Source organism: Chitinophagaceae bacterium (assembly GCA_007695095.1).
GTDB lineage: Bacteria > Bacteroidota > Bacteroidia > Chitinophagales > REEL01 > REEL01.
This window is the reverse complement of record REEL01000093.1, coordinates 1-57,671: the sequence shown is the minus strand read 5'-3', so window position 1 is coordinate 57,671 and position 57,671 is coordinate 1. Positions and strand designations below refer to the sequence as shown.

The window sequence follows — 57,671 nt, the reverse complement described above, 5'->3', positions numbered from 1 at the left end:
GCATGAGCAATTTTCCCTTTTCCGGCCTTGTATAATTCAATAATCAACTCCAGCGGTTCTGCGATGGTGAGCCCGGAAACTTCTTTTATCCAATCCTGAATACCGTACACTTCGGGTGACCAAACAGGTTTAGTAATGATTTCTGCCATCCCCTTCTTATAGAACAAACCGGCTCTTCTGTTCGGAAAAATCAACGTCAGGTTCTCAGTATCCTCACCAAAAGATTCCTTTATTTCGTTGTAAACACTTTTTAAAAAATAGTCGGATTGCATGCTTCTATAGTAGTTTTATAATATGCTTTCAATTCTGGCTTCATCAAAATACAGTATATGTGCTTCGACCTCTTTATAACCCATTTCTTCCAATGAATTTTTGTAATTTAGTAATTGTTTTTCATAAATTTTTCGGGCTTCTCCGCTTTTAAAATCAACGATTACCGCTTTCTCTCCTTCAATCATAACCCTATCAGGACGAAACATCTCCCCTCCCGGCATTAGTATTTCCTGCTCCCGAATTAATTTCCACCGTCCACTAAACCAATCCTGAACAGTTTTCAGTTGAAATAAATGTTCTAATTTTTTTCTGATTTCTGATTCTCCCAATTTTTTAACTGAATATTCCCTGCATTTTTTTTCTATCACTTCATTTATGTCCGAGGGAGTCAGGATTTCTTCTAAAATTTCATGTATCAGCTTTCCTCTTTCTAAAGCTGACAAATTTTCATCACTTTGCCGACCGGCATCTTTTTGCCAGCTTCTTTTCAGCTTAAGCGTTGGAACGGCCTGCCCTATGTGCCAGTTTTTAATGCTAATTCCTTTGGATTTAATGTATTTTTTTAATTCAAAGTCCAACTTTCCAAAACTGTAAACTGCATTATTCTCTTTTGTTGAAATATTCATTTTCTGTAGCTCCTTCCATTCCTTCTTTGCATCCTCTGAGGTAAAAACATCGGTTGTGGCCTCTGCGAAAATTACCTGACCTAATTCCTGAATTTTAGGACTTGAACGATTTTTTCGGGTACAATTGAATCGAATAAACATACATTTTTCGGCTCTTGTAGTTGCCACATAAAGCAGGTTCAAATTATCCAACATAAAGAGATTGCGCTCCAAAAGATACTCATTTGAAAGGGTGCTTTGCTCAAGTGCCGGAGAAGATTTTACAGGAACCTGCTTTTCAAACTGCATATTTTCTAATTGCGGCATGACCCATAAATAGGTTTCTCTGTGCGGATTTAAATCATAATCGATATCCGGTAAAATCACTACCGGAAACTGTAATCCTTTTGATTTGTGAATGGTCATTATAGTGATAGCATCTTCATCAGATGAAGTCACTACTGAAAGCCGTTCTTTTTTCTCTTCCCAGAATTCTAAAAAGCTAATTAAGTCCGGTCCGTACAAACGATTTGACTCCATCACAAAATCCGTCAAGCGCTGCATATACATATCCGGTTCCGGAACCAAATTGAAGGCGTAAATAATTTTCTCCGTTAGCTTCAGTAATGGAAAAGACAGTAACTCTTTTTTGCTGTGCCCTGTAGATTCAAAAAGTAAATCAATAGCTTCTGTTTTATTTTTAAGTAGTGAATGATAGGTTTTGTAATCTATGAAAAAATCATTTTCCAGTAAAAAGTTAAGCGTATATAATAAAGCTTCTTCATTTTTAGGCTCTGCCAACCATTTCATAAATGATATAAAACATTTCACCGCAGGAGAACTTGATAAAAGTAGAGACTCTTTTGAAACTACCGGAATATTGTTGAATTTCAACCACTCGGCTATTTCTTTGCCCTGACGATTATTGCGGATTAATATACAAATATCCCTGAAATGGAAACCATTATTAACTGCTTTTTCAATACAATCTGTTACATAAGCTTTATAAGCCCGGATAGTCTCAATATCATCCTCTTCATTTATATGATTTACTTCTTTTTCTTCGGATATTGTAAGTTCCACATATCCGCAATTCTCTAAACTTCCTCTACTGAACTTTTGTACAGCATCTGAATATGCTTTTAAAATAGTATCTCTGAATATCTCCCCTCCAAACACTCCGGCATCCACTCTTCCCGGTATAGAACTAAACAGAAAGTTATTAAAATGTACTATAGCCGGATAGCTTCTTCTGTTAACTTCCAGAGTCTCGGAATTAATTTCAAAAAAACCTAAGTCTTCCTCCGCTTTAGTTAGTAAAAGCTGCATATCTCCGCCCCTGAACCGGTAAATAGATTGCTTGACATCACCTACCAATAAGACTTTATTATTTTGGGATAAGCTATTGTTGATTAAAGGAAGAAAGTTTTGCCATTGCATAGCAGAGGTATCCTGAAATTCATCTATTAAAATGTGATTCAGATAAAGACCGGATTTCTCGTATATAAAAGGTACGTCTGAAGAAGCTACCAGTCTATTCAGTAATTCAGTATTATCAGAAATGAGTAAGGTGTCTTTTTCTTTTCTGTAGTTTCGGAGAAAATGATGAAAATAGGATACTATGCCCAGCGCATAAACGCTTTTTTTAATTTGCATGGCTGTAATAAACTCAGGGTAATGAGCCTCCTGAAATGAGATTATTTCACAAAGTAGAGAGTGGAGCCCGCTATTGGCGCAGTTCAGAATATCATCTATCCGTTGAGACTTTTTCCCATACCATGTATCCACATCATCCTGTGCTTTATAAACACGTAGCCCAATTTCATAGGTTTTGACTATTTGAGAAGTTGAGGCTATTTTTTTAAAATAATTGGCAAATCCACTTTTTCCGTAAGAAAAATCCTCTATTGTTAGTTGATAGTTTGTGATCATTTCCAAAGCTTGCTCACCGTAAGCTTTCATTTGATCGGTAAAAGTTGAAATGATTTTATCGGAAGTTTTTAGCAGATTTTCAGCGTCTTCATTTTCAGGCATATTAATTGCCTTTTCCTTAAGGCTTTCTGATGCCAGCGATGCTAAAGCATACTCTATGTTCCATGATTTTCCGCTATTAAGTTGTTCTGCAATAAATTGTCTAATCCATTTTTTTAAATTTTTAAAATCCTGTTTTCCATAGGATTCAAAAAGGTTAGCCGTAACTTCTTTAATCACTTTTTGCTGATCAATTTCAATAAGAGCGCCCATTGGAATGTTTAATTCTCTGGCAAAGGCCCGAATCAGTTTTTGAAAAAAGCTGTCGATAGTACTGATTTCAAACCAGCCGTAATGAAAAAGGATCTCTTTCAGCAAATTATTTGCCTTAGCTGAAATTACTTTGTCTGAATAACCTCCGGTAAGTTTCAAAATTTCTTTCATTGCAGAGTCCTCTTCACATGCAATGATGGTCAACTCTTCAATAATCCGCTCTTTCATTTCGCGGGTTGCTGCCCGCGTAAAAGTTACTGCAAGTATATTTCTAAAGGAATTATTATTTTGAAAAGCCAAAGCAATATACTCAAGCACAAGCCGAAAAGTTTTGCCACTTCCTGCTGATGCTTTTATAAATTGCGCCCCGGTACCTTTTAATTTTTCCATATTTTAATGGTAGTGGACTTTCTTTAAAATTCGATTATTATCGTTGATATTTAATTCCAAAATATAAATTCCGGGAAGATGAAAAGGAAGATTATTCAGTAATACTTTCTCTCCGGAAGAAATTCTTTGATATTCAAATAACTTTTGTCCGGAAACACTGTAAATGTTTACATTCCGGATAGGTTTGGAATAATTATTCTCAATTATTAAATATCCATTCCCTGAATAAACTAAAAGAAAGTCTTCAATGACATTTCTTTCCTGTACATCTGTAATAATCACCAATAGCTCATCTTCAGCCTCACAAGTATTTTCATCTTTATAAACTACTTTTAATTTTATAGAGTCCAGATCAGGTGTAATGTAGGGTTCAATATCAATTTCTGATGTCGGGTTTCCCATTGCCGGCGTTCCATTAATATACCAGTTTACATTTCCACTTTCTGCAACCGAAAATATATAGTTTCCGGAATCAATAATAGCAACTACCGGCTTTGCATTAATTTCTATATCGAGCTCATTAGAAAGTTCAGAATCACCGCAAATGTTCGTACTGTAGAGTGCTAAAGAGAAATTTCCGGTAAAAGCATCCGGAACCTCAACTGATATGGCATCATCCACTATATTCATATTTTGAACAGAATTAGCAGGATTAGTTATCCAGTTTAAGGCATAATCTTCATTATATACATTAAATAAAAATTCTCCAATTGAATCCCCTTCACAAAAAGCAGTATCGGCAGCTAACCATACGGGAGCCGGGGGAATATCTTTAATCAAAAAAACGGAGGTATCCGTAAATAACTGAGAGGGTGAAGAACTCTCAACCTGAACTGAATAAGCATCTCCTGCATTAAAATTAATTTCGTTAACAGGTACAGAAAAAGACCACAAACTGTCTTGGTTTGTAATAAGTGAAGGAACAGAAGTAGATTGACCGTCACTTTCACGTATAACATTCACACTAAAGCTATTTAAACTATCGAAATTTTCTGCTATGGCTTCAAATCCGATAGTGTCTCCCATACAATAGCTGTTCATCCCGAATTCTGAAAAGTTAAATTCCGGAGACGGAGTACCTCCAACTTCTGTAACTGTAAACTGAACAAGAATATCGCTGTCATTCCCACCTACCTGAAAAACTCTGTGATACAAAGTATAAGTTCCGGCCGGAAGATTTCCTAAATTATAGGTATCGGTTCTGTTACAAATCACCATTAACATACCCTGTTCATGTTGTACATTAAAGTTAAACTGATTGGCACTAAAAGAAGTATCAACCAATATTGGATTACAAGGTGAGGTGTTGGCTGTAATATCTACAGAAAAAGATATAAAATCATTGGTCGTTGGATTTTGAGGCCAAACAGTTAAATTATTTATTTGTATTGCCTGTGTGTATAAACTGCAAAATAAAAAGGGAAGCAATAAGATAAGTTTTAGCTTTTTCATTTTTTAATTCTTTTACTTTTTTAGATAAAAATTTTTTAAAATTAAGCCTTAACTAATATTAAAAATGCTGATTCAATCTATAAAATTACAATATTTCAGCGAATTTTTAAATCCAATCAACTCTTATGCAAACATATATTTTTTTAACTTACTTTACTGAATCCATGAGTATTAAAATATAATTTTTCCTGCCTTAAAAAAAAATTTTAAGGTTTGAAAGTCTGTATACCTAAAAGTAACAACTGCAAAAGTACAGAGGACTTTATGAATGCATAGTTTAAATAAAAAAAACTTCCTTTCACGTTAGTAAAAAACTTAAAGCAATTTCATTTTTAAGTTCAGATGCTTTTATTTTGAGAATAATTTTACCTTTACTTTTTTTAAAATAATACAATATAAATGCCTTTCTCACTAATTGTATTCTTAATTGCTGTTTATTTTCTGATATTAATTTTTATTTCCCGCCTAACATCTAAGAATGCCGGGAATGATGCTTTTTTTATAGCAAACCGAAAATCACCCTGGTTTGTAGTTGCCTTTGGTATGATTGGAGCCTCTCTTTCCGGAGTAACATTTATTTCAGTGCCGGGTTGGGTAGGCAGCAATCAGTTTGCTTATATGCAAATCATTTTCGGATATGTAATTGGGTACTTTATTATTGCCGGCGTGCTCTTACCTCTATACTATAAGCTCAATTTAATCACTATTTACTCATATCTCAAGAAATTCGGGTTTTACACATACAAAACCGGAGCATTCTTTTTTCTGCTTTCAAGAACTATAGGTACTGCTTTCAGGCTGTTTTTGATTGCTTTGGTTATGCAAATATTAATCTTTGATAATTTTAATATTCCTTTTTCTGTAACCGTGGGTTTTACAATATTGTTAATTTGGCTCTATACCCGAAAAGGAGGTATAAAAACAATTATATGGACGGATACGCTTCAGACTTTTTTTATGTTGGTGGCTGTAGTGGTATGTATTATTACAATTGCATCAGATTTAAACATAAGCCTGTTATCACTTCCTGCTGAAATAAAAAACTCGGGCTACAGTAAGATGTTCTTTTTCGATCCCGGATCCTCTAAGTTTTTCTGGAAAGAATTTACCAGCGGTATTTTCATTGCAATAGTTATGACCGGTTTAGATCAAGATATGATGCAGAAAAACCTGACTTGTAAAAACATAGGTGAAGCGCAAAAAAACATGATCACCTTCAGCATAGTTCAGGTATTTGTCAACTTCCTTTTTGTTGTTTTAGGCGCAATGCTTTTTATGCTGGCAACAGCCAAAAATCTTTCGGTACCTGAAATGACAGATTATTTTTTCCCTACGTTAGCCGTTGACGGACATTTACAGCTTATTGCCGGCATTTTCTTTGTGCTGGGTGTTATTGCAGCGGCATATTCCAGCGCTGATTCGGCACTGACTTCCTTAACTACTTCACTTTGTATTGATGTTTTAGATATTGATAAAAAAAGCAAGGAAGGGCAGGTCCGTCTTCGCAAACAAATGCACATAGTGGTGGCTGTTGCAGTTTTTGCCGTAATAATGATTTTTAAATCTATTAATAATGAAAATGTAATAACGGCTATATTCACAGCTGCCGGATATACCTACGGGCCACTGCTTGGATTATTTGCCTATGGACTTTTTGTAAACAAACCCATTTATGACCGATGGGTGCCATTTATTGCAATATCATCGCCTTTAATATGTTTTATACTTCAAAGGCATGCAGATACCTTACTTTGGGGCTATCAATTTGGATTTGAATTATTAATTTTAAACGGACTTTTAACCTTTACCGGGCTTTTATTTATTATGAAAAATAAATCAAAAATCAGTCAGGATATCATACCTTAATAACCTTAAAAATAAACAATTGTGAAAAATAGAAATAGAAGTAACTTCAAGCAGAAATCATGGTCAGAGATGAAGGCCGAATCTTCATGGCAAATTTTTAAAATCATGTCTGAGTTTGTAGAGGGCTTTGATAAACTAAATCGAATTGGTCCATGTATATCAATTTTTGGCTCTGCCAGAACCCCACAGGAGCATGAATATTACAAACAAGCTGTTAAGTCGGCCTCACTTTTAACTGAAATCGGCTTTGGGGTCATCACAGGTGGCGGACCCGGCATTATGGAAGCTTCTAATAAAGGGGCTTATGAAGCGGGTGGCCGTTCGGTTGGGTTAAACATCGATTTACCTATGGAACAATTTTCCAATGAATTTTTAGACCCTGACAGTATTGTAAACTTCAGATATTTTTTCATCAGAAAAGTTATGCTTGTAAAATATGCTCAGGGATTCATATTTTGTCCGGGTGGTTTTGGAACTTTAGATGAATTATTTGAAGTATTAACCTTAATACAAACACATAAAATCGAGAAAGTGCCCGTTGTATTGTTAGGGGAGTCATTTTGGCAACCTCTTTTAGACTGGATTAAAGATACTTTATTAAATAAAGAGCAAAATATCTCTCCTGAGGATATGGATTTATTTCAATTAACAGACAATCCTGAAGATGCTGTTCAGGTAATTAAAAAGTTTTATGAAGGAGACGAGTATCATACTATCAGACCGAATTTCTAAAAAAGCAGCTCTTAAACTGCTTTTTGTATTGATTTTATTTCTGTTACCCGGCTTATTAATTTCAGGAAATAATCATCCGGAAGATTATTTTATTTCACCCCTAAAAATTCCTTTAGAGGTTACAGGTACTTTTGCTGAATTGAGAAACAATCACTTTCATTCAGGCATCGATTTCAGAACTCAAAGGAGAGAAGATTTACCGGTATTAGCTGTAGCTGACGGGTACGTCTCCAGAGTTAATGTATCTCCTGTCGGTTTTGGAAAAGCCATTTACATTAGTCACCCTAACGGATATACGAGTGTTTATGCTCACATGAATGATTTTTTTCCGGAACTGTCTGCCTATGTCAAAAATGCACAATACGCTCAAAAAAGTTTTAATATAGAACTGTACCCCGACCGAAACCAGTTTAGAGTTAAGCAGGGCGATATCATTGGTCTTTCAGGAAATACCGGCAGTTCCATGGGCCCGCATTTGCATTTTGAAATACGTGAAACAGCTACTCAAATGCCTATTAACCCTCTATATTTTGGATTTGACGTTTCTGATACTGATTATCCGGTAATGGAATCCTTAGCAATTTACCCCTTGGGAATGAATCGTCATTTTTCAAGTCCGATGTATTTCCCGCTAAGAAGACAACAAAAAGGCGTTTACACACTTTCAAAAGATACTATTAAAGTCAATGTCACACAAATAGGTGCGGGCATTTCTGCTTATGATAATTTATCCGGTACTGTTAACAGAAACGGACCTTATGAGATAAAACTATTTCAGGAAAATCAGCTTTTATACCATTTTAAAGCCTCTACATTTGCTTTTTCCGAAACAAGGTATTTAAATGCGCATATTGACTATCATGCCCGAATTAAAAAAAATAAATGGTATAATAAGCTCTACTTGCAACCCAACAATCGTTTTTCAATGTATGAGCTTACAAGAAATGAGGGAGTTATTGATTTGAGTCAAGAAACTAAACAAAATATTTCAATTGAAGTAACCGATTTTAAAGGAAATGTAAGTAAAACATCCTTCGTACTGCAATATAGCGAACCTTCGGAAGCTGAGATATTCGAGCTGGGTGAAAATCTAACCTTATTTCCTCACAACAGGAGAAACACCTTTTCAGCAAATGAAATTAATTTGAAATTTCCGGCTTACTCTTTTTATGATACTGTTTATTTTCAATATGAATGGACGCCTCCTGTTAAAAAAGACATACATTCTGCCATACATCATGTTCATCGAAATGACATTCCTGTTCATAATTTTTATGATATAAAAATCAAACCTTATGATATACCTGCTCATTTAAGGTCTAAAAGTTTTATTTGCTATGAGAATTCCTCAGGAAACCCCCAGTACTTATCTTCCGACTGGGAAGGCGAATTTTTAAAAGCGAGGAGCCGTGATTTTGGAAAGTTTTATGTAAAAATAGATACTATTCCTCCTAGTATAAGGCCATTGAATATCAGAGAGGGGAAGAATATGACTACTTACGACAGAATGACCTTCACTATTGAAGATGATTTAAGTGGTATTAGTTCTTATACCGGTAAGTTAAACGGGAAATGGATTCTTATGGAGTATGACCCAAAAAACAAACTACTCTTTCATATTTTTGAAGAAGATTTATCAAGTGGTGAACATCAATTATTTTTAACTGTTGAAGATAATGTCAAAAATAAATTTCAATATATAATAAACTTTAAACGATAACCTATGACACATTTAAAAGAAAATGATAAGGCACCGGATTTTACAGCTAAAGACCAAAACGGTAATACGGTTAAACTGAGTGATTTTAAAGATAAGAAAGTAATTTTATACTTTTACCCTAAAGATAATACACCCGGCTGCACTAAAGAAGCTTGTGATTTCAGAGATAATTATGCATCACTCACTAAAAAAGGTTTTGAGGTAATTGGTGTGAGTGCCGATGATGAGGAATCTCATAAAAAGTTTATCAATAAATTTGATTTGCCATTTACTTTAATTGCAGATACTGACAAAAAATTATGCAACTCTTACGGAGTTTGGGGAGAAAAAAAGTTTATGGGAAAAGTCTACGATGGTATACATCGCATGACCTTTGTAATTGATGAAAAAGGCAAAATTGAAAAGATATTCAAGAAAGTAGATACAAAAGAGCCAACAAAGCAGGTGTTAAATGCATTTTAATTTTTGAAAAAATTTGAAATTCTAATGGAGATAGAATTCATTTTGATTATATTGCAGAAAAAAAACACTTATGAATACTAAAAAAACTCTGGCTTTCATATTAGCCGCAATGATTGTAATTGTTTGGTCAACTGCACAAACGAATATTTCACAACCTCCTCCGGGACATACCGGCGCTCCCGGTGAGTTAACATGTGCTACGGCAGGTTGCCATGGAGGATCGGCTACTTTTAACAACGCAATTGCTACTATAAATACAGCACCTCCCGGACTATTGAGTGGCGGTTATAATCCGGGACAGGAATATAATATCACAGTAACGAACAATGCTCCGAACAGGTCACTTTTCGGCTTTTCACTTGTAGCTATTGATGATAATGGAAATCAGGCAGGAAAAATTTCTCTTTCTAATCCTACAAAAACCAGTTTGGTTACCGTTGGCGGAAAAGAATACGTAGGACATCGGGATGCAATCGGTGATAATGCATGGGTTTTTAAATGGGAAGCTCCCGACAGTGATGTAGGAACTATAAGCTTTCATGTAGCCACTAACGCTTCAACAGGTGGAGGTGTAGCTGCCGGGAATATTTTCACAGGCGTTTTAAAAGTAACAACTGAAGGGATTTTAACTTCAGATAATTTGGTTGCAGCAGGTGCAAAAAATGTTCAGATTTATCCGAATCCTGCTTCAGAATTTATAAAGGTAAATTTGGAAAACAGTTTTGAAAATAATCCGGTATTTAACCTTTATAACACAAGCGGTAAACTGGTACAGCAATTCGAAAATCTGCCGGCCAACTATCAATTAGAGTATATTTTGAGTTTAAATAATAACCTGAATACAGGCTTATATTTTTTGGAAATAAAAGTTAATGAAAAGCAAGAATATTTTAAAGTTTTTATCAGATAGTATCAAACAGCTGAAATACAAATCCTGGATAATAACACTGTTGATTGCTGTTTGCATTTCAGTTTTTCATACTGCCTGTACAAAAGACAAGGCAGAGTCTCCATTTGATGTGGAGTTATGCATTGATAACTTTTATTCTTTTGTAATTGATGTACAACCCATCGTCAACAACAGTTGCGCGTATCCCGGCTGTCATGGGATGTTGTCTCCCTACGGAGATTTCACTACTTATGAAGGGATAAAAGAATCATTGGAAAATGGCAGTTTTCAACAAAGGGTCTTTGAAGTACAAAATATGCCTCCGGGCAATGTACCTGAATCCAGAAGGTTACAAACATTTGAGTTGGAAATTCTCAAGTGTTGGGTAAATGATGGTTATCCGCAAAATTAAGTTGGAATGTTATTTGCTCGATCTTTTTAGAATACTTAAAAATCTCAGGTAATTCACTAAAATGTGGATTACCCATTTTACTTAAATAGTTTGTTATGAAAAAATCATTTGTACTCCCGTTTGTTTTTACTGTGATTCTATTTATTATATTCCATTCGAATGCTCATACCCAAACCTGGACAACCCAGGAAGGGCAAATTACTTTTTTTTCTGAAGCACCCTTAGAAAATATTGACGCTACCTCTAAAAAACTTGTTTCAGTTTTAAATACCAGAAACAGACAAGTAGCAAGTCGAGTAGCTATAAATACTTTTCAGTTTAGAAATGGGCTGATGCAGGAACATTTCAATGACAACTATATGGAAAGTGATAAATATCCATTGGCTAACCTCAGAGCTCAGATTGTTGAAGATATAGACTTTACAAAAAACGGAAAACATAAAGTAACTTTAGAAGGAACCATGGAGATGCGGGATATTGAAAAAGAAATGACTATCCCGGGAACTATTGAAATCAAAGACGGGAAAATTTTAGCTACCAGTGAATTCATTGTCAAATTAGAAGATCACGACATAAAAGTACCAAGAATGCTTACAAGAAACATAGCGGAAGAAATACTCGTCACCGTAAAAATTGAGTACAAACCACATAATCAATGATAAAAAACAACATTATGGCCGGTAAATTAACAAGTATATTTTTTTTTCTCATTGTCTTTTCCTGTCTGTCAGCTGATGATGACCCTTTTGCCATACTGGATGAGATTGATGACACACCTACGTCTCAACCCATACAAGCTACTTTCAAAACGACCCGCTTAATTTTAGGCCATACAGTTGAAACTTTACCCAAACGCTCTCTTGACTTCAGGGTTGCTCACAGATTTGACGACATACTTGGTGATCAGGGAGGGCTTTCTAATTTTTATGGTTTCGATAGAGTTACGGATATACGTATAGGCTTTGAATACGGTATTACTGATAATTTAATGGTTGGCATCGGTAGAACTAAAGGATCAGCTCAAATTACTAAAAATTTTGAAGGTTTTGTGAAATACAGAATTCTTAAACAAATGAACGACAACTCCATGCCTTTTACGGTAACCGCTATGTTGAGCAGTTCAATATCTACCCGCGCACCTTCATTAGTAGAATATTCAGAAGCAGCTTTTCAAAAGTTTGCCCACAGACTTAGCTACACCAGTCAGCTAATTATTGGTAGAAAATTCGGAGATGTGATGTCATTACAACTTTTACCAACAGTTATCCACCGTAATTTCGTCAGATTTGAAGATGAAAATACACTTTTTGCGCTCGGTGCAGGTGCAAGAATTAATATAACCAGACGTACCGCTATAATTATTGACTACTTTTATCCGTTTTCAGAATACAGACGGGAAAATGAAGAGTTTAAAAATCCACTCGGTATTGGAATTGAGTTTGAAACCGGTGGCCATGTTTTTCATTTAAACTTCAGTAATTCAAAGGGTATTTTGGAAAGTGATTTTATCCCTTACACTACTTCCTCCTGGCTGGACGGAGAATTCAGATTAGGTTTTAATATATCCAGAGTCTTCGGTTTCGGATATTGATTTAACAAATGTTTCTTCTTTTTTTGACTAAAGAAAAACGCAAAACCTATATATTTGTCACCAAGCAAAAAAAAGCGTGTTTAAAGATAAGTTTTCCTTTTTATTTTTCATCTCTGTAATAGGAGGCCTTTTTATGTGGCTCTCATGGCCACCTATCGCTATATTCCCGTTGGCATGTGTTGCCTTTTCCGTAATTTTTATTTTGGAACATGTCATATCAAAAAGACAGAATAGTAATACTAATGCTGCCCTCTTTTTTTATGTTTATATCTTTTTTATAGCCTGGAACGCCCCTACAACCTGGTGGATTTATTATTCAACACTCCCCGGAGCAATTGCAGCGAATATGCTCAATGCCTTGTTAATGAGTATTCCGGTTTTACTTTTTCATGTTGTGAAAAAAAGAACCACAGAAGCTACCGGATACTTTAGTTTAATTGCATTTTGGCTTTCGTTTGAACACATTCATCATCAATGGGAATTTACCTGGCCATGGTTAAGTCTTGGGAATGTTTTTAGCTATTATCCAAGTCTCATTCAGTGGTATGAATATACTGGAATGTTTGGCGGTACGCTTTGGATTTTACTTTTAAACTTACTTTTCTTTCTCTGGATAAAACACACTTTTATTGAGAAATCATCTGAAACCAAAAAAAGCAGATATAAGCTTCCTCATCCTTTAATTTCCTATCTTTTAATCTTTGTGATACCAATTGGTATTTCATTTGCTATCTATTACAATTATGAAGAAAAAGGCTACCCTGTTGATATAGTAGTGGTTCAACCAAATGTTGATCCTTACGGAGAAAAATTTATTGAAGAAACTGTAGATGAGCAACTCGAAAGAATGCTTTCATTAGCCGACAGCCTTAGTGATGAAAATACAGATTATATCGTTTTCCCGGAAACAGCTTTACCAAGAGGTGTCTGGTTAGATCAAATTGAAAATGACAAACACGTTAACAGAATATACGATTTCCTCGAACAAAAATATCCGCATATTAGCCTGGTAACAGGTATTTCTGCGTACATAAGATACACAGATGTAACTGAGCCCCCGACTCCAACTGCCCGTCGCTATCGTTCCGGGGATTGTTGCTATGATGCTTTTAACTCGGCGGTTCAATTAGATACCAGTCGTGTACTTCAATTATATCATAAATCAAAACTCGTTCCCGGTGTTGAGCGAATGCCTTATCCGGGAATTTTCAAATTTTTGGCTCCCCTGACTATCGATTTGGGAGGAATATCCGGAAGTCTGGGAAGGCAGGATTACAGAGGTGTGTTTTTTACAGAAGATAATAAAGGAATAGCTCCTGTTATCTGCTATGAGTCTGTTTACGGAGAGCATGTAGCTGAGTATATTAACAATGGCGCAAATGCCATTTTTATTGTTACCAATGACGGTTGGTGGGATGATACTCCCGGCTATAAACAACACCTTTATTTTTCATCACTTCGAGCTATAGAAGGACGTAAAAGTATTGCACGTTCCGCAAATACCGGCATATCGGCTTTTATAAACCAAAGAGGCGACATATTACAACCAACAGAGTTTTGGGAGCCGGCAGTAATAAGAGGTGTTATCTATTTCAATGACTATAAAACCTTTTACATAAGGTATGGTGATTATATTAGCAGGCTTGCAATACTACTTTCTATTATGTCTTTGCTTTTTGCTTTTGTAAAGGGAAAAACAAAGAGATTTTGAAATTATTCGTAACTTAGATAGAAGAAAGACTTTTTTAACAATACACATTATGATTAAACATTTTTTAACCCTCGCTTTCATATTTATTTTTACTCTTCAATATGCATTTGGTAACGCTCAGGCTTCTGTTTGCACTAAATTTTATATGGAAGCTATTGCTCCCTATATTTCCGAAAATGGTGAAGTAGGTGATATTTCACCTGAAATAATTGAAGAGTACAATCTTTTTAGAAAAGATAATATTTATTTTGTCGGAGCCCTTGCATTGGTTAATGATGATTTTAAGCGCGCTGATTTGAGGCAATACAATGTGCATTTATCAGCAGATTTGGGACATATGATTTCTTTACGTATCCCTATTCAGCATCTAAAAAATGTGATGCAATTACCCGGTATGCGTTATATAGAAACCGGCGAAACGGTCTCTCCTGAGATGGAGTTTTCAATACCTGATACACGAACAGACAGTGTGCACGCCGGTTTAGGCGGCCTTGAAATGCCCTACAAAGGTGACGGTGTTATTGTAGTAATTATTGATTGGGGCTTTGACTATACACACCCTGTCTTTTATGATGAAAACATGGAGAATTTGAGATTGACCAGAGCTTGGGATCAAAATAAAATGAGTGGACCTCCACCTGACGGTTATAATTTCGGCACAGAATACGTTGGAATGGCTGAATTACTGGCAGCAGAACAAGACACTTTATATGTTTTTGGTCCGGGCTCTCACGGTACTCATGTTGGCGGAATTGCCGGTGGAAATGGTGCCGGCTCAGAACATGTTGGAACTGCACCTGAGGCAGAATTAATTTTTATTTCCCTCAGAAGAGATGCTCCTTCATTAGTAGATGCTTATAATTATGTCACTGATTATGCTGCTTCTGTTGGTAAACCTTATGTAGTTAATATGAGTTTTGGCAGTCACCTTGGCCCGCACGACGGAACTTCATTGAAAAATCAGGGAATTGATTATTATGCCGGAGCAGGGCAAGTATTCGTTGGCTCTGCCGGAAACAACGGAAATAATAATTTTCACCTGAAACACGATTTTACAGAAGATGGTGACACCTTAAAAACAGTGGTTACTTTTACACCTATAATGTCTGAAAGTTTCGGGCAAACCCTTTCTATGTGGGGTTCTGAATTTAGCTCATTTGCCGTAGCGCTTAAGCTGGTCGATAACAACAATATACCTGTTTATGAAACTGCTTTCTTTAATTCTGCTGATGAACCTGCACTCAATGATACTATTTTACTTCCGAATGCAGGCGATACATTAATTTTAAGAATGCAAAGTGTCAGCCAATCAGCACTCAATGACAAACCAAATATTCGGTTTGAAGTTAGAAATACATCAAATTTAAAGACCGTATTGTATATGGTTAGTGATGATGCTACTGTTCACATTTGGAATAATGTCCGTATGAATAACAGATACACAAATTGGGGCAGAACCCTTAGTTCAAATTATCCGGGTGCAGTACAAGGTAATCCTGATTACGGTTTAGGTGAACCTGCCGGAGTTGGAAAAAATGTCATTACAGTCGGATCATATAAAGCTGAAAGAATACTTCCAAACGGGAATCTGGGCTTTGGGAATATATCAAACTTTTCAAGTAAAGGCCCAACGGTCGATGGCCGCACAAAACCGGATATTACAGCTCCGGGGCAAGATGTAACCTCATCCGTAAACTCCTTTGATCCCAGTCCGGGTATTATTGATTTTACTGTTGAATTTGAAGGTAAAAACTTCCCGTTCTCAACTTATTCCGGGACTTCTATGTCGGGCCCGGCAGTTACCGGTATCGTTGCGCTTATGCTTCAGGCCAGTCCGCTGATTTCTGCCACAAGAGTTAAGGAAATTCTTAAAGAAACTGCCAGACTTGATAACAGAACCGGAGAAATAGGCCCTGAAGGGACTCTGAACTGGGGTTGGGGAAAAATTAATGCACTGGCAGCAGTTTTAGTTGCTGAAACCGTAGTTTCTATAAACGATTTTTCCATTGCTCCCGAGAGTACAAAAATTTATCCAAATCCGGCTTCACAAATACTTTTTGTAGAAACAACTATACCGGTAGAATCTTATAGGATTTTTGATTTAAACGGACGTTTAATTTTAGAAAAACATGCAGATTTTTCAATGCAAAACTCTTTGCAAATACCCATTGAACATTTGAAAAAAGGAAGTTATCTAATACAATTAAACAGCTCAGAAAAAACTATCATCGATCAGTTTATTGTAATGTAGTTTTTAAAAAATCCGAATCCCTACAAATAGTAGAGATAAACTAACAAGAATAAACAAGGAAACCATTGCAAAAATTCGGAATGCCTTGCCCGGTCTTGCAGATTCAGGCATACTTTTGTGAGTTACCAACTTGTAATTGTACCAACCTAAAACCGGTGAAAGTATAAAAGAAAGTGCCGTTGCAAAATCAATTAAAGTAGTGAAAGCTGCCGATAAAAAATACAATAACAAAACAGAAAACAGTGGGATTATAAACAAGAAAACAGCGTAAGTTCTATCAACTCCTTTAGTTTCGTTTCGAGTTTGGGTTTTTGTATTTTGAAAAAGAATTGTGAGTACTCTCGGATAAGCATCTGTCACGGCTAAAGTGGTACTAAACATTGTTATAAGAGCAGCAAAAGCAATAAGAGGAACAAAAGCACTACCTAACGTTTGCCCGTATAAATTCACTAACTGAGCAGCAAAATTCACACTATTATCAGCAAAAGTTTCTCCGGTACCAAACATAACAAGCGCTCCCAAAGTCAGGAATAAAAAACCGATTAATGCAGCAGACAGATAACCTAAATTAAAGTCTAAAAAAGCATTTTTAACACTTGGTTTATATCCACTTTCTTTCATTTTCTGAACCGACCATACTGAGTGCCAAACTGATGCATCTAATGGAATTGGCATCCAGCCCATAAATGCAACGATAAAAATTAAGCCTGCTACATTGAAATAGTTTGGTGCAGCTTGTGAAGTTGCAGCATCAAAGCTTCCCGAAAACAAGGCAGCTAAAACTGCTAAAAGTGTAGATATAGTTAAGAGGCTAATAATCACTTTCATTACCAAATCCAACCCTGAAAACCTGCCGATAATTAAAACAGAAATACACAAAAAAAGGATAATTGCTGACCAGAAAAAAGAAGAAAATCCAAACGAAAAGAAATTTTCAGCTAAGCCGGCAGTAACTATAGTAACTACAGCCTGAATAATGAACATTGTTCCAAGTGTCATCACTACATATATATAATAGGGTAATTTCCCAAGACTTTTGTAGCCCTCTATGAGGTGATTTCCTGTTGCTGCCGCATAACGAGGGCCAAACTCCATGAAAGGGTATTTCGAAACACAGGCTAAAACAAATACCCAAAGCAAAGCAAATCCATATTCAGCACCTGCTCTGGTTGCTTGCACAAGATGAGAAACACCTATTGCAGCACCGGCCATTAAAAAACCCGGACCAACATAAAGTAATAGTTTTTTCAAACCCGGTTTATTTTAGGTTCAAATTTAAACTCTTTCCGATTATTGACAGCGTTTTTTAAAATTAAAGACTTCTTTGAATAGCTTTTTTCATTGCCTCTGCTTTTAATAAACACTCTTCCCATTCATTTTCAGCAAGAGCATCCCATGTTATAGCACTCCCCGCCTGAAAAGACATTCTTTCTGATTGCGCATCATAAAGTATACTTCTGATTACTACGCTCAAATCAAAACTCCCATTAGGACTAATATATCCTAATGCACCGGAATACCACTTTCTGTCATTTTTCTCATACAATTCAATTCTCTCCATCGCTCTTAACTTTGGTGCACCGGTCATTGAACCCATTGGGAAACTAGCTTTTACGGCATCTGACCATTGAAATTTATTTTCATCTAATGTGGCTGTAATTGTAGAAATCATTTGATGTACATGCTTAAAACTGTAAATCTTAAAAAGCTCAGGCACTTCTATGCTTCCCGCTTGAGCAACTTTAGCCAGATCATTTCTCATTAAATCAACAATCATAACATTCTCAGCAATCTCTTTCTTATCCTCTCTCAGCTCGTCTTTTAGTCTTTCATCCGTATAAAAATCTGCTGAGCGTTGCCGGGTTCCCTTAATCGGCTGGGCTACTAGGTGTCCGTTTTTATTTTTTAAATACCGTTCGGGGCTGCTGCTTATCAATTTATAATCTCCAAATGAAAACAATGCTGAAAAGGGTGAAGGACTCATTTCATTTAAAGTAAGGAAGATTCTCCCGGAATTGAATCTTTTCATTTGCGAAGAAAATTCCAAACACAGATTTAATTCATAAATATCTCCTGACTCCAAGTCATTCTTAATACTATTTACGGTTGCAGTATATTCCTCTTTAGTAAAATTGCACTTGAAAGGAGCATCAATATTTGAAGTTTGCGGATTTGCATCAGCTTCACTCTGAATATCAGGAGTTTGTAATTTATTAATAAAGTAATCCTTTTTTTCAGAGCTGTAAGTTTGAATTGAAACAGTATTGCTGTTAACTTTTTTAGAAATTAAAGTAAGGGGTTCAAAAAATGCCAGATGGGGAAAAGTATTTTTTTGGGATGAAAAATATCCCGGATAAATCTCATTTTTCAGATCATAAGAAAGCACTCCAAAAACCTTTAGTTTAGCATTACTTACAAAATGATTTAACTTTTCAAAGCTATTTTCGCCGTTGAATAATTCAATTTTTTTCTGACACCCTACGGCTATCAGAAAATCATATTCCCGGTAAATGTCAGACTCAAGATCTGAAGATGAGAAAACACAAAAGTAGTTGTGCTTTTGAGATTCATTCAATACAAATTTCCTCAGGTTAAAATCTGTGGGTACTGTAAATGAAGCTTCCTGTATCAATAGACCAAATTTAGGAAAGAAAAAACTGAGAAAAAGAAAAAAACTTAGAGAACTGTTTCTGTTTTTGGTTTATGTATCAGTTCTTTTCTGTCCGGACCGTTAGATATCATAGTCACCGGGCAAGACAAGGTATTTTCTAAATATTCTACAAAAGTCAGCAATTCCTTTGGTAAGGCTGAAAAATCATCGCAGTTTTCAATTGATTGATTCCAGCCTTCAAATGATTTATAAACTGTTTTCAGATTTTCATCTTCCAGATTAAAAGGAAGCTCTTCAGTTAATTTTCCTCCAATATCATAGTGGGTACATGCTTTTAAGACTTTAAAAGTATTTAAAACATCTATTTTAGTAACAATTAACTGCGTTAAGCCATTTAGCATAACGGCATACTTCAAAGCAGGAATGTCAATCCATCCACATCTTCTTGACCTGCCTGTAGTAGAGCCAAATTCATTACCGGCTTTTCTCAGTGCATCCCCTTCTTCATTATCTAATTCTGTTGGGAATGGTCCGCTGCCTACTCTTGTACAATAGGCTTTTGTTATACCATAAACTTCTCTTATTTTATTTGGGGCAATGCCTAAACCAATACATGAAGAAGCACTCAATGTATGTGAAGAAGTTACGTAGGGATAAGTTCCGAATTGAACATCAAGCAAAGAGCCTTGCGCACCTTCAGCTAAAATGGTTTTATTTTCCTTCAGTAAATTATTACATAAATACTCTGCATTCCCGATTTTGATTTCTTTTCTGATGAAATCTACCGCATCCAGCCACTCCTTTTCTTCAAATTCATATTCAAAATCATAAAGTGTCAACAAATGAAAATGTTTTTGTTTGAGTTGATCGTAAACACTATCGAAATCAGAGTGAATCATATCACCTGTTCTTAATCCGTTTCTGCCGGTTCTGTCCATATATGCCGGTCCGATTCCCTTTAGAGTTGATCCAATTTTCAGGGAACCTTTTTTAAATTCAGAAGCAGCGTCCAAAATTTTATGAGAAGGCAATATCAGGTGTGCTTTATCAGAAATAAACAAATTCTTTCTGACATCGACACCTGCTTGCATAAGCATATCAATTTCTTTCTTCAAAACTATAGGGTCAATTACTACACCACTGCCAATTATATTAAGTGTTTTTTCCCTAAAAATACCCGAAGGTATGGTGTGCAGAATAAACTTTTTACCTTCTATAATGAGGGTGTGCCCGGCGTTTGGACCTCCCTGGAATCGGGCTACAGCATTATACTTTTCAGATAAAACATCAACGATTTTACCCTTCCCTTCGTCTCCCCACTGGAGTCCTAAAAGAACATCAACATGCATATTTTTTGTATTTTATTTTTCAAACTTTTTGAGAGCAGCAGGAATATTATCCGTATTGTAAAAAATATTATTCAGCTTTGTCATTACAAGGAGATTATTAACCTGCCCCGGAACATTCGCTAAAATGACCTCCCCTCCTGCCTTTCTTGACTTAGTAAGACAAGTAAGTAACAAGCCCAGGCCGGAAGAATTTATAAACTCCAACTCTCCTAAATCAAAAATAAAGTTAACTTCCCCTTCAGCTATCAAAGCCTGAAATTTCTCTAAAAGTTCTCTGCTTTGTACTTCTGCCAATAAGCTCCCTTTTAAAGTTATAACATTTACGTTTTCAGCTTTTTCAATTAATATTTCCATAATAATTTGTTTTAACTCATTGCTTTAAATTCACAATCAATTTTGGTACATTTTCCATATAAAGTTAAAGAATGGTGGTCAACTTCAAACTGCATGAGTTCTCCAACCATATTCTCTATCTGCTGTATTCTTGGGTCACAAAACTCTTTAACTACGCCGCAATCTAAACAAATTAAATGATCATGCTGCCTGTATCCGTATGATTTCTCGTACACAGACTGACTTTTCCCAAATTGATGCCTGACTACTAATTCACACTCAAGCAGTATGTCAAGTGTATTGTAAACAGTTGCCCGGCTAACATTAAACCCTTTGTTAATCATTGTCTTATAAAGAGTTTCTGCATCAAAATGGTCATTCCTGTTATAGATTTCATGAAGAATAGCAAATCGCTCAGGTGTTTTACGCAACTTATTTTTCTCTAAGTATTCCGATAAAATTTCCCGGGTGATTTCTATCTTCTCCTTTTTCTGATCTTCCATTTGAATGTAAAGTTAAGACAGATTCATGATTTTTTTTACTGTATGTAAACATTCAATTCAAAATACTTTATAAAAATGAGCAGGAACAAAGTATTTTGAAAGTCTTACCTTATTTTTAAATTTTCAATAATCGCGACGACTAACTGAAAGTACGCCTTCTAGTTCTCTCAATCGGATAATGAGTGCTTCTAATTGATCGGTATCATTCACAAAAACAGTAATCCTGCCTTCAAAAATACCGTCTTTGCTATCAACCGATATACTTCTCATATTTATTTTCAATTCACCGGAAATAATACTGGTCATTCTGTTCATAACACCCATATCATCTATACCACTTATTAAAAGCTCAGTAAGGAATGCAATTTCCTGTTGTTTGGTCCACTTTGTCTTTACAATACGGTGGCCATAGCTTGACATAAGCTTAATTGCATTCGGGCAATTTGTTTTGTGAATTTTTATGCCTTCATTAATTGTAATAAAGCCAAATACATCATCGCCGGGGATAGGCTTGCAGCAACTGGCAAATTTGTATTCTATTTTATCTGCTGATTCATCGAAAATCAACAATTCAGTATGCTTGTCAATTTTCGCTTTAGACACTTCTTTTGGAACTTCATCTATCTTTGCTTTTTCTTTTACCTCAGGATCTATCAGCTTATTTTTCTCGTATTTTAAACTTTCCAACTTGGCTTTAGATATTCTTCCTATAGCAATATTATAATAAAAATCCAGTGGACTTGTCATTTTGAAATAACTCATAAACTCCTGAATAACAGAAGAATTTTTTTTAACTTTTAACTGCTTAAGCCTCTTATTAAAATAATCCTCTCCGATTTTTGCCAATGTTCTTTTCTCTTCTTTTAATGAAGACTTTATTTTTGAGCGGGCTTTACCGGTAACCACAAAATTCAGCCAGTCTTCGTTGGGTTTTTGCTTTTTAGATGTAATGATTTCTACCTGATCCCCATTGCTTAATTCATAACTCAGTGGTACCAGTTTATGATTTACTTTAGCGCCTATACACTTAACCCCTAAATCTGTATGAATCTCAAAGGCAAAATCTAAAGCAGTAGCACTTTTCGGAAGCATTTTCAAATCTCCCTGAGGGGTAAATACATAAATTTCATCAGAATATAAATTTAACTTAAAATCATTAATAAAATCTAATGCGTTTGAATCCTGATTTTGTAAAATTTCCCGAATTCTCAACAACCAGTCATCTAATGAACTATCTCTGCTTTCCACAGCGCCTTCCTTATATTTCCAATGGGCAGCATAGCCTTTCTCCGCTATTTCATTCATGCGTTTTGTCCTGATTTGTACTTCAACCCAACGACCTTTAGGGCCCATAACTGTTGTATGTAAGGCTTCGTAACCATTTGCCTTAGGAGTCGAAATCCAATCCCTCAACCTATCCGGATTGGGTCTGTAAATATCTGTAACTTTAGAGTATACATTCCAGCAATCAGATTTCTCTCTTTCTGGTGGAGAATCTAAAATCACGCGTATGGCAAACAAATCATAGACCTCCTCAAAAGTCACTGATTTACTTTTCATTTTACTATAAATAGAATGTATAGATTTGGGACGACCGTATATTTCAAAATCCAGATTAGTGTTCTCTACCAATCCGTCTTTAAGCGGTTTTATAAACTCATTTATATATTTGGACCTTTCCCTTTTAGTCTGATTTAGTTTGGTTGCAATTTCGCGGTAAACTTCTCTTTCTGTAAATTTTAAAGATAAATCTTCTAACTCTGTTTTAATAGCATAAAGCCCTAATCTATGGGCCAGAGGAGCATATAAATAACTGGTTTCAGAAGCTATTTTTAACTGTTTGTGTCTGGGTACAGAATCCAGCGTTCTCATATTATGAAGTCTGTCGGCCATTTTAATTAATATAACCCGCACATCATCAGTTAATGTAAGCAACAGTTTTCGAAAATTTTCTGCCTGCAGGCTACTGGACAAATCCAGTACACCGGATATTTTTGTTAAACCATCAATTATCTTCGCAATTTTTTTTCCAAACTCTCTTTCAATATCCTCCAATGTTAACTCAGTATCTTCTACCACATCGTGAAGCAATGCGCAAATAACTGCCGTTGAACCCAAACCAATTTCCTTTGCTACTATTTGTGCTACTGCTAGAGGATGGAGTATATAAGGCTCTCCTGACTTTCTTCGCATATCTTTATGAGCATCAACAGCCATCTCAAAAGCCAGACGTATAAAGCGTCTGTCACTTTTTGTAAGCTTTTGCTGGATGCATCGCAACATCGACCGATACTCCTTTAAAATCAGCTTATTCTCTTGCTCGCTATCTATTATATGTGTTTTCAAAATCCTGTTTTATCAATTAATACACTAAACAAAGAAAAAGTAGTATAAATTCAAAGAAGTTATTTTGTTTTTATAGAAAAATTGTATCTTTGTGTCCTATTTCGCGGATGTGGCGTAATTGGTAGCCGCGCTAGACTTAGGATCTAGTGCCGTTAGGCGTGGGGGTTCGAGTCCCTCCATCCGCACACCCCAATTGAAAAAGCTTCCCATCAAAAGGGGAGCTTTTTTTGTTTATTTACTAATAAAAATTTTTAAAAACGTGAACATTTCATTTGAGCAGGGAGAAAAATTAGACGGGTATATACAGTTAGAACTACAACCCGATGACTATGTTAATGACTTTAAAAAAGAATTAAACAAATATTCTAAACAAGTCGATATTAAAGGGTTCAGAAAAGGGAAAGTGCCCTCCGGAGTAATCAAAAAGATGTATGGAAAACAAATCCTGAGTGAACAACTATTAAATTTAGCATCCGAGAAAGTAATGGATTACTCCAAAGAGCAAAACTGGAACATTATCGGAAAGCCTTTTTTAGAGGAACATAATCTCGAGAGCTTAGACCCAAACAATCTTCAAGGTCATAATTTTAAGTTTTATATCGGCTATTTCGAAGATTTTGAAGCTCCTCTGTTAAAAGATGATAAAAGTGTACCTCACTATAAGATTCAGGTTGACGACGAGATTCTGAATAAAGAAATTGAGCGTATCAGAAAACAAAATGGAGAAGCTAAAGAACTAAAAGAAGTGGATTCTTATCTAAGTGATGACATTTTAGATTTTGAAGCTGAGGAAGTTACTGAAAAAGAAGAAGCTGTTGAAGGTGGAATAAAAGAAAATGCAAGGCTTACTTACGACTTCTTTAAAGATGAAGAAAGTCTGAAAAAAATCAATAAGCTGAAAGCCGGAGAGTCCATCGTGATAGACTTTCCAAAAGCAATAGATAAGCCTAAGGAGGACATCGTAAAAAATCTTTTTCAAACTGAAAAACCGGCAGAGGAAGTCAGCCAATTCTTTAAAATTACCTTAAATAAAATTGAAAGAAAAGAAGCCGTTCCTTTAGATAAAACTCTATTTGATAAACTTTTTCCTGATAAAAACATTGAAACTGAAGAAGATTTCAGAAAACAGCTGACAGAAGACATTCAAAGAGTTTATGATAATGAAACGAAAAAATTCCGTTCGTTAAATCTGCAGTTGGAATTATTGAAAACTACTGATATTCCTTTACCTGAAAAATTCATTGAAAAGTATCTTCAACAGATGAATAAAGAAAATGAAGATGCACAGGAAACAGAAATAACTGAAGAACGTATTAAAAACGAATTATCCGGTATTAAGTGGGAGCTGATTAAAGGAAAGATTTTAAAAGAGAATGAGCTGAATGTTACGGAAGAAGATGTGAAATTTGCAGCTAAAAGCGGTTTATTGCAGTCAATGAATCTTCCTGAAAGCTACGCAGATGCACCATTTCTTGATGAATGGGTAGAAAAATCTTTAAAAGAAGAACAAAGTCGCAAAAAAGCTATAGAAGATGCCATGAATTTTAAAATAATGGATTTTCTGCAAAACAAGATTAAGGTAGAAGAAAAAGAAGTAACTTCGAAACAATTTGAAGAAATAAGTAAAAATTTAAACGATGAATTTCAAAGAGGATTTTAAAAAGTTTGCTGTTAAAGATCAGGGTATTAACAGCTTATATCTGGATGCGATGATAGAATCATCCATTACAAACTTCACCCCGGCAATTATTGAAGAACGTCCAATGAACGCAACTTCTATTGATGTTTTTTCAAGATTAATGATGGACAGAATCATATTTTTAGGCTTACCTATCAATGATTATGTAGCCAATGTGATTCAGGCTCAGCTGTTATATCTGGAGTCTACAGATCCCAAAAGAGATATACAGATTTATATCAACAGCCCGGGAGGTATGGTATATGCCGGTCTTGGAATTTATGACACTATGCAGTATATCAAACCGGATGTGGCAACAATTTGCACCGGGATAGCTGCTTCTATGGCTGCCGTTTTACTTTGTGCCGGTCATCCCGGAAAAAGAACAGCACTAACCCATAGCAGAGTTATGATTCACCAGCCAATGGGTGGAGCTCAGGGACAAGCAACAGATATTGAAATTACGCATAAGCAAATACAACTCCTGAAAAAAGAATTGTACGATATTATAAGTAAGCATAGTGGAAAAAGCTATGATAAAATTGAAAAAGATTCTGACAGAGATTACTGGATGGTAGCCAAAGAGGCGAAAGAATACGGTATGATTGATGAAGTTCTTGTAAGAAACGAAAGAAAATCAGATTAATCAATCTGCGTAATTTGTTTGCAGGTTAGCTTTTTTAATGTTATATTACATTTTGTTATGTAATAATTCTCAACATAGAGAGTTTCTTAAATTGACGTGAACTTTAAAAAGTGTCTTTCAGTTGTCTTTTTTTATAAAAAGTTTTGTCTGATGCTTTTGCTTTAAAAATTGAAATATGAAAAACGATAAAGGGAACAAATGTTCTTTTTGCGGAAGAAAAAGAGAAGAAGTTGCCATTTTAATTGCCGGCATCGACGGATTTATTTGTGAAAACTGTGTTGTTCAGGCTCAGCAAATCATAGATGAAGAATTAAGTCCTCATGGAAAAGCATATTCTTTCAGTATGGGTAAAACCCTAAAACCTTTCGGAATTGTTGATTTTCTGAAGAAATATGTGATTGGGCAGGAAGAGGCTAAAAAAGTATTAGCAGTCTCTGTTTATAACCACTACAAAAGATTAAGCCAACAGGTAACTGATGATGTGGAAATTGAAAAATCTAACATTTTAATGGTAGGTGAAACCGGAACCGGGAAAACACTTTTAGCAAAAACTATCGCCCGCTTCCTGAATGTTCCTTTTACCATTGTGGATGCAACTGTATTTACAGAGGCCGGATATGTGGGTGAAGACGTTGAAAGTATTTTAACCCGCCTGTTACAGGTATGTAATTATGATGTTAAAGCTGCAGAAAAAGGTATCGTTTACATAGATGAAATAGATAAAATTGCCAGAAAAGGCGATAATCCTTCCATAACCAGAGATGTGAGTGGAGAAGGAGTTCAACAATCTATATTAAAGTTGCTGGAAGGAACAGAAGTCTTTGTGCCGCCTCAGGGAGGACGTAAGCATCCTGACCAGAAAATGATAAAAATAAATACCCAAAATATCTTATTCATTTGTGGCGGAGCCTTCGATGGTATTCAAAAGCATATAGCTAAAAGAATGCAGGCTCAGGTCATTGGCTTCAGTAAAGCCGATAATGACAAAATAGAAGTAGATAAGGAAAATCTTTTACAGTATATAGGACCACAGGATTTAAAGGCTTTTGGCTTAATCCCTGAGTTAATCGGTCGTTTGCCGGTTCTGACATATTTAGAGCCACTGAATGCAAAAACACTCAAACAAATTCTAATTGAACCTAAAAATGCTCTGGTAAAACAATATCAGAAACTATTTGAAATTGAAAATATCAAGCTTGAATTTGAAGATGAAGCGCTGGACTTTATCGTTGAAAAAGCTGTGGAGTACAAATTAGGTGCCCGCGGACTCCGATCTATTTGCGAAGCAATTATACTGGATGCAATGTTTGAATTACCCTCTTCTGAAGGTGTAACCGAACTAAAGGTTTCGGTTGATTATGCAAAAGAAAAATTTAACAAGTCTAATATTAAGAAGCTAAAAGCTGCTTAAAAACTGAAGTATTAATTTTCGAGAGGAACGAACTGAATTCGGGTAAAATAATCCGGTTTTACTTCTTCTATCCAAAATTCTGTCCTTGCTAACCTCATAATTTCCCAGTATTTAGTCTGGTTAATCAAATTGTCCGTTTTAAAAACTAATATCAGGCCATTGTTCTGATCAAAAGCCCACATTCCGGGCATATAAATACCGGATTCTGTCCATAAAAACTCACCTTCTCTTTCAATATCTAAAGTAAAGCTATCCTTTAATTCAGGTCGGTAAATTTCATTTATAAATAAAGAATCTATTTGCCATGTGTTTGTAATCCTGTTTTTCTTTGTTCTCAAACTCAATGCAGGCCCTTCTTCATATGGAGAACATGAAGGCAGAATTAACATAAATCCTATTATCCCTAAAAAAATTATTTTTAAATGATTCACTGATTTGATATTCATGATTTTGACAAAATAATAACCTACTTTATTAAATTCATAAGCCGGCTTTAACAACTATTAAGAACTTAATATTCTATAAGTAAAATATAAAAATACGATTTTCAATTTGAAAAAATTCTCTTTTTTGTAAAACTAAATATTTTTAAAAAATTAAGTGTGGTCTAAGTCTATCTAATTAATCTTTTCTTTCTTTTTAAAAAATAGATTTTATATTTATACAACAACCCCGAAATTAAATTTTTAATATTCAGCTATTTATAAAATTTATTTTTAACTATAAAAAATTTTTCAAAATTTCACTTAACTAATACAACTACTATAAAACAAGTTGATATCTAAACTTTAGAATCACGATTAGTGAAATTTTTCTATGATTTTATCCGTTTTTTTTTTAAATTTATGGTTAAAATTATTCTAAATGAAAAAAATCTTTGGCAACATTTTTATTGTTTTTTTATCTCTTTTATCTATACATACCTTTGGTGCAGATAATTATTTTTTCGGACAAGAAGTTTCTCAAGTACAGATTACAGATGTCCTTACAGAAGAAAATGAATTGAATAAATCAATCGAAAAATTCAGCATTTATGAACTAAATACTTCTGAAATTTATAATTACAGCAATAGTTTTCAAGCTAATATAATTGAATTTAATCTTGAGTTAGAAAATTCTTTCAGCTGGAATTTAGCGATTGAGCTTAATGATTTAAGGGCAAAAAAAACTTTCAAAACACGTGTAAAAACAGACGAAGGAATTATTACGCTTCCACCAAGTCCGGCTTCTACCTACATTGGAAATCTTACAAACTACAAAAATAGCAGAGTCAGGTTATCTATACGTAAAGATGTTTTCCTGGGAATGATAGCTAAAGAAGGCAATGAATTTTTTATAGAGCCTGTCAGCAGATATGTTGAAAATGCGCCGGCAGATTGGTTTGTAGTTTACAATGTCAAAAATGTAATAGATGATGGCAAAGCCATTTGCGGAGCGCATGATTTAGTTGAAAACATGATATTACCGGAGGATTTTGAGAGTGTTGAACAAGAAAATATGAGAGGCAGCAGAGGTGAATGTTTGCTGGCCAGTATTGCAATAGCTGCAGATGGTTCAATGGTGAGCAAACTCGGAAATGTGCAGAATGTTGAAAATGAAATACTGGATATATTTAATATTGTTGAGGACCGGTATTTAGATCCGGATATTAACATTGGTTATGAAATAGCTACCATTTTCATTTCAAGCAATGTCAATCTTGACCCCTGGGCTTTTAATGGTGATTTTGGAGATTATTTAGGTGAATTTACTTCATGGGGAAATAATGGCGGATTTGGGACATCTTTTGCCTTAGCATCTATCTGGACGAATAAAAACTTTGCCGGTGGTGCTGTGGGACTGGCCTGGGTAGGTTCAGTATGTACTAATACAAGATATAACGCCAATCAGCATTTCACACCGAATATGCTGCGTCTCATACAGGTTCAGGCTCATGAAATGGGTCATAACTGGGGTGCCGGACATGCACCGGATAACAACTCTCCAAATAATGTTTATGTTATGTCTCCATCCGTTGGTTCACTTAATGATCAGTGGCATCCGCAAACAATTACTTCAATTACGAATCATAAAAACTCGAGAACTTGCTTGAGTTCAGGTTGCTTAATAGCTCCTGTATCTAATTTTTTAACTGATGTAATAGTTTCCTGTGACGGAACTGTTAATTTTACAGATAATTCCTTTAACTCACCTACCAGTTGGGAATGGGATTTTGGTGATGGGACGACTTCAACCCAACAAAACCCAAGTCATACTTACCAAAACAGCGGACTATATACCATAACCCTTACCACATCCAATGATTTTGGAGAAAATGAACTTTTACAGGAAAACTTTATCGTTGTTGATATCATAGAGAAACCGCAAACTACAGATGCTGAAAGTTGTGAGCCCGGAGAAGTTACGCTGACTGCAAGTGGCACAGAAGAATTAATATGGTATGATGCACCGACTGGTGGAAATATCGTCAATACAGGAAATACCTTTACAACCAACCTATCGGAAACAACTACTTTTTATGTAGAATCTTCAAATATACCCGACCCTCAATTTTTTAGTGAAACGATTAATACATTTGCAAGCGGTGCTTACTTTACAGCCAATGATTCATGGGGTTTATTTTTTGATATTCATAGTCCTTTAACTTTAAAATCTGTTAAAGTTTTTTCAGACTTATCAGCAAATCGTACTATACAGATACTATCCGGTTCATCAGTTATTTACTCAGAACAAAAATTCATTCCCGCCGGAGAGAGCAGAGTAGATATTGACGCAAGTTTACAAGCAGGAGAAGATTACCTCATTAAAGTAACCGGAAATACTGTAAGTTTATATCGAAATGATGCCGGAGCAGTATACCCTTATGAAATAAACGGATTAATCAGCATAACCGGAAATAATACGAATACAGGCACAGCCGATGATTATTATTACTATTTCTACGATTGGGAAGTGCAGGAGCCGGGCTGCGCAACTGAACGTTCTGAAGTTACCGCTTTTATAGATGAGTGTTCTAATATAGAGAATTTTCAAAATGCTGATTTTATAAGTGTTTATCCAAACCCTGCTAATGGTATTTATAATGCCACTATCAGTTTAAATCTAAAAAGTAATGTCCAATTAGAAGTCCTTAACACAATGGGACAGCGTATTTATCATCAGCAAACAGAGGCTGTTGGAGATTACACCCACAGCATTGATATTACCAATCATGCCGGCGGAATTTATATCCTACGAATCTTAGTAGACGATATGATTTTTTACAGAAAGCTGATTAAGGAATAAAGAAGCTGAAGTTTAATTGCAAAATTATCTCATTGAAGCTAAAACCTCTATAAGGTAAGGAGATTACTTCATTGCTTAACCGTCTCTTTGCATTAGCTATATTAAATATTTTATATTTTGCTATTATTTTGCATTCATATATAAAAAATATACTTAAATTAGTTGCCGGATATGATAATAAAATATTATGCGGCATTTAATCAACTTGTTTTTCGCTATTACATTGGCATTTTTTCTGCCACAAAAGTCGCTATTTGCAACTGACAGACAAGAGAATGATCAAGACTTTAAAAATGCTGTTTTCATAAAAATACCGACTGTTTCATACTTTGCATTTACTTATGAAAGATCTCTGTTAAGCAAAAATATTTTCAATTTAAATGTTGAAACCGGTTTAGGAGGTACATTTTTCAGAGGAGTAGGACCTGAAAACATCAATATCCCGGTCAATTTTAATACACTGATAGGTTCAACACATTTTTTTGAATTGGGCATTTCTTTCCGGCCGAAGTATGTTTTTTTAGAGCGTTTTGTAGAGCACTATAAAACTATACATTTGCCTTACAACTATTTTAGCTTATATGATATTGGAAAAACCTATGTTAAGAATCAATTTGCAATACCGGTATTTTTAGAAGCCGGTTATCGTTATCAAAGCGATAATGGTTTTGTACTGAGAGTCTATTTATCTCCACCGATATTTGAAATCATGAATAACTATCCTGAAGCCGCTACTTATGGGAATTATCGTTATCAAATAGACCTAAAAACAGAAAAAGGTCCACACCGGGTTTTATATTACACATTACCGGGCATAGCTGTAGGAAAACGGTTTTAGGGTTGTTTGTAAGATAAAGTTGTCATAATCCTTTGCAAAGCCATATTCCGGTTTTATTCTTCTTCTCTTTTATGCTAATTGCGGGAATTTCAAACTTAACAAGAAGCATCTCCGGCTTGATTAGTTTTTGATTTTTTGTATTTTTAAGCATTCAATAAGCTATATTAAAAAAGACGCTAAAGTCGCAAGTTTTTCAATTTTTAAAAACAGGATTTCACGAACGTTCCTTATGAAAAATAAAACTGAGCAGGATGAACGCCTGTATCTTAAAAAAATCATCCAAAGCCTGAAGGATGCTCTAACTGCTATTAATGAAGATGTCCAAACCCGAGCCAAAGAGTTACAAAAACAAAAGGAGTTCCTCTACGAAAACAAAGCCGGTATGGATCATGTCGAAAAGGTTTCTGTCAGACAATCCATAAACTTATCAGCTATGGTTGGGGATACTGTAGTAGCTAAAAAGTCCCGAATAATGAAATTGGTCAGTTCTCCATATTTTGGCAGAGTAGATTTTAAAAGGAAAAATCAAGCAGATAGCAACTCAATCTACATTGGACTCCATTCTTATTTTGATGAAAAAAAGAATAAAAACCTTATTCATGACTGGCGGGCTCCGGTTTCCGGTTTGTTTTATGATTATGAGCCGGGTGAAGCTGAATATCTTTCTCCGGAAGGTATTGTTAGAGGTGAAATTTTACTCAAAAGACAATACCGCATCCGCAACGAAAAGATGGAGTTTATGCTGGAAACTTCTTTTAATATACATGATGATATATTGCAGGAAGAACTCAGTAAGGCTTCTGATGAAAAAATGAAAAACATTGTGGCTACTATTCAGCGTGATCAAAATAGGATTATTCGCGATGAAGTTTCCAGAGTACTAATTATACAAGGGGTAGCCGGTTCAGGAAAAACTTCAATTGCTCTTCACAGAGTGGCTTTCCTGCTTTACAGATTTAAAGAAAGTCTTGAATCAAAAGACCTTTTAATTTTATCCCCAAACAAAGTTTTTGCAGATTATATTTCAAATGTTTTGCCGGAACTTGGTGAAGAAAGCCTTCCTGAAAAAAGCATAGAGGAACTGGCAAATGAACTATTGAAAAATAAATATAAATTTGAGACTTTTTTTGAACAGGTAAATCAGCTATTAGATAAAAATGATGACTCTTTTGCGGAAAGAATACGCTTTAAAGCTTCATTTGAATTTCTTAATAAACTCAATCAGTTTCTCGTACACATTGAAAACAACTATCTCACACCGACAGACATCCTGATTAGAAGAAATTATGTTGTTCCCGCATGGTTTATTGAAGAACGATTTAAAGCCCGTCATCGAATCCCTATTCTTAAACGCTTTGATGCAATAGTGACGGATATAGAAGAAAATGTAAAAGTCTTTTATAAATATGAAGTCACTACAGAAGAAAGAAACGAGCTCCGAAAAGAAGTTTCTGCAATGTTTAAAATCACTAATCTGCGGAAAATTTATAAGGATTTTTACGACTGGATGGAGAAACCGGATATGTTTAAACTTGCCAAACACTCGAGGCTTGAATATGCCGATGTTTTTCCATTGATTTTTATGAAAATATATCTCGAAGGCAGTAAAACATATAGTCAGGTAAAACATCTTTTGATAGATGAAATGCAAGACTATACTCCCGTACAGTATGCTTTGATAGCAAAATTGTTTAATTGCAAAATGACCATTCTTGGCGATGCTAATCAGTCAGTCAATCCTTATAGCTCCACAAACTCGGAAGATATAAGTAAAGTTTTTTCCGGTAGTAAAAGTGTGATGCTCAATAAAAGTTACCGCTCAAGCTTTGAAATTTCTCAATTTGCACAGAAGATTTCACCCAATTCAAATCTGGAAGCTATAGAAAGGCATGGAGAAAAACCTCAGGTTCTGAAATTTGCTACTAAAGAAGCGGAATTAGAAAAAATTCTATCATTGATAAAAGAGTTTCAAAAATCTGAACACCGCTCTATGGGTATCATCTGTAAAACAAACAAAAAAGCGGAAAGCCTATTTAAAAAATTGGAAAAATTTGAGGATAACCTTCATTTAATCACAGAAAAAAGCAGTACATTTTATTTCGGGATAACTATAAGTAGCGCTCATTTATCTAAAGGACTTGAGTTTGACAGAGTTTTGGTTCCAAGTGTAACAGCTAAAAACTACAATTCAGTAGTAGACAAAAGTATGCTTTATATAGCTTGTACAAGAGCGATGCACAGCCTTGTTTTAACTTACGTAAAAGAAAAATCTGTTTTTTTGTAATTCTCCTCCTCCACCTTTTTTATTTTATTTATACATTATAATTGTAACAAGAATTTTTAAAAACCACTTATGGATTTTCTGTTTCAGCATCATTTTCTTAAAAAATTACTTTTATTGACTGTTTTAACAATGGTTTGCGGCACAATTTCTGCGCAATCTTATCAGCCGGGAGAGGTCTATTTTTCCGATCATGATTATATTGAGTACAGAGCAGGAAATATGCCTTTAATAATAGCTGTGCCGCATGGCGGTTATGAAAATCCTGAGTCGATACCTGATAGAACCTGTAATAGCCCGGTGTATGTAAGAGATGCTTATACACTTGAACTCGGTCAGTTAATTGATAGTGTTTTTGAAATACAATACGGTTGCCGACCGCATATGATAATAAATCATTTGGACAGAAGAAAATTAGATGCAAACCGAAATTTTGAAGATGCTGCCTGTGGAAATACGGAAGCTGAGCATGCCTGGCAAGCTTTTCATTATTTTATAGATGAAGCAAAATCGATTGTTGAACAAGATTTTGACAGGGGTCTTTTTATAGATTTGCATGGACACGGGCACTGGAATCAACGACTTGAATTAGGCTATATGCTGCTCGGTACAACCCTGGCTTTCTCTGACAATCAACTAAATCAACCGGCAATAGTCAATTACAGCAGTATTAAAAAACTGGTCGGAGATAATCTGAATAGTTACACTCATAGCGAATTGTTAAGAGGTGATTTTTCTTTTGGAGCAATGATGAAAAACCGTCAGTATGCATCTGTCCCAAGTCCACAGGATCCTCATCCTTCTTTTGGGGAGCTGTATTTCAGTGGAGGATATAATACTAAGATACATGGGTCTTCAGATGGAGGAAAAATTGACGGCATTCAGCTTGAGTGCAATATGACCGGTGTAAGAGATTCTCATGAAAATCGACAGGCATTTGCAGGGGCTTTAACGGAAGGTCTTGTTCAATACCTGGAAGTCCATTATTTTGGGAATGATAATTTTATACAATGTGCTACATCTACTACCGAAATATCCAAACCGGAATTAAGTAATATCCTGACTTACCCAAACCCTTCGGCCGGATTTGTCAATATTCAACTTGACGAACAATTAGACCTGAACAATACAAATCTTGTTATTTATGACTTAAAAGCTGCTGTTATTTATCAAAGACCCTTGGAAGATCACCGGTTTATGCTTAATCTACATGGCAAAATATCTCCCGGTAAATATTTATTAGTCATCGAGCATCCCCAAAAAACTTTTCGTCAACCAATAATAGTTTTAGATTAAAATTCAGCACTATTTACAAAAGCAAAAAACTGAAAACAATCTAATTAAATAGACTAATTAATTGTTCTAATCGGTCTGACTCTTACATTTGAAGCCGTGACTTTATTGCGACCTTCAGCCGGCATACCGATACCAAAGTGCCTTGCCCAAGCAGATGTAGGAGACGTTTGACTGGAACTCCAATACCAGGATGGGCTTAAATCGACTACTAATTCACTATTTTGATACAATAGCATTAATTCTTCTATAGATGGTAAATACCAATCATCAAATCCATTATGCACCAGATTATTTGCAATTTTTGCAGCGATATTTTCTGTATTACATGCATTAACAATCAACTGAGTATTGGCCATTCCACTTCCTATTTCTTCACTCGTACCTTCCACATCTAAATCTACACATCCCCAACTTGCTGAAGGATCATTACCTGTAACAGTCCAACCTGCAGGTGCTGCTTCCAAACCTCCTCCGGCAGGGTTTACATAAAATACAATTCCTCCTGCAGGTCCGGTTTCACCTAAGGTGTATACTTTCCCCCCATTTTTATCATCATCATCCTTGCTGCATCCTACATTTAATAAAATAGGAATAGATAGCAGCAAAACACAAATCCCTTTTATGCATAATTTATTCATTTTCAATTAATTTAAAATCTTTTAAAAATTTTTAACCGTGACGAACTTACGAAAAATAATATATTTTTAACTATTTATTATAGCTTTAATTTTAGTTAAATACAATTTACTTATATTTAATAATAATTGTAAGAGCTTTTATAGCTGTGTTTTACGATAAGCACAAAGTATTGCAAAAGTGTATAGATAAAGCTAACTTGAAGATTTTAGCACAATAATAAAGGGGAAAACAATGAGCATTTGCTTGAGAAGAGGATTTTAAGCAAATTTTTCTGAAAATTGATTAGCTCTTATTGGAGCATTTCATGCAGTAGGGGCTTTCAGGAAATCCAAAGAGCCTTTTAAATTCAATTTCACTGCCGCATTTTAAACACAATCCCAACTTATCGCTGTCTTTAAGTTCAATTAATTTCTCAAGGTTGGAAAGGTTTGCTTCCAGATTTCTAATGGAAACTTCTGTAATTTCCTTATTTTGAATGGCATCCATTCTACTTACTCTACCTATTGCATTTTCCGGTGAGATAGGCTTAGATGCCTTTTTTAGCATTATTAAATCATCTTTAATAAACAGGATTTTTTTTTCAACTCTTTCAATTAACTTCTCTCTTTGTTCTTGATTCAAGAGATTATAGTTTAGCCGTTAAAGCTTCCTGCTGATCCGGAAACTCAGTTTTATCGAGTATTTTCCTTCTCTTTTCCATAATCTCAAAATAAACTGATTTATATTCATCCATGATAGGTTCTGCCGGTGGCACTTCTACAGTAAGTGGATTTACTTGTACTCCATTTTTCCAAAAGCGAAAACAAAGGTGAGGCCCGGTAGCTAAGCCAGTTTGACCAACATAACCAATTAAGTCACCTTGTTTAACGACCGTTCCGGCTCTTATTCCGGAGGCAAAGCGACTCATGTGTAAATACTGAGTGCTGTAAACACTATTGTGTCGAATTTTTACATAATTTCCGTTTCCGCTGGTATAAGAAGCTCTTTCCACGACTCCATCCCCTACGCTTTTTATAGGTGTTCCTTCCGGAGCTGCATAATCTACTCCCAGGTGAGGTCTGTATACTCTGTGTACCGGATGAAATCTACGTTGTGAATAGCCGGAGCTGATTCTGGAATATTGTAAAGGAGCTTTTAAAAAAGCTTTACGTAAGCTGTTACCATTTTCATCAAAATAATCTCCCAAGCCTTCCTGTTCAAAATAAAAAGCATAAAAAGGGGTATTCCCCCGATAAAAAACAGCAAATTCAATTCTTTCTATTCCAATAATTTTTCCATCGATTTGCTCTTCAATAAAGGCCAATTTAAAGCGGTCACCTCTTTGCAAACGATGAAAATCAATTGCCCATGCATAAACAGAAGAAAGCTCATGGGCTAATATTGTTGGAAGATTGTTTCGGGATAATGTCAGATAAAGTGAAGACTCTATGATACCTGTAGCTAAACGTTTAATCGTTTCAATTTCTTTTTGGTCTCTGTAAACAGCTATTTCGTCATCCAAAGTAAACACTACATAATCTGTGTTATTTACCTCATAGATAAAATGCTGCACCTTCTCATCTTCTTTCGACTTAAGCAATACATAAGGTTGCCCGGCTCGTATCCTCCTGACATTGAAGATAGTATCGGAAGCTTCGGCAATATGGGCAATGGTTGTATGAGATACCCCTTTCCGATTTAAAATAACGCCCAGACTTTCATTTCTTCTTACAACATCCCGCTCAACTAACATTTCAGCAGTGTCAAAACCAAAATATAAATGTATTTCCGGCTCCTCCACAGCAGCTAACTCATCTTCTGAAACAGCATCCTCTGCATTATCTTCTTTAACAAAACTATCCGCTAAGAATATTATTAGAATAACACTTACCGGGATAGACAGTAATAGGATTTTAAAATAAGTAAAAAGCTTTCCTTCAGACATTCTTAAAAATTTAACACTCTACAGTATTTTAAATGATTTCAACTCTGTATCAATACATTTTAGTATACGCATGTAAAGTTACAGATGTTTAACTTTATGATTTGCGCTTATGAAATTAGTCAATAAATAGCTTTCACGGAAAAAAAGCAGGGAAATTTGATGTTTTCTTTCTAACAATTGCTATTAAGTTGTAGTTGATATTGGACATACAAAGCGTGATTTTTAGTGATAAACTAATGTTTGCATGGTTTAGAAAAAGTAGCGAGTGGGGGAGTTGAACCCCCGACCTCAGGGTTATGAATCCTGCGCTCTAACCGCCTGAGCTAACTCGCCATTTTGGAAGTGCAAAGATATAATTTTTTATTGTTTTGAAAGTACAATATCGAAATTTATAAAATTTCTTTCAATTCAAATGTTCTATTAACACGATAGCCTTTCTCTGTTTCTTTAAGGTCGCAACATTCAATATCTTTATCGTGCTCAAAAAACAGTATGTAGTTCTTTTCAAAGGCATTTTTTAAAAAGGCTGCTTTCTCCTTCATAGTTTCCAATGGACGTACATCATAGCCCATCACATAAGGCAACGGAACGTGCACCGGAGAAGGTATCAAATCTGCCATATAGGCTATTGTTTTATTTTTATAACTTATAATTGGAATAATCATAGATTCTGTGTGACCATGTGCCAGTTCATAAGTTAATCCGGGCAAAAATGTAGTTTCTTTATCTACGAATTTTAACATTCCGGCATCCTGTAAAGGCTGAAAATTTTCTTTCAGAAACGAAGCTTTTTCCCGGTCGTTTGGATTTGAAGCCCATTCCCAATGAGCTGAATGTGACCAGTAAGTCGCATTTTTAAAAGCTGCCTTAAGCTCTCCGTCTTCATTTTTAATCACTGCACCACCGACGTGGTCAAAGTGTAAGTGCGTTAAGATTACGTCTGTTATATCGTCCGGATGAAAGCCTTTTTCCTGAAGTGATTGCTCCAAACGCGGTCCATGAGGATGATAATGACCAAAAAACTTTTCAGACTGCTTATCTCCGAGTCCAGTATCTATAAGTATTACCCTATCATCAGATTTGATTAGCAGGGAGCGCATTGCCCACGTACAAAGATTTTTTTCATCAGCTTCATAAAAACGAGACCATAAAGATTTAGGGACAACCCCAAACATGGCACCACCATCAAGCTTAAAAAAACCTGCTGATATTACATGTAGCTCCATAATATTTTAATTTTTTCTGCTTAGAAAATCCCCTTTCAGGTGAACCATCTTAATGGCAGTTAAGGCAGATTCAATCCCTTTATGCCCGGATTTTCCTCCTGAACGGTCAAAGGCCTGTTGCTCATTTTGAGTAGTAACAAGACCAAAAATAAAAGGTATTTTATACTTAATAGACAACTGTGTCAATCCATTTGCCACTGCATTATTTATGTAGTCATCATGCTTGGTTTCACCTTTAACCACACAACCCAGACATATTATAGCATCTGTAGATTTTAACTCGGCTAACATCTGTGCTCCGGGCACAAGTTCAAAACTTCCGGGTACAAGTATTTCAAGGATTGCATCATCTTTAGCACCAAATTTTTTCAGTGTTTCTATACAACCGTCTCTTAAAGTGTCCGTAATTACCTGATTCCATTCTGAGACCACTACACCAAAGCGCATATTCTGTGCTGATGGAATTTTTGACTCATCAAAAAGAGAAGGGCTGTTCAGAGAACTTGACATAATTTTAGGCTGTTATTTTAAATATCCGGTGACTTATTTTCGTGCTTCAACTCTGGCCAAATGCTTTTCTATATTTCTGGCTTCATCAGATAAAGGGTAATCCTCTTTAATTTTTTTGTATTTCTTATGAGCATCGGCATAATTTCCGGTAGTTTCCAGTGCCATACCACTTTTCAAGAGAAACAAAGGAGTAGTGAATGGGTTCGGATTATTTCCGGCAGCTCTTTTATAATATCTGATTCCCCTGTCTGTATTGCCGAGTTCCATATATGCATCCCCTATAGCCCCCAAAGCCATGGTAGAAATCACCTTATCATTAGAACTAAAATTATCAAGCATTACTATTGCCTCTTCATAGTAACCTAAATGTAAATAAGCGATACCACTGTAATATTTAGCCAGGTTAGCTGTTTTTGTAGGTCCGTAAGCTTCAATAATATCTAAAGAGCCTAAATTATTTCCATCTCCATTTAAGACTAACTCCCAATTTTCCTGATCAAAATATCTCTGTACTCCAATTATTTGTGATTGGGCCTCCCTTTCCATAGGGTTTACATAAAAATTCTTATAGCCCACTAAACCACCAATAGCTAATAGAATGATTACAGCAATTGCGGTTAACACTTTACTGTTATTGTTTACAAATTCTTCTAAACGTTGGTAATTATCCTTTCTTACTACCTCTTCCTGATTATTTCTTTCCATTGGTGAAATTTAATGTGTCTTTGATTTTTTAAAATAATAATTTGCTCTTAATCAATGCTGCGAATATACTTATATTTCTTTTTAATGTTTAATATACGGATAATCTTCTTGAGTATATACATCAGTGTATAAGGTTTCCTCGCCCGGAAATTCAGACTCTTCCGCAAATTTAACAGATTCATCAACAATTTCTTTTACTTTATCATGTATACTGTCAATTTTCTTTTGAGTTGCATATTTTTTATCTAAAAGTAATTTTTTCAACACTTCTATAGGGTCTTTACTTTTATATTCTTCCACTTCATCTTTTGTTCGGTATTTTGCCGGATCAGACATGGAGTGACCTTTGTATCTATACGTTCTGATTTCAAGGAAAGTAGGGCCTCCGTCTTTTTTTCTGCCTCTTGCTACTGCTTTGCTCATGGCTTCATGAACTGCAACCGGGTCCATTCCGTCAACAACTTCCGTAGGCATATCGTATGCAAGACCCAACTTAGAAATATCATCAACATTGCTGCTTCTTTTCACAGACGTACCCATTGCATAGCCATTATTTTCACAAACAAAAACAACCGGCAGCTTCCACATCATCGCTAAATTAAATGATTCATGAAGACTCCCCTGTCTGGCAGCTCCGTCTCCAAAAAAGCAGACACAAACATTATCTGTTCCTTTATATTTTTCAGCAAAGCCAATACCTGCACCTAAAGGAATTTGAGCTCCAACTATACCATGTCCTCCAAAAAAGTAATGTTCTTTGGAGAAAAAGTGCATACTCCCACCTTTTCCTTTGGTACAACCGGTCTCCTTACCATATAATTCGGCCATTGCAGCCTTAGGTTCAATTCCTTTTGCAATAGCTAATCCATGGTCTCTGTAAGCTGTAATTATAGGATCTTCTTTACGGGTTGCTGATATTGTTCCGGCAGCTACTGCTTCCTGCCCAATATACAAATGACAAAAACCTCTTATTTTTTGCTGTCCGTATAGCATTCCGGCTCTCTCTTCAAACTTTCTAAGCAGATACATCATTTCGTACCATTCCAAGTAGGTTTCTTTTGTTATTTTTGCTTTTGCTGACATGTATTCAAATTTTGGACAAAAATATAAAAATTAAAGTATTTGGTGGCTACTATGTTCATACGATTTCTCCACCTTACTGAATTTAAAAATCATTCTCAATTAAAATTTGAGTTTACACCCTCTATAAATTGCTTTACCGGTCCGAATGGAATTGGAAAAACAAATCTCTTAGACAGCATATACTTACTATGTCTGACAAAGAGTTTCCTTGCCTCTTCCGAATCTCAAAACATTCCGCATGAAGGTACATTTTACAGTGTTAAAGGTGATTTTTTACTTCAAAAAAAAGAACGCTCTATAAGCTGTAAATATCAAAGCGGTAAGAAAAAATTATTTGAAGAAGATGGGATAGCTTACACCAAATTAGCGGAGCATATAGGTAAAATTCCGGTAGTAATTGTTTCTCCGGGTGATCAGGAACTTATCCTCGGCGGAAGCGAAGATCGAAGAAAATTCATAGATGTAACTCTTTCCCAGATTGATAAAAACTATTTAAAAGCCCTTTCAGCATATACCAAAACGCTTTTTCAACGCAATGCCAGCCTGAAAAAGTTTAATGAAAAAAAATATTTTGACAGAGACTTGATTGCTTTCTATGACCAGGAATTGATAAAAACCGGTAATTTTATTTTTGAAGAAAGAAAAAAATGGATTCCGGAACTGAAAAAAAATCTGACCCGCTTTTACAAGCAGATTTCAAACGGAAAAGAAATTGCAGAAATTGAATACAATTCCGATTTACAAAATGACAGCTTTAAAAATCTGCTGAAGGAAAGTTTGCAACAGGACAGAATTTTGCAAAGAACATCAAAGGGTATTCATAAGGATGACCTCATTTTTACATTAGATGGTTTACCGGCAAAAAGATACGGGTCGCAAGGACAGCAAAAATCTTACTTGCTTTCTATTAAGTTAGCTCAATATTTTTTCCTGAAAGAACAAAAAAAATGTTCTCCGATTCTTTTATTAGATGATTTATTTGATAAATTAGATGAACATAGAAGTATGTTCTTTTTACATACACTTGCAGAAAATAAAATTGGACAAGTTTTTATTACAGATACCAATGAAGACCGAATAATCAATAACTTTGCAAAGATTGATACTGAAGTGAAAATTTTTAATCTTGAAAAAATAAAAAATGAGTGAAGGCAACCAATACCAACTGAAAGATACATTAAAAATGCTTATGAATTCTTACTCGAAAAACCCGCATTCTGCTCAGGCAAGAATTGCACACGCCTATGAAAAGGTTGTCGGGAAAACAGTAGCAAAATATACCGGAAAAGTTTATTTGAAAGACAGAGAGCTTTTTCTTTATATTGAGACTTCACCTCTAAAAAACGAATTAGAATACAGCAAGAAAAAGATTGTTGAAAATCTTAATAAGGAATTGGGTGAAGATATCATTGATACCCTTACTATTAAAAAATTTTAATCAATAATTCTCAGTTAGTTAAACTTAACCTAATCTATATTTAACCTAAAAGCTGCTTCTTTAAGCAGAAATCTACATTATTTTGTAGAAAATTTACCTGCTGATGAAAATTACATTATCTCTGCTATTTATAATACTAATAAAATCAAGTCTTTTAAGTGCACAAACACCAACTTCTTGCTTTGTAATTGAAGATATACTTGTTGATGCCTGCCTTACTCCATCAAATGAGGGTGAAAATGAAATGCTCCGATTGCGAATCGGTCCTAACGATTTAAATACGGCTGATTTAACAGCTAGCTGGCCGAATAATTCTTATAACGGTATTTGCCAGGATGCTCAAACAGCTTCAGTTGTCAATCAAATTAACAATACAATTACAGGCTGTGGTTTTCTAAAAGAACCGGTTAATGGTGTGCTGCCTGCAGGTTCTCAGGTACTTTTTTTTACCAGTACTGAACCGGAAATCAGTTACCATGATTACAGCGCTTTGAACGATACTATGATTGTTATTTTTCAATGTGGCGGAAATCTGGCCGGACACTTCGCTAACTGGGGTACCGGATTGCGAACGACTACTATCACTTTTTCAGGGCCAAACGGTTGCACAGATGTTAAAACTTACGACAGAGCCCTTTTAACTAATCAAAATGGTGGTATTGGTGGCACAGCAGCCTTAAGAGATGGCGCAGGTGTGAGATATAACTTCATTACAGGTGATGTTATCTATTATAACGAAGGTTGTGTTGTACCTGTAACACCGGTAGAAGTAGAAATTTTATCGAATGATACTACTATTTGTCCGGGTGAAAATATTTTTTTGGAAGGCTACAGCTTTAATGCAACCGAAGTTCTTTGGTATGGAGGTGATGGAACATTCACAGATTCCGGTGATTACACAACCACTTACATCTCATCAGCAAATGACAATAGTCCGTTTTATATTTATTTCCAAGCGGTAAATGCTTGCCAAATCTTAACAGACTCCATATTGATAACCCCAACTTCCGGCCCTCCCCTTTCATTAAATATAAACCCGGGAAATACTGTCTGCATAGGTGACACTATTCAATTATCAACAAATTCAAACGAACCACATCAATGGTTTAAAGATGGCACTTTGATTAGCGGTGAAACTTCAAATACAATTTCATTAACCGAAGAAGGCAGTTTTTTCGCTCAGATTGATAATGCAGGATGTATACAAACTACTGATACTGTAGTGTTAAATTTTGAAAATCTACTTTCTGCTGAAATAAACAACACCAGCCCGGGAATGATTTGCTTAGGTGATAGCCTTACTTTAAATACCGATGCAGGTTTTTCTGAGTACCGGTGGTTTTTTAACGATAATCTGATAACTACCACAACTGATAATTTTATCAATATTTCTGAAGAAGGCTCTTATTCTGTTTTAATTAATCCAAGCTCATCTTGTACCGATACGTCAGCTTTATTTAATGTAGTCGTAAACTCTCCAATGGAACTTGCTATTTTAAGTAGCGATAGCTTTAATATTTGTCAAAATGAATCAGCAACTATTATCGCAGATCCCGGATTTAGTAATTACCAATGGTTTATAAATGGTGCCCCAATTTCTGTTAATAACAATGAAGTAAGCGTTAACCAAGCCGGAAATTATTATACAGAAGCTATCGATGCTAATGGCTGCCAATCCACATCTACAAGTGTAAATGTTCAAGTTTCTGACACTACAGAAATTATTCTTACTGTATTACAAGGGAACCCGGATTTTTCATTTTGTCCGGAAGATAGTTTAATCGTTTTGCTGCAAGGTGTCTGGCAGAATCAAGAATGGACTAATCAGAATAATCAGGTAGTTAGCTTAACAGATAGTTTAGTCGTTAACCAGTCTGATGTTGGAGAATATACAATCACCGCAGTTAACAATTCCGGTTGCCCCAGTACATTTAATTTAGAAGTGGATGTACTGCCTACAACAGACATTGACATTTTATCTGAAAATGGAAACATGCTTTGTAGCGGAGAAACCACCGTACTTTCTATTGGCAGCAATTATCAGGAAATAATATGGAATAATGAAATAACTGCTGAAACTATCGAAGTGGATACTTACGGTACTTATGAAGTTTCTGCTTTAGACGAAAACACTTGTATGGTTTCCGGAAGTACTTTTATTGATTTTGCTGCAGAAATATGGTATAATTTAGAAGACACCTTAACAGTTTACTGCAAAGAAACCTATACAATCGAGAGCTTCTCTTCTGATGCAGTGAGTTTTAGCTGGTCTCCCTCAGAAATTTTCACTGACAACAATTTAGAAAATCCGGAGATAAATGAAGTTTATAGCGGGCAAATTAGTGTTACTATGGAAGATCAAAACAATTGTACTAAAGTTGCTGAATCTCATGTAAAATGGACCCCTTGCGGAGATTTATTTTTACCTAATGCATTTGCTCCCGACGGATTGAATAACACCTTTAGTGTACTTGGCAAAATCGAATCAATCCGAATTTTTAACTTAAAGATATTCAATCGATGGGGTGAGTTGGTTTTTGAAACTTCAGAGCCAAATGTCGGATGGGATGGAATGTATAAGGGACAAAAAGCCCCTATTGGTTCTTATGTATGGTTTATAGACGGAAGGTTTGAAGACGGCAGGATATTAAAAATTAATGAAACTGTAAGCGGTAATGTCCTTTTAATCCGCTAAAGGCATTTATCCGTGGAATTCTCCTTTTAAATTTTGATAAAGTAGTTCTATTCTGCCGGTCCTTTTTATTTTTGCAATGAACTGCATATTCCAATTTACGATTTATTAGATTTTGAATGCTTACGAATCTTTTCATTATCATTTTCATGGCATCAGCATTGCTCTATTGTTTGTATATCTACAGATATCAGATATTTTGGAAAAAAGGATTGCTCACTTTTTTTGATCAGCAGGAATCAGCACCTGAGATTTTTTTTTCAATCATAGTACCGGCAAGAAATGAAGATAAGAGAATTTCGGAATGTTTGAAATCAATTTTAAATCAAAACTATGCTGCCGGCCAATTTGAAATTCTTGTAATAGACGACAACTCTACTGATAACACTGTTAAATTAGCCTCTTTATTTGACAAAGTAAAAGTAATTTCACTTACAGAAAATGAACAGGGGAAAAAAACAGCTATTGAAAAAGGAGTTCAGGCCGCAAAAGGAGAACATATTGTTATCACAGATGCAGACACAATAAGAGGAGAATACTGGCTAAAAGGTCTTTCAAAAAAAAATCAACAATCTGAAACTACACTTTTGACAGGGCCGGTACTTTATAAAATTGAGAAAAATAATTTTTTTGAGCACTTTCAATACTTCGATCAGATAGCCATGACAGGTATTGCAGCATCTTCTCTCGGTTCCGGAAAGTCAGAAATGGCAAATGGAGCCAATATGGTATTTAAAAAATCCTTTTTTGAAAAAGCAAAGCCCTTTGAAAGCAATAAAGATTTTCCCGGGGGCGATGATATTTTTTTATTATTAAAGGCTTTGGAAAAAGATGAAAAAGTAGCGTATTCATTTGATTACAAAACTATTGTTTTCACTTTTTGTGCAGAAAATTTTAAAAGCTTTTTTAACCAAAGAAAAAGATGGATTGCGAAATCAAAACTTTTGGGTGAAAAACGAATTTTCATTACCTTAACTTTAGTCTATTTTTTTCATCTGATGATTTTGGCAAGTCTCGTTTTTTCAATTTTCAATCCCATCTTTTTGCAGGTGTTTTTAGTCATGTTTTTACTAAAAAGCATAGCCGACTATTTATTTATTTCTGCTGTTGCAAAACATTTTAAAGAAAATTTAAATATACTTTTATATCCTTTTATTCAGATATTACACATAGTCTATGTATTGATTGCAGGTGTTTTTAGCATATCCGGTAACTTTGAATGGAAAGAAAGGAAGTATGATTTTTAACCATTATAGTAGTATTGTTTTTAGAACTTTCGTATTTTTCGGCCTAATTTCAACTTAATTCAGGAATGAGTCAGCAGGTGGAAAAAAATAATAAAAATAAATACAGAAGCCCTTCCCAACGAGCTTGGAAAAGGTTTAAAAAAAACACGGCTGCTGTAATTGGCTTAGCTGTAATTATTATTGCCGTTTTGATTGCTATTTTGGGCTATTTAATCACACCTGACTCTACCAGAAATGCCAATGATCAGATTCTTCAGATAACAAATAAAGAACCCGGTTTCTCCATACAGTTGCTTCACCGAAGAAAAAACCGGGAAGTAGTAAAAAGAAACTTTATCGGTAAAATGATAAGCGGTCAGGAAAACCCTTATGAACTGATTCCTATAATAGATTTCACTTTAGAAGATGGTGTTATTAAATATAATGAATTTCGGGGAAAAGAACTCCCGGGCTTAGCCGGAGAGATAAATTTGGCAGATGCTCACTTTGCTCTTTCTACAGAAAATCCGGATGTTAGAATTGATGGGAATACTATTTTTTTCAATGATTATGATGGAGTTGCCAGAGAAGAAAGCATCACTGATTTAAGCCAAATTACCGAACGGAAACTTATTAAAACGACCACTTTTATTTTGGGCACGGATCGTTTTGGCAGGGATAATTTAAGTCGCTTGATTATAGGGGTTCGAATATCCCTTTCTGTAGGACTGGTGGCTGTTTTAATTTCTTTGATAATTGGTATTGTTTTAGGGGCTTCTGCCGGCTATTTCAGAGGTCGTTTCGATGATTTTGTAATCTGGTTTATAAATGTTGTTTGGTCTATCCCAACCATTTTATTGGTAATAGCAATTACGCTGGCTCTGGGCAGAGGTTTCTGGCAGATATTTGTAGCTGTTGGTCTGACAATGTGGGTTGAGGTTGCCAGAATTATTAGAGGACAAATCCTAAGCCTTAGGGAAATGCAATTTATTGAAGCTGCAAAAGGGTTAGGATTTTCACATGCACGAATTATATTCATTCACTTACTGCCAAATGTTGTAGGGCCTATAATAGTAATTTCCGCTGCAAATTTTGCTTCTGCAATTATTATAGAAGCAGGCTTAAGCTTTCTGGGGATTGGGGTTCAGCCTCCAATGCCTTCCTGGGGCAGTATGTTGAATGAAAACTATGGATATATTTTAAGTACAAATCCGTTTTTAGCAATTATACCGGGAATAGCAATTATGTTATTGGTTTTATCTTTTAACTTGATAGGAAATGGTTTTAGAGATGCAATGGATGTGAAAACAAATATGTAACTTAGTTCAGATTTTAATTTAAAAATGTTAGCACAATCGCCTAAATCAAACGATAAACTTTCAGAGCTGGAACGTCTGCTTACTATTAAACAGATGCAGATAAACTCGTTGCTGGAAGTTTCTCAGGCTATCAACAATAACTTTTCCACCAAAGCCATATTCCGAATTTATGAGTTTATACTGAAGGCACAGATTGGCGTTAACAAAATGGCTGTTTTTATTAAAGATGATGAATGGGAAATAGGAGCAGAATCCGGTGTTAATAAAAAAGAAACGCTCCAATCAATTAATGCCAACCACTATTTTAAAGACATAAAATCAGTCTCTAAATTAAAAAAAGATACTTATCCTGAGCTGGAAGAATTTGAGTTTGTTATTCCTACTTATCATAAAGATGAACCATTGTCATACTTGCTGATTGGCGAACTTAAAACTGATAACTACGATACCATAGAAGAGAAGTTGAAGTTCATTATGACCATTACCAATATCATAGTGGTTGCCATTGAAAACAAAAAGCTGTTTAAAAATCAAATTGACAGAGAGCTAATTAAGCGTGAACTGGAAATTGCTGCAAAAATGCAATCAATGCTTATTCCGGATAGTCTGCCTAAAAATGAATTTATTGAAATGGCAGCTATTTATATTCCTAACCAGGATATAGGCGGTGACATTTATGACTATGTAAAGCTTTCAGATGAAGAGTTTGCCTTTTGTATAGGTGATGTTTCAGGCAAAGGAGTAGCTGCAGCTCTTTTAATGTCAAATTTTCAGGCAAACTTTCAAATTATTATAAACGAAAAGGGTTCTTTAGAATCTTATATTAAAAATCTAAATAGACGCCTTCTCTCCATCACTAAAGGAGAAAAGTTCATTACTTTATTTCTGGGTATTTATAATACAAAAACTAAAAAGCTTAAGTATGTGAATGCAGGACACAATCCACCTATACTTGTAAATAAAGGAAAACTTATTGAATTAGATAAAGGCACGACAATTTTAGGAATGTTTGAAGAACTTCCATTTGTAAATGAAGGTGAAGTGTCATTAGAAAAGAACTCTTTACTTTTAACTTATACCGACGGTCTCGTTGATATAGAAAATGAAGAGAATGAAATGTTTGATATTGAAAGAGTAAAAGATTTCTTAAAAGAATATCAACACTTAACAGTCCATGAGTTTAATTCAAATCTGTTCAAATACATAGAAAGTTTTAAAGGGACTCAGCTTTTTCTGGATGATATCACTATTCTAAGCTGTAGATTCTTTTAGCTTTTTCTCATTTTCAGATTTAACACTCAAGTCTAAGCGTACCATTAGTGCAAGTGACATAAAGTATAAACTCCCCAGTTTATCTGTTTCTACCAAATCGCTTAACTGAAGACTAACATACATCATTAGTATGGAAAGTGTTAATGCAATGGCCATGTTTTTATGTCTGTCGCTTTGAGCCTTTGAATATATTCGCTGTCCCAGATATAAAGAATACAAGGTAATTATTAAAAAAAGAAAAAAGCCGACTAAGCCTTGCTCAACAAGCATTAATAGATAATAATTGTGTATAGTAGATCGCTCTTCATTGTCGCTAATATAAGTTTCAAAAGCTGAAACTGTATGTCTTTTGTAAGTGGGGTAAAAGTTATTTGGTCCATAACCCATTAAAGGCTTTTCCTGAAACATATTTATACCTGCAATCCATCGGTAAATCCTCTCCATACTGGATGCATCCTGAAACTGATATGTCGCAGAAATATGCTCCTCCCAATTGCCATGATAAACTGTTTGTTCAAAATCAGGAGAAAATAACATGAACCTATTGTCATTTGCAAAATGATAGACTATCCCACCAACAATAAGCAAGCCGGCAATTAAGGCCGGGACAGTTGCTTTTAGTTTTATGATAAAATAATATATGGCTGCCAAAAGAAGTGCTAATAAACAAGCACGTGTATAAGAAAAGTAAATGCCGATAAAGAAAATGAGGATTGAAGCGTTGAGTAAAATCCTCAAAAAAGAGCCTTTATTATACCAACTTCGGGCATAAAAAATAAAAGGAATGAATAAAGTAAGCATTGTTCCATAGCTCACATGGTTTCTAAAAAAAGGAACAACCGGAGTATTAATTTCGCTAAAAGCAAAGTCTAACTGATAATGTCTAAATAAAGTCTGAACAGCTGTAAACAATAGTGGGATAAAAATAAACCAAAATGCTTTTCTTGCCGTAGATTCATTTTTTATAATCAATGCAGTAAGAAAGATAAAGACTATATAATACCAGCTTTTGGCCAATAAAAACTTGAAAGCAACAAAGCTGTCATCAGCAAAAATCGCTGTTATAAACATCCAAACCCAGTGAATTAAAAGTAAGACTATTAGTGGGTGGGAGATAAACTTTTTTTCCACAACATAAGGCTTGCTCAAAACATACATTAAGTAAACAAGCATTAAACCTATAATCAGTGGTTCAGTAGGTAAATCTGTTGCTAATGATTTTGAAAAAAAAAATTCCGTTGATAAGGGTAGAAAAAACAACATCATGAAATATGTTGCTTTAAAATTATATACTGAAAGCGCTACTAAAATTACGGCAACCGGTAGCAAATAAAAAACAACTATACCTGTTACCTGAACTGCAAAAAATGCCAGCAGGGTGAAAGCAAGCATCGCCCAGGATAATAAACTATAATCAAATGTTTTTAAAAAGTTATTCATCATCTTTTAAGGCTGCCTGAATATAATAGAATCTGTCAATCAACAGTAGACTAAATATCATAAAGAGAACACCTCCTATTGTAAATCCTACAACAATCAACCACCGGATAGGCTTTGCTTTCTTTTCTGCCGGATAGGCTTCTTCTATTATAAAAATGGAAGGAATATCTTCTCTTGCTGAAAGCTCATACTGACCGGATAAAGTATATAGTTTATTAAGCTCTTCAATTGAACTGGTTTGTCTTTTACTAAGAACTCTGTACCTTTCCACAGCTCTTAAGTCCTGACCGGTATAAACGGCATCCTGATTACTGCCTCCTGTAGTAACTCGGCGTATATTATATTTTTCAGCTAAAAACGAAAGGCTGTCCGTTAAAAATTCAACTTCATTTTCCAAATTTACAATCTGATCGGTAAAGAGATGAGCTATAGCTTCTTTATTACTTCCTACCAGACCTTTATTAATCTGATCAACTCTTCCAACTGCTGCATTAACAATTTTAGCCGCTAAATCCTTGTCTGTATCTAAAAAGCTGATTCTAATTGCATTTAGCTCTGTTTTAATAACCGAATACTGCTTTTCAAATTTCTCCATTATTTGAGTCTGAGGAAACCTAGAGTTTGGGTTAATCTCGTAGTGCTCAAATAAATTAAATCGGTCTATCAGATAATTAGATACCTGAGGTGAATTAGCAATAGAAATTAATCTGTTTACATCATTTTTAGTACCAAAGTAATCAATAAATCCATCCGAGCGCTCAACACTAAAAAGAGTCTGGCGATCTGTTAAAGAAGGGTTTGCCGGATAAAATGTTGAATAAGATAAAAACCTTTCAGGAATTACAAAGGAAACAATAATACCAACAACTGCTGATAAGATAAATGCTATAAGCAACCATAATTTTCTTTTCCAAAAAATTTTTATAGCGTGAAGTAAATTAAATTCGTTTTGCATTTGGATTTAAATATGTTTAAAAAAAAGAGAGAGATTTTTGCAAAGGTAACAAAGACTCATAAATAATTTAAATAAATATCCGGGTGGGATTTTTAGTTTGTAATCATAATCTATCTGCGTCTAAAGTGTTTAAATCAAGGAGCTTTAATTAATTTTTCCTGTAAGGGTAAAACATCTTTAGCCATAGATAATGATACACTTTCCCATAGCTTATCGGCAGTAATGTCCCACGAAAACATTTTAACCCGTTCAATACCTTTGGAAACCAACTCTTCCACAAATTTATTGTCAACAGCTATTTTTTTCATACTGTCAGCAATACTTTCAATATTATATGGGTCAACGATAATTGCTGCATCACCACCAACTTCCGGCATAGAACTTCTGTCAGAGGTAACAACCGGCACCCCGGACGCAAAACTTTCAAGTATTGGAATTCCAAAACCTTCAAATAAAGAAATGTAAAACAAAGCAGTTGCAGCTCCCATCACATCTACTAATTTATCTAAAGTTAAATGACCTAAAAAGATAACATCATTCTTAAACTTCATGGACTCATAAATATCAATAGCCTCCTGATATTTCCAACCTTTTCGCCCGGCAACCAAAAGTTTAATATTGGAATCATTATTCTCACGAAAATGCTCATAGGCCTTCAGTAGATTTTCAAGATTTTTTCTGGGCTGAATTGTGCCTGCAAACAAAAAATACGGGCAACCATCAGCTACTCTATCTTGTATTTCTTTTTGTTTTATTTTTTCTACAGGCTTAAATCGATTGTTGAAACCATTTGGGATAACATCAATTTTTTCAGAATTTATCCCATATTTTTCACTTATATCTGAGGCCGAAAAATTAGAAACGGTAGCTATCCTTGAAGCCTTTTCGGCATATAAAGGTGTGAAATGCTTATAGTATTTATTCGTCAATTTACTTACATGGTCATCAAAATGCTCAAAAGCTAAGTCATGTATGGTTAAGTGGGTAGGAATCTTAGTTTTTAGAGAAAGGTAACCATCTTGTGAAATGAAATAGTCGCACTTATGCTTTTTTAAATAATAAGGAACCATGTATTCAAACCATACATACCATAACAAAGGATGTCTGGCAGGAGGATTGATGACTACCGGAATTATATTATCCGAAAAAATGAATGAGTCATCAAATTTTCTGTCAAAGAAAAAATAAAAAGTATGCTGTGGATTATTTTTAGTAATCCTTTTTAATGTCTCATTTGTGAACCAGCCAATCCCTTCTAACTTATCTTTTATCAGAAATCTGGCATTTACCGCAATATTCATTTACTAACTTTACTATTTCCGATAATTCAATTAAATCCTTTAAAATAACCTGATTATTAAAACAATTATTGCAGAATAATATCAGGGTGTTACTTTTTCTTTAAAAGCATGTATAACTTCCTGATCCGGTGAAGGGCGATGCACAAACGCAATAATACTTAAATTTTCTTCATTCCAGGATGCAGGTATTTCTTTTTGAAATGTAGTTACAAAAACTCTTCCGGGCACTTTAGACTCAGCCAAATTAATACCACTTAATGGAGTTATCAATGCTCTGACAACGTGTTGATGATTATATTCATCTACAATGCCTCCTTGTGTAACCTGTGGCTCAATTATATTGTCTTCGTAAATAACCACACTCAGGCGGTTTTCAAAGCCAACTGCTTCTGTATAATGTAATGTAGTTTGAAAATCAAGCATTCGCGTTCCCGAATCAAAACTATGGTTTAAACTAATATTTAAAGGTGTTGAAAGTTGTAGACGTTCAGATACAAAGCCTGCCCACTTTGAAAGCAATACTAAAATAGTATTTTCTCCGCTAAATATAAACCGGTCAATTCCTGCTGAGGGTTTTCCCTGTATACCGCCCAAAAAATCTTCTGTTTGCTGAGCTTCGGGGATTTTCAAATCCTGAGAACTTTGGGGTAATGGCTGACCTAACAACTCGGAATGCCAACCAAGAGCAATTACTCTATCCGGATTATTTTGCTGAAGGGTATTAATTAAAGTATGTCCATCGGGGCAGTTTACACACCGAACACCTGTAAATTCGTCTATTAAAACATTTTTTTGCTGAGGAGATTCTACCTGATCGGATACATAAGTTGTGTCTGATAAAGCCTGCATTCCACCTAAATCAATAACAGGACCTTTTTCTGTACAAGATTGGAGCAGTAAAATCAAAACTGCCATTAACTGAATCTTCTTTATTAATAATTTCATAAGTAGAAGTTTAATCCTTGTTAAAAATATTCGTCTATATTTAATTAATGACAAATTCCGTATATTACATTATACTAAAATGAAGTTGTCAGTTGAAATTTTACTCCACTAAAAGCAGGCTCAAAACGACATACTCCTCCGGTACAAATCACTCCTTCGACTTGTCGCACATAACTTGTAGTAAAACGATGAGCTCCCGCCGTATATGATGCAAAAAGCGAATAATAATGTAAAGCTTCTGTATCTTTTGATTCATTTGGCGCATAATTATACATATCAGATACAGCAAAAGACCATCGTGGCGCAATATTATATTCTATTAATCCATAGACCCAACTACCAAAATCTTGTTCATTATACTGATATTCGGCTTCCACTCTTATAGAATGTCTTCTGTTAAAACGATAGGTTAGTTCAACAAAAGGAGTTATAGCTTCCACCATAGGTTCACCGGGTTTCTCTTCATAAACTGCCTGATTATACTGCATGTACTGTATTCCGGCTACGCCTGTCCATTTTCTGCTTTTCCTGATTGTCAAATCTAAAAAGTATTCCCTAAAAAGTAAATCATCACTAAAATCCCTGATTTCTGCAGCATTAAAACCTAAGGTATAACCTCTTACCGGCACATACGATAAATCTAGATTAAAAGCCAGCTCTTCCAATTCTTGTGTTGCTGCAGCATACCTTGCTATTAATCTTCTGTGTTGCTGACGTGCAGTGGGAGGAATAAAACCAATCATACCGTCCAACAATGCTTCATTTGGGGAAGTTCTAAAAACAAAATTCTCGGTTCTTTTAGCTTGAAAGCTCGCGCCAAAACCGGGTCTTGAATAACCAACAACGCCATACAATACATTTCCGGGTCTGTCTCTTAAACGGTTATCAGCTGTTCGAATAGCTTCATTTGTTTTTACCGCTCCTTCCAGATAAACATTAAATGCACCGATATCCATCGAATTGTATGCTGATGCAACAAATGTATTATAACGAGGGACAAACCTTTCCTCTTCCGGATAGGTTTCAATAGTGTTTACAATTAAATTCATTGAAGATTGATCTAGGGTTCTGTTTACTAACGCAACCCCCGGAACCATTGTCAGATTCCCTTCTTCTGAGCTTATAAAGTATTCAAGGTTTACGCCCTGAATTATAGGATTATATAAATCAAAACGATTTTTTTGAACACCCGCCAATCCGGTTATCATAAGATTCTCAATCGGTTCATATTTTACACTCATTCCAAAAAGTGCATTATCAATCCCTAAACTCCTGTCTTCATAAGTTCTGAAACTAATACCGCTTCCAAACTGCTCATAAATATAACCACCTTCCAGAGTTACATTTTGAAATCTCTTTCTTACAAACCACCTTCCAATACCTATTCCATTGTATGGTGTTCCCGGATTATGCAGATTTGAGTTATTAAACATATCCATGCGAATACCTACATCCAGATTTATATCATGATTCGTATATAACAGACTAAACCAAGCATCTGTTGAAGAAAGTAAGTTATCATAATGAGGTGTATTTACAGCCCCTATAGCTTCATCTCTTTGGTAGAAATCACTATTTACCATTAGCTCACCTGAAAAATTTCCCTGACTGTAAACTTTTATAAAAAAAACTATAAAAAAAGGTAACAAAAGTATCTTCTTAGTCATAGATGATAATGTTTGAAAGTGTTATAAATGAATTACCCTCCTTAAAGGGGAGGGTAATTCAATGTAGAAAAATATAATTTCAGCTTATTGAACTATCAATCTTTTTGTTACAATACTATCAGCATTTCTGATATTAATAAAATAAACTCCGCTATTTAAATTGTTTACATTTAAAGTTTCAGTATAATACCCGGGATAATGCATTCCGTAGTCAACAGTTTTTACTGATTTACCAAGCAAATCTATTATATCTATTGTTAAATTACCTTGCTCTTTAAGAACAAAAGCCATATTCACTTTGTCAGATGTTGGGTTTGGATAAATTTTAATCTGCATTTTGTCATTTACTAAATCAGCTTCTTCAGCACTAAGAACAATTTGAAAAACTTCATTTTCAGCACTTTCGTTGAGTGACATTTCTACAGCATTAAAAATTTCCCTGTCATTCCCGTCAGAAGAAAAGTTTTGAACAAGTGCAACTACACGTATTTGATCTTCGTCATATCCGGCAGGAATGGTATAAGTAAACTGGTAAGAGAAAGTTTCTCCACTAGCTATTGATGTAGGTAATGAGTTTATTTCTCCCCACGGACCTCCCAAAAAAGCTCTGGCTACATTCATGTGATTATAACCTACAATTGGATTTCCGGCACCTTGATAAGGATGACCGGATTGGTTATTATAGGCATTTGCCTGATTATACCCCGACCCGGTTCCTGTTACACTATCTTCCACTATAAAGACATTTAGTCTGGGTTCTCCTTCAAAACTACTGTGAGAAGTTACTTCCATATCAACTGTTATCATTCTGGAAGATGCGTCATAGGTGTTTTCAGCGCTTACTGTAAATGGTACTGTTGCACCTAATCTTTCTAAATAGCGATTTTCCCATGTAGTTCTACTCGCATCTACACCACTTTGACCCGGAAATTGAAATCTATCTATAGTTCCTGTAGGGTATCCGCTTACAAATTCACTTCCTACGGTGTTGCCATCTGCAAAAGCCATAGCATCGCCATTATGAATACTAACCGTAATTGCATTATCATGATTTTCTCTGATATTTCTTAATATATAGGATCCGTCCGGACAAAACTGACACCATGCACCTGTATGTTGTTCAATCACTACATTTTTAGAAACCACCACATCAATTGCCGTAATGTTTTTCTGAATTTCATTATCTGTTAATGTAGTAATGTCCTGACCATTTGGTTTGTCAACTGCAACAGTGATTGTATAATCCTGTGCAACGGCTAAATCAAGTTTGGTATCATGAGTAAAATCATATGTTTCTCCAAATTCAATATTTATACCGGAAATAGTTGAAGTATATACAGTACCTCCTCTATTCCAGCTAACATCAAAAGAAGTTAATGGCTCTGTTCCAAAATTTATAACCCTTCCATCTAAATCATAATAGCCAATATTTAAAAATTCAGGTATATCGACACTTACAAGCCTTAAGTCATATGGTTCAGGAATGAATACATTCACGCTGTTTAAAGCTGCACCGTACAACCAGCCTCCATTGTCATTATAATGAAATCTCAATCTTACGTCCGAATAACCTGCATAGCTATCCAAATCGACCATAACTGTTTGCCAGCTTTCCGACCCTTGTAAATTCATCAAATTGCTATAAGTAGCACCACCATCTGTTGATATCTGCAAAAAAGCGGTTTCAGTATCCCCATCATACGAACCTCCTAAAAAGTAGAGTTCAAATAAGAGTTTAACTTCCCCGGAAATCCCGGCTAAGCTAAAAGACGGAGATATAAGGTAATCCTGACTTGCATTACAATTACATCTGTCATCATTTGCTGCCACCACATTTGTGCCGTCCGGCGAGTCCTGAATCCCAAAAAAAGCACTGGATAATGAAGATGTGGTTCCCCACCCCCATCCGTCTGAGCCTGCAGCCTGTTCAGCTGTCCAACCGTTATTAAAAGGATTCGTTTCGAAATTTTCCGATAAAATTGACTGTCCAAAAGATGTAAAAGGGAGGACAAGTAATAAGGCTAAGAAAGTTGATTTAACACTACTATACATAATTCTTTGATTTAATTCAAGGTAAAATTAAAGAATTATTTTTTCTTTTTCTTACTTTTCCAAAATTTTATTTTTAATGATAAAATTTGTTTTTTATCAATC

The 57,671-nt window shown here is 35.1% G+C and carries 47 protein-coding genes and 2 tRNA genes (1 of these 49 running past the window's edge); 24 read left to right on the top strand and 25 right to left on the bottom strand.

Annotated features, from left to right (window positions below; translation table 11 throughout):
- The 3 genes in view from EA412_05630 to EA412_05620 are tightly spaced (at most 15 nt apart) and all read right to left on the bottom strand, a layout consistent with a single transcriptional unit that may run on beyond the window.
- Positions 1–272, bottom strand: partial view of a PD-(D/E)XK nuclease family protein gene (locus EA412_05630; protein TVR79915.1) — the 5' end (the start) only. The gene continues 2,614 nt to the left of window position 1, outside the view; only the first 272 of its 2,886 coding nucleotides appear in the window; the start codon lies at positions 270–272; its stop codon lies beyond the left edge, outside the window.
- Positions 273–287: 15 nt separating this feature from the next.
- Positions 288–3,512, bottom strand: coding sequence for a hypothetical protein (locus EA412_05625; GenBank protein TVR79914.1), 3,225 nt, complete (start codon positions 3,510–3,512; stop codon positions 288–290).
- Positions 3,513–3,515: 3 nt separating this feature from the next.
- Complete coding sequence (locus tag EA412_05620; protein TVR79913.1) at positions 3,516–4,964, bottom strand: T9SS C-terminal target domain-containing protein; 1,449 nt, start codon at positions 4,962–4,964, stop codon at positions 3,516–3,518.
- A gap of 399 nt (positions 4,965–5,363) precedes the next feature.
- On the opposite strand from EA412_05620, the gene EA412_05615 reads away from it, so the two are divergent.
- From EA412_05615 to EA412_05570, 10 genes are all read left to right on the top strand, one after another.
- Positions 5,364–6,830, top strand: coding sequence for a sodium:solute symporter (locus EA412_05615; protein TVR79912.1), 1,467 nt, complete (start codon positions 5,364–5,366; stop codon positions 6,828–6,830).
- Between the two features lie 69 nt (positions 6,831–6,899).
- Positions 6,900–7,562 (top strand): TIGR00730 family Rossman fold protein, encoded by a 663-nt coding sequence (locus EA412_05610; protein TVR79911.1) that lies wholly within the window; start codon positions 6,900–6,902, stop codon positions 7,560–7,562.
- Positions 7,522–9,282, top strand: a complete 1,761-nt coding sequence (locus EA412_05605) for a M23 family metallopeptidase (GenBank protein TVR79910.1) — start codon at positions 7,522–7,524, stop codon at positions 9,280–9,282. Before EA412_05610 ends, EA412_05605 begins: the two co-directional genes overlap by 41 nt.
- A 3-nt stretch (positions 9,283–9,285) precedes the next feature.
- Complete coding sequence (locus EA412_05600; protein ID TVR79909.1) at positions 9,286–9,744, top strand: thioredoxin-dependent thiol peroxidase; 459 nt, start codon at positions 9,286–9,288, stop codon at positions 9,742–9,744.
- A gap of 70 nt (positions 9,745–9,814) precedes the next feature.
- Positions 9,815–10,654, top strand: coding sequence for a T9SS C-terminal target domain-containing protein (locus tag EA412_05595; GenBank protein TVR79908.1), 840 nt, complete (start codon positions 9,815–9,817; stop codon positions 10,652–10,654).
- Positions 10,617–11,045, top strand: a complete 429-nt coding sequence (locus tag EA412_05590; GenBank protein ID TVR79907.1) for a hypothetical protein — start codon at positions 10,617–10,619, stop codon at positions 11,043–11,045. Before EA412_05595 ends, EA412_05590 begins: the two co-directional genes overlap by 38 nt.
- Before the next feature lie 95 nt (positions 11,046–11,140).
- On the top strand, positions 11,141–11,704 hold the full coding sequence (locus EA412_05585) for a YceI family protein (GenBank protein ID TVR79906.1): 564 nt from the start codon (positions 11,141–11,143) through the stop codon (positions 11,702–11,704).
- A complete protein-coding gene (locus EA412_05580) occupies positions 11,701–12,636 on the top strand; it encodes a hypothetical protein (protein ID TVR79905.1) in 936 nt (311 codons plus the stop codon). Before EA412_05585 ends, EA412_05580 begins: the two co-directional genes overlap by 4 nt.
- A gap of 133 nt (positions 12,637–12,769) precedes the next feature.
- Entirely contained in the window at positions 12,770–14,347 is a 1,578-nt protein-coding gene (lnt, locus tag EA412_05575; GenBank protein TVR79904.1) for an apolipoprotein N-acyltransferase, read from the top strand.
- Positions 14,348–14,396: 49 nt separating this feature from the next.
- Positions 14,397–16,598: a T9SS C-terminal target domain-containing protein gene (locus EA412_05570; GenBank protein TVR79903.1), complete on the top strand. Its 2,202-nt coding sequence runs from the start codon at positions 14,397–14,399 to the stop codon at positions 16,596–16,598.
- A gap of 3 nt (positions 16,599–16,601) precedes the next feature.
- Here EA412_05570 and EA412_05565 read toward each other — a convergent pair whose 3' ends face one another.
- The 6 genes from EA412_05565 to EA412_05540 all read right to left on the bottom strand — a co-directional run bounded on the left by EA412_05565 (position 16,602) and on the right by EA412_05540 (position 23,740).
- Positions 16,602–17,810 carry a divalent metal cation transporter gene (locus EA412_05565; protein TVR79924.1) on the bottom strand — a complete coding sequence of 403 codons (1,209 nt, stop codon included), beginning with the start codon at positions 17,808–17,810 and terminating at the stop codon, positions 16,602–16,604.
- 100 nt (positions 17,811–17,910) lie between these two features.
- A complete protein-coding gene (locus EA412_05560) occupies positions 17,911–19,230 on the bottom strand; it encodes an anthranilate synthase component I family protein (GenBank protein TVR79902.1) in 1,320 nt (439 codons plus the stop codon).
- A gap of 44 nt (positions 19,231–19,274) precedes the next feature.
- Positions 19,275–20,558 carry an adenylosuccinate synthase gene (locus EA412_05555; protein ID TVR79901.1) on the bottom strand — a complete coding sequence of 428 codons (1,284 nt, stop codon included), beginning with the start codon at positions 20,556–20,558 and terminating at the stop codon, positions 19,275–19,277.
- A 12-nt stretch (positions 20,559–20,570) separates the two neighbouring features.
- Positions 20,571–20,912 (bottom strand): anti-sigma factor antagonist, encoded by a 342-nt coding sequence (locus EA412_05550; GenBank protein TVR79900.1) that lies wholly within the window; start codon positions 20,910–20,912, stop codon positions 20,571–20,573.
- Positions 20,913–20,923: 11 nt separating this feature from the next.
- Positions 20,924–21,394, bottom strand: a complete 471-nt coding sequence (locus EA412_05545; protein ID TVR79899.1) for a transcriptional repressor — start codon at positions 21,392–21,394, stop codon at positions 20,924–20,926.
- 123 nt (positions 21,395–21,517) lie between these two features.
- Positions 21,518–23,740, bottom strand: coding sequence for a bifunctional (p)ppGpp synthetase/guanosine-3',5'-bis(diphosphate) 3'-pyrophosphohydrolase (locus EA412_05540; protein TVR79898.1), 2,223 nt, complete (start codon positions 23,738–23,740; stop codon positions 21,518–21,520).
- 103 nt (positions 23,741–23,843) lie between these two features.
- Here EA412_05540 and EA412_05535 point away from each other — a divergent pair.
- The 4 genes from EA412_05535 to clpX all read left to right on the top strand — a co-directional run bounded on the left by EA412_05535 (position 23,844) and on the right by clpX (position 27,475).
- Positions 23,844–23,925, top strand: a tRNA-Leu gene (locus EA412_05535).
- On the top strand, positions 23,919–25,400 hold the full coding sequence (locus EA412_05530; protein TVR79897.1) for a hypothetical protein: 1,482 nt from the start codon (positions 23,919–23,921) through the stop codon (positions 25,398–25,400). The genes EA412_05535 and EA412_05530 overlap by 7 nt, the downstream gene beginning before the upstream one ends.
- On the top strand, positions 25,378–26,064 hold the full coding sequence (gene clpP, locus EA412_05525) for an ATP-dependent Clp endopeptidase proteolytic subunit ClpP (GenBank protein TVR79896.1): 687 nt from the start codon (positions 25,378–25,380) through the stop codon (positions 26,062–26,064). The genes EA412_05530 and clpP overlap by 23 nt, the downstream gene beginning before the upstream one ends.
- 175 nt (positions 26,065–26,239) lie before the next feature.
- On the top strand, positions 26,240–27,475 hold the full coding sequence (gene clpX / locus EA412_05520) for an ATP-dependent Clp protease ATP-binding subunit ClpX (protein TVR79895.1): 1,236 nt from the start codon (positions 26,240–26,242) through the stop codon (positions 27,473–27,475).
- Positions 27,476–27,486: 11 nt separating this feature from the next.
- On the opposite strand, the gene EA412_05515 is transcribed toward clpX, so the two are convergent.
- Positions 27,487–27,975, bottom strand: a complete 489-nt coding sequence (locus tag EA412_05515) for a hypothetical protein (protein ID TVR79894.1) — start codon at positions 27,973–27,975, stop codon at positions 27,487–27,489.
- A gap of 364 nt (positions 27,976–28,339) precedes the next feature.
- Here EA412_05515 and EA412_05510 point away from each other — a divergent pair, with 364 nt between their 5' ends.
- On the top strand, positions 28,340–30,760 hold the full coding sequence (locus EA412_05510) for a PKD domain-containing protein (protein TVR79893.1): 2,421 nt from the start codon (positions 28,340–28,342) through the stop codon (positions 30,758–30,760).
- On the opposite strand, the gene EA412_05505 is transcribed toward EA412_05510, so the two are convergent.
- Complete coding sequence (locus EA412_05505; protein TVR79892.1) at positions 30,750–30,956, bottom strand: hypothetical protein; 207 nt, start codon at positions 30,954–30,956, stop codon at positions 30,750–30,752. The two genes, EA412_05510 and EA412_05505, sit on opposite strands and share 11 nt — an antisense overlap.
- A 27-nt stretch (positions 30,957–30,983) precedes the next feature.
- Between EA412_05505 and EA412_05500 the strand changes: the two genes are divergently transcribed.
- From EA412_05500 to EA412_05490, 3 genes are all read left to right on the top strand, one after another.
- Positions 30,984–31,598, top strand: coding sequence for a hypothetical protein (locus EA412_05500; protein ID TVR79891.1), 615 nt, complete (start codon positions 30,984–30,986; stop codon positions 31,596–31,598).
- Positions 31,599–31,827: 229 nt separating this feature from the next.
- Complete coding sequence (locus tag EA412_05495) at positions 31,828–33,882, top strand: helicase (GenBank protein TVR79890.1); 2,055 nt, start codon at positions 31,828–31,830, stop codon at positions 33,880–33,882.
- A 69-nt stretch (positions 33,883–33,951) separates the two neighbouring features.
- Positions 33,952–35,175 (top strand): T9SS C-terminal target domain-containing protein, encoded by a 1,224-nt coding sequence (locus EA412_05490; GenBank protein TVR79889.1) that lies wholly within the window; start codon positions 33,952–33,954, stop codon positions 35,173–35,175.
- Between the two features lie 53 nt (positions 35,176–35,228).
- Here EA412_05490 and EA412_05485 read toward each other — a convergent pair whose 3' ends face one another.
- From EA412_05485 to pdhA, 8 genes are all read right to left on the bottom strand, one after another.
- Positions 35,229–35,813 (bottom strand): DUF1566 domain-containing protein, encoded by a 585-nt coding sequence (locus EA412_05485; protein ID TVR79888.1) that lies wholly within the window; start codon positions 35,811–35,813, stop codon positions 35,229–35,231.
- A 283-nt stretch (positions 35,814–36,096) separates the two neighbouring features.
- Positions 36,097–36,435, bottom strand: coding sequence for a TraR/DksA family transcriptional regulator (locus EA412_05480; GenBank protein ID TVR79887.1), 339 nt, complete (start codon positions 36,433–36,435; stop codon positions 36,097–36,099).
- A 4-nt stretch (positions 36,436–36,439) separates the two neighbouring features.
- Entirely contained in the window at positions 36,440–37,738 is a 1,299-nt protein-coding gene (locus tag EA412_05475) for a peptidase M23 (GenBank protein TVR79886.1), read from the bottom strand.
- A 259-nt stretch (positions 37,739–37,997) separates the two neighbouring features.
- Positions 37,998–38,071, bottom strand: a tRNA-Met gene (locus EA412_05470).
- 56 nt (positions 38,072–38,127) lie between these two features.
- Positions 38,128–38,964: an MBL fold metallo-hydrolase gene (locus EA412_05465; protein ID TVR79885.1), complete on the bottom strand. Its 837-nt coding sequence runs from the start codon at positions 38,962–38,964 to the stop codon at positions 38,128–38,130.
- 6 nt (positions 38,965–38,970) lie between these two features.
- Complete coding sequence (locus EA412_05460) at positions 38,971–39,474, bottom strand: 6,7-dimethyl-8-ribityllumazine synthase (GenBank protein ID TVR79884.1); 504 nt, start codon at positions 39,472–39,474, stop codon at positions 38,971–38,973.
- A 33-nt stretch (positions 39,475–39,507) separates the two neighbouring features.
- Positions 39,508–40,179, bottom strand: a complete 672-nt coding sequence (locus EA412_05455) for a tetratricopeptide repeat protein (GenBank protein ID TVR79883.1) — start codon at positions 40,177–40,179, stop codon at positions 39,508–39,510.
- Between the two features lie 81 nt (positions 40,180–40,260).
- Positions 40,261–41,262: a pyruvate dehydrogenase (acetyl-transferring) E1 component subunit alpha gene (gene pdhA / locus EA412_05450; protein ID TVR79882.1), complete on the bottom strand. Its 1,002-nt coding sequence runs from the start codon at positions 41,260–41,262 to the stop codon at positions 40,261–40,263.
- 51 nt (positions 41,263–41,313) lie between these two features.
- Here pdhA and recF point away from each other — a divergent pair, with 51 nt between their 5' ends.
- The 6 genes from recF to EA412_05420 all read left to right on the top strand — a co-directional run bounded on the left by recF (position 41,314) and on the right by EA412_05420 (position 49,209).
- Entirely contained in the window at positions 41,314–42,411 is a 1,098-nt protein-coding gene (recF, locus tag EA412_05445) for a DNA replication and repair protein RecF (protein ID TVR79881.1), read from the top strand.
- A complete protein-coding gene (locus tag EA412_05440) occupies positions 42,404–42,700 on the top strand; it encodes a DUF721 domain-containing protein (GenBank protein TVR79880.1) in 297 nt (98 codons plus the stop codon). The genes recF and EA412_05440 overlap by 8 nt, the downstream gene beginning before the upstream one ends.
- A 103-nt stretch (positions 42,701–42,803) precedes the next feature.
- A complete protein-coding gene (locus EA412_05435) occupies positions 42,804–45,395 on the top strand; it encodes a gliding motility-associated C-terminal domain-containing protein (protein ID TVR79879.1) in 2,592 nt (863 codons plus the stop codon).
- Positions 45,396–45,511: 116 nt separating this feature from the next.
- Positions 45,512–46,639 (top strand): glycosyltransferase, encoded by a 1,128-nt coding sequence (locus tag EA412_05430; protein ID TVR79878.1) that lies wholly within the window; start codon positions 45,512–45,514, stop codon positions 46,637–46,639.
- Positions 46,640–46,704: 65 nt separating this feature from the next.
- A complete protein-coding gene (locus EA412_05425; GenBank protein TVR79877.1) occupies positions 46,705–47,937 on the top strand; it encodes an ABC transporter permease in 1,233 nt (410 codons plus the stop codon).
- A 24-nt stretch (positions 47,938–47,961) separates the two neighbouring features.
- Positions 47,962–49,209 (top strand): serine/threonine protein phosphatase, encoded by a 1,248-nt coding sequence (locus tag EA412_05420; GenBank protein ID TVR79876.1) that lies wholly within the window; start codon positions 47,962–47,964, stop codon positions 49,207–49,209.
- On the opposite strand, the gene EA412_05415 is transcribed toward EA412_05420, so the two are convergent.
- From EA412_05415 to EA412_05390, 6 genes are all read right to left on the bottom strand, one after another.
- Positions 49,189–50,652 (bottom strand): O-antigen ligase family protein, encoded by a 1,464-nt coding sequence (locus tag EA412_05415; GenBank protein ID TVR79875.1) that lies wholly within the window; start codon positions 50,650–50,652, stop codon positions 49,189–49,191. The two genes, EA412_05420 and EA412_05415, sit on opposite strands and share 21 nt — an antisense overlap.
- Positions 50,642–51,604 (bottom strand): hypothetical protein, encoded by a 963-nt coding sequence (locus EA412_05410; protein ID TVR79874.1) that lies wholly within the window; start codon positions 51,602–51,604, stop codon positions 50,642–50,644. Before EA412_05410 ends, EA412_05415 begins: the two co-directional genes overlap by 11 nt.
- Before the next feature lie 134 nt (positions 51,605–51,738).
- A complete protein-coding gene (locus EA412_05405) occupies positions 51,739–52,905 on the bottom strand; it encodes a glycosyltransferase family 1 protein (GenBank protein ID TVR79873.1) in 1,167 nt (388 codons plus the stop codon).
- An 81-nt stretch (positions 52,906–52,986) separates the two neighbouring features.
- The gene (locus EA412_05400; protein ID TVR79872.1) at positions 52,987–53,850 is read right to left on the bottom strand and encodes a hypothetical protein; all 864 of its coding nucleotides are present in this window, start codon (positions 53,848–53,850) and stop codon (positions 52,987–52,989) included.
- Between the two features lie 74 nt (positions 53,851–53,924).
- Positions 53,925–55,517: a hypothetical protein gene (locus EA412_05395; GenBank protein TVR79871.1), complete on the bottom strand. Its 1,593-nt coding sequence runs from the start codon at positions 55,515–55,517 to the stop codon at positions 53,925–53,927.
- 84 nt (positions 55,518–55,601) lie between these two features.
- Positions 55,602–57,569, bottom strand: coding sequence for a T9SS C-terminal target domain-containing protein (locus EA412_05390; GenBank protein ID TVR79870.1), 1,968 nt, complete (start codon positions 57,567–57,569; stop codon positions 55,602–55,604).
- Positions 57,570–57,671 lie beyond the last annotated feature (102 nt).

Excerpts from the sequence above, each read along its gene's own strand:
- EA412_05605 (TVR79910.1), top strand. The coding sequence starts at position 7,522 with ATGAAGGAGACGAGTATCATACTATCAGACCGAATTTCTAAAAAAGCA.
- clpX (TVR79895.1), top strand. The coding sequence starts at position 26,240 with ATGAAAAACGATAAAGGGAACAAATGTTCTTTTTGCGGAAGAAAAAGA.
- EA412_05600 (TVR79909.1), top strand. The coding sequence starts at position 9,286 with ATGACACATTTAAAAGAAAATGATAAGGCACCGGATTTTACAGCTAAA.
- EA412_05435 (TVR79879.1), top strand. The coding sequence starts at position 42,804 with ATGAAAATTACATTATCTCTGCTATTTATAATACTAATAAAATCAAGT.
- EA412_05505 (TVR79892.1), bottom strand. The coding sequence starts at position 30,956 with ATGCCGCATAATATTTTATTATCATATCCGGCAACTAATTTAAGTATA.
- recF (TVR79881.1), top strand. The coding sequence starts at position 41,314 with ATGTTCATACGATTTCTCCACCTTACTGAATTTAAAAATCATTCTCAA.
- EA412_05455 (TVR79883.1), bottom strand. The coding sequence starts at position 40,179 with ATGGAAAGAAATAATCAGGAAGAGGTAGTAAGAAAGGATAATTACCAA.
- EA412_05460 (TVR79884.1), bottom strand. The coding sequence starts at position 39,474 with ATGTCAAGTTCTCTGAACAGCCCTTCTCTTTTTGATGAGTCAAAAATT.
- clpP (TVR79896.1), top strand. The coding sequence starts at position 25,378 with ATGAATTTCAAAGAGGATTTTAAAAAGTTTGCTGTTAAAGATCAGGGT.
- EA412_05425 (TVR79877.1), top strand. The coding sequence starts at position 46,705 with ATGAGTCAGCAGGTGGAAAAAAATAATAAAAATAAATACAGAAGCCCT.
- EA412_05430 (TVR79878.1), top strand. The coding sequence starts at position 45,512 with ATGCTTACGAATCTTTTCATTATCATTTTCATGGCATCAGCATTGCTC.
- EA412_05565 (TVR79924.1), bottom strand. The coding sequence starts at position 17,810 with ATGGCCGGTGCTGCAATAGGTGTTTCTCATCTTGTGCAAGCAACCAGA.
- EA412_05590 (TVR79907.1), top strand. The coding sequence starts at position 10,617 with ATGAAAAGCAAGAATATTTTAAAGTTTTTATCAGATAGTATCAAACAG.
- EA412_05625 (TVR79914.1), bottom strand. The coding sequence starts at position 3,512 with ATGGAAAAATTAAAAGGTACCGGGGCGCAATTTATAAAAGCATCAGCA.
- EA412_05550 (TVR79900.1), bottom strand. The coding sequence starts at position 20,912 with ATGGAAATATTAATTGAAAAAGCTGAAAACGTAAATGTTATAACTTTA.
- EA412_05440 (TVR79880.1), top strand. The coding sequence starts at position 42,404 with ATGAGTGAAGGCAACCAATACCAACTGAAAGATACATTAAAAATGCTT.
- EA412_05585 (TVR79906.1), top strand. The coding sequence starts at position 11,141 with ATGAAAAAATCATTTGTACTCCCGTTTGTTTTTACTGTGATTCTATTT.
- EA412_05595 (TVR79908.1), top strand. The coding sequence starts at position 9,815 with ATGAATACTAAAAAAACTCTGGCTTTCATATTAGCCGCAATGATTGTA.
- EA412_05620 (TVR79913.1), bottom strand. The coding sequence starts at position 4,964 with ATGAAAAAGCTAAAACTTATCTTATTGCTTCCCTTTTTATTTTGCAGT.
- EA412_05510 (TVR79893.1), top strand. The coding sequence starts at position 28,340 with ATGAAAAAAATCTTTGGCAACATTTTTATTGTTTTTTTATCTCTTTTA.
- EA412_05410 (TVR79874.1), bottom strand. The coding sequence starts at position 51,604 with ATGCAAAACGAATTTAATTTACTTCACGCTATAAAAATTTTTTGGAAA.
- EA412_05610 (TVR79911.1), top strand. The coding sequence starts at position 6,900 with ATGAAGGCCGAATCTTCATGGCAAATTTTTAAAATCATGTCTGAGTTT.
- EA412_05570 (TVR79903.1), top strand. The coding sequence starts at position 14,397 with ATGATTAAACATTTTTTAACCCTCGCTTTCATATTTATTTTTACTCTT.
- EA412_05495 (TVR79890.1), top strand. The coding sequence starts at position 31,828 with ATGAAAAATAAAACTGAGCAGGATGAACGCCTGTATCTTAAAAAAATC.
- EA412_05615 (TVR79912.1), top strand. The coding sequence starts at position 5,364 with ATGCCTTTCTCACTAATTGTATTCTTAATTGCTGTTTATTTTCTGATA.
- EA412_05555 (TVR79901.1), bottom strand. The coding sequence starts at position 20,558 with ATGCATGTTGATGTTCTTTTAGGACTCCAGTGGGGAGACGAAGGGAAG.
- EA412_05390 (TVR79870.1), bottom strand. The coding sequence starts at position 57,569 with ATGTATAGTAGTGTTAAATCAACTTTCTTAGCCTTATTACTTGTCCTC.
- EA412_05580 (TVR79905.1), top strand. The coding sequence starts at position 11,701 with ATGATAAAAAACAACATTATGGCCGGTAAATTAACAAGTATATTTTTT.
- EA412_05475 (TVR79886.1), bottom strand. The coding sequence starts at position 37,738 with ATGTCTGAAGGAAAGCTTTTTACTTATTTTAAAATCCTATTACTGTCT.
- pdhA (TVR79882.1), bottom strand. The coding sequence starts at position 41,262 with ATGTCAGCAAAAGCAAAAATAACAAAAGAAACCTACTTGGAATGGTAC.
- EA412_05485 (TVR79888.1), bottom strand. The coding sequence starts at position 35,813 with ATGAATAAATTATGCATAAAAGGGATTTGTGTTTTGCTGCTATCTATT.
- EA412_05405 (TVR79873.1), bottom strand. The coding sequence starts at position 52,905 with ATGAATATTGCGGTAAATGCCAGATTTCTGATAAAAGATAAGTTAGAA.
- EA412_05420 (TVR79876.1), top strand. The coding sequence starts at position 47,962 with ATGTTAGCACAATCGCCTAAATCAAACGATAAACTTTCAGAGCTGGAA.
- EA412_05415 (TVR79875.1), bottom strand. The coding sequence starts at position 50,652 with ATGATGAATAACTTTTTAAAAACATTTGATTATAGTTTATTATCCTGG.
- EA412_05400 (TVR79872.1), bottom strand. The coding sequence starts at position 53,850 with ATGAAATTATTAATAAAGAAGATTCAGTTAATGGCAGTTTTGATTTTA.
- lnt (TVR79904.1), top strand. The coding sequence starts at position 12,770 with ATGTGGCTCTCATGGCCACCTATCGCTATATTCCCGTTGGCATGTGTT.
- EA412_05545 (TVR79899.1), bottom strand. The coding sequence starts at position 21,394 with ATGGAAGATCAGAAAAAGGAGAAGATAGAAATCACCCGGGAAATTTTA.
- EA412_05465 (TVR79885.1), bottom strand. The coding sequence starts at position 38,964 with ATGGAGCTACATGTAATATCAGCAGGTTTTTTTAAGCTTGATGGTGGT.
- EA412_05490 (TVR79889.1), top strand. The coding sequence starts at position 33,952 with ATGGATTTTCTGTTTCAGCATCATTTTCTTAAAAAATTACTTTTATTG.
- EA412_05395 (TVR79871.1), bottom strand. The coding sequence starts at position 55,517 with ATGACTAAGAAGATACTTTTGTTACCTTTTTTTATAGTTTTTTTTATA.